This window comes from Nocardia sp. NPDC019219, from assembly GCF_040632645.1.
GTDB lineage: Bacteria > Actinomycetota > Actinomycetes > Mycobacteriales > Mycobacteriaceae > Nocardia > Nocardia sputorum.
The window spans coordinates 230,687-286,805 of sequence record NZ_JBEYCG010000006.1 but is presented as its reverse complement, the minus strand read 5'-3'; the positions used below and the strand labels follow the sequence as shown (position 1 = coordinate 286,805).

The 56,119-nt window shown below is 69.7% G+C and carries 55 protein-coding genes (2 of these 55 cut by a window edge); 37 read left to right on the top strand and 18 right to left on the bottom strand.

Annotation, left to right across the window (positions count from 1 at the left end):
• Positions 1–202, top strand: partial view of an SAM-dependent methyltransferase gene (locus ABZ552_RS14760; protein WP_281873724.1) — the end only. Its footprint begins 626 nt before the window's first position; the window shows 202 of its 828 coding nt (coding positions 627–828); its start codon lies off the left edge, out of view; it ends in the stop codon at positions 200–202.
• Positions 203–270: 68 nt separating this feature from the next.
• On the top strand, positions 271–624 hold the full coding sequence (locus ABZ552_RS14755) for a hypothetical protein (RefSeq protein WP_281873725.1): 354 nt from the start codon (positions 271–273) through the stop codon (positions 622–624).
• Here ABZ552_RS14755 and ABZ552_RS14750 read toward each other — a convergent pair whose 3' ends face one another.
• Both ABZ552_RS14750 and ABZ552_RS14745 read right to left on the bottom strand, forming a co-directional pair.
• Entirely contained in the window at positions 625–1,641 is a 1,017-nt protein-coding gene (locus ABZ552_RS14750; RefSeq protein WP_281873726.1) for an NADP-dependent oxidoreductase, read from the bottom strand. It abuts the gene before it with no gap.
• 59 nt (positions 1,642–1,700) lie between these two features.
• A complete protein-coding gene (locus ABZ552_RS14745) occupies positions 1,701–2,474 on the bottom strand; it encodes an SDR family oxidoreductase (protein ID WP_281873727.1) in 774 nt (257 codons plus the stop codon).
• A gap of 66 nt (positions 2,475–2,540) precedes the next feature.
• Here ABZ552_RS14745 and ABZ552_RS14740 point away from each other — a divergent pair, with 66 nt between their 5' ends.
• Together ABZ552_RS14740 and ABZ552_RS14735 are read left to right on the top strand one after the other, a co-directional pair.
• A complete protein-coding gene (locus ABZ552_RS14740; protein ID WP_357437539.1) occupies positions 2,541–3,128 on the top strand; it encodes a helix-turn-helix domain-containing protein in 588 nt (195 codons plus the stop codon).
• Between the two features lie 209 nt (positions 3,129–3,337).
• Entirely contained in the window at positions 3,338–4,144 is an 807-nt protein-coding gene (locus ABZ552_RS14735; protein ID WP_281918830.1) for an LLM class flavin-dependent oxidoreductase, read from the top strand.
• A 9-nt stretch (positions 4,145–4,153) separates the two neighbouring features.
• Here ABZ552_RS14735 and ABZ552_RS14730 read toward each other — a convergent pair whose 3' ends face one another.
• Positions 4,154–4,777, bottom strand: coding sequence for a LysE family transporter (locus ABZ552_RS14730; protein ID WP_281918831.1), 624 nt, complete (start codon positions 4,775–4,777; stop codon positions 4,154–4,156).
• A 74-nt stretch (positions 4,778–4,851) separates the two neighbouring features.
• On the opposite strand from ABZ552_RS14730, the gene ABZ552_RS14725 reads away from it, so the two are divergent.
• Together ABZ552_RS14725 and ABZ552_RS14720 are read left to right on the top strand one after the other, a co-directional pair.
• Positions 4,852–5,733, top strand: coding sequence for a LysR family transcriptional regulator ArgP (locus ABZ552_RS14725; protein ID WP_281873731.1), 882 nt, complete (start codon positions 4,852–4,854; stop codon positions 5,731–5,733).
• A 463-nt stretch (positions 5,734–6,196) separates the two neighbouring features.
• Positions 6,197–6,946 carry a hypothetical protein gene (locus tag ABZ552_RS14720; protein WP_281918832.1) on the top strand — a complete coding sequence of 250 codons (750 nt, stop codon included), beginning with the start codon at positions 6,197–6,199 and terminating at the stop codon, positions 6,944–6,946.
• A 615-nt stretch (positions 6,947–7,561) separates the two neighbouring features.
• On the opposite strand, the gene ABZ552_RS14715 is transcribed toward ABZ552_RS14720, so the two are convergent.
• Positions 7,562–8,458 carry a helix-turn-helix transcriptional regulator gene (locus tag ABZ552_RS14715; protein WP_357437533.1) on the bottom strand — a complete coding sequence of 299 codons (897 nt, stop codon included), beginning with the start codon at positions 8,456–8,458 and terminating at the stop codon, positions 7,562–7,564.
• 255 nt (positions 8,459–8,713) lie between these two features.
• Between ABZ552_RS14715 and ABZ552_RS14710 the strand changes: the two genes are divergently transcribed.
• The 3 genes from ABZ552_RS14710 to ABZ552_RS14700 all read left to right on the top strand — a co-directional run bounded on the left by ABZ552_RS14710 (position 8,714) and on the right by ABZ552_RS14700 (position 11,432).
• Positions 8,714–9,547, top strand: a complete 834-nt coding sequence (locus tag ABZ552_RS14710; RefSeq protein WP_357437530.1) for an SAM-dependent methyltransferase — start codon at positions 8,714–8,716, stop codon at positions 9,545–9,547.
• Positions 9,548–9,789: 242 nt separating this feature from the next.
• Positions 9,790–10,719, top strand: coding sequence for an SAM-dependent methyltransferase (locus ABZ552_RS14705; RefSeq protein ID WP_281873735.1), 930 nt, complete (start codon positions 9,790–9,792; stop codon positions 10,717–10,719).
• An 8-nt stretch (positions 10,720–10,727) separates the two neighbouring features.
• A complete protein-coding gene (locus ABZ552_RS14700) occupies positions 10,728–11,432 on the top strand; it encodes a DUF6081 family protein (protein ID WP_357437527.1) in 705 nt (234 codons plus the stop codon).
• A 95-nt stretch (positions 11,433–11,527) separates the two neighbouring features.
• Here ABZ552_RS14700 and ABZ552_RS14695 read toward each other — a convergent pair whose 3' ends face one another.
• Positions 11,528–11,722, bottom strand: coding sequence for a hypothetical protein (locus ABZ552_RS14695; RefSeq protein WP_281873737.1), 195 nt, complete (start codon positions 11,720–11,722; stop codon positions 11,528–11,530).
• Between the two features lie 412 nt (positions 11,723–12,134).
• On the opposite strand from ABZ552_RS14695, the gene ABZ552_RS14690 reads away from it, so the two are divergent.
• Entirely contained in the window at positions 12,135–12,431 is a 297-nt protein-coding gene (locus tag ABZ552_RS14690) for a hypothetical protein (RefSeq protein WP_063020845.1), read from the top strand.
• Positions 12,432–12,787: 356 nt separating this feature from the next.
• On the top strand, positions 12,788–14,251 hold the full coding sequence (locus ABZ552_RS14685; RefSeq protein WP_357437524.1) for an AIM24 family protein: 1,464 nt from the start codon (positions 12,788–12,790) through the stop codon (positions 14,249–14,251).
• A gap of 20 nt (positions 14,252–14,271) precedes the next feature.
• Here the strand turns inward: ABZ552_RS14685 and ABZ552_RS14680 are convergent, their stop codons facing one another.
• Positions 14,272–15,714, bottom strand: a complete 1,443-nt coding sequence (locus tag ABZ552_RS14680; RefSeq protein ID WP_357437521.1) for a metallophosphoesterase — start codon at positions 15,712–15,714, stop codon at positions 14,272–14,274.
• Between the two features lie 90 nt (positions 15,715–15,804).
• Positions 15,805–16,317: a DUF664 domain-containing protein gene (locus tag ABZ552_RS14675; RefSeq protein WP_281918837.1), complete on the bottom strand. Its 513-nt coding sequence runs from the start codon at positions 16,315–16,317 to the stop codon at positions 15,805–15,807.
• 214 nt (positions 16,318–16,531) lie between these two features.
• Between ABZ552_RS14675 and ABZ552_RS14670 the strand changes: the two genes are divergently transcribed.
• The 7 genes from ABZ552_RS14670 to ABZ552_RS14640 all read left to right on the top strand — a co-directional run bounded on the left by ABZ552_RS14670 (position 16,532) and on the right by ABZ552_RS14640 (position 23,655).
• Positions 16,532–16,876 carry a hypothetical protein gene (locus ABZ552_RS14670; RefSeq protein ID WP_357437518.1) on the top strand — a complete coding sequence of 115 codons (345 nt, stop codon included), beginning with the start codon at positions 16,532–16,534 and terminating at the stop codon, positions 16,874–16,876.
• Between the two features lie 583 nt (positions 16,877–17,459).
• Positions 17,460–18,014, top strand: coding sequence for a hypothetical protein (locus tag ABZ552_RS14665; protein ID WP_357437515.1), 555 nt, complete (start codon positions 17,460–17,462; stop codon positions 18,012–18,014).
• Between the two features lie 245 nt (positions 18,015–18,259).
• Positions 18,260–19,462, top strand: a complete 1,203-nt coding sequence (locus ABZ552_RS14660) for a helix-turn-helix domain-containing protein (protein WP_281918840.1) — start codon at positions 18,260–18,262, stop codon at positions 19,460–19,462.
• Positions 19,463–19,568: 106 nt separating this feature from the next.
• Positions 19,569–21,086 carry an aldehyde dehydrogenase family protein gene (locus ABZ552_RS14655; protein WP_357437511.1) on the top strand — a complete coding sequence of 506 codons (1,518 nt, stop codon included), beginning with the start codon at positions 19,569–19,571 and terminating at the stop codon, positions 21,084–21,086.
• Positions 21,086–21,487 carry a DUF779 domain-containing protein gene (locus ABZ552_RS14650; protein ID WP_281873746.1) on the top strand — a complete coding sequence of 134 codons (402 nt, stop codon included), beginning with the start codon at positions 21,086–21,088 and terminating at the stop codon, positions 21,485–21,487. Before ABZ552_RS14655 ends, ABZ552_RS14650 begins: the two co-directional genes overlap by 1 nt.
• A 141-nt stretch (positions 21,488–21,628) precedes the next feature.
• Complete coding sequence (locus ABZ552_RS14645) at positions 21,629–23,038, top strand: MDR family MFS transporter (RefSeq protein ID WP_357437508.1); 1,410 nt, start codon at positions 21,629–21,631, stop codon at positions 23,036–23,038.
• A 251-nt stretch (positions 23,039–23,289) separates the two neighbouring features.
• Positions 23,290–23,655, top strand: a complete 366-nt coding sequence (locus tag ABZ552_RS14640) for a DUF4345 family protein (RefSeq protein ID WP_357437505.1) — start codon at positions 23,290–23,292, stop codon at positions 23,653–23,655.
• 13 nt (positions 23,656–23,668) lie between these two features.
• Here the strand turns inward: ABZ552_RS14640 and ABZ552_RS14635 are convergent, their stop codons facing one another.
• Entirely contained in the window at positions 23,669–25,096 is a 1,428-nt protein-coding gene (locus tag ABZ552_RS14635; protein ID WP_281873749.1) for an amino acid permease, read from the bottom strand.
• A 203-nt stretch (positions 25,097–25,299) separates the two neighbouring features.
• Here ABZ552_RS14635 and ABZ552_RS14630 point away from each other — a divergent pair, with 203 nt between their 5' ends.
• Together ABZ552_RS14630 and ABZ552_RS14625 are read left to right on the top strand one after the other, a co-directional pair.
• Entirely contained in the window at positions 25,300–26,487 is a 1,188-nt protein-coding gene (locus ABZ552_RS14630; RefSeq protein ID WP_357437501.1) for a serine hydrolase, read from the top strand.
• Positions 26,488–26,554: 67 nt separating this feature from the next.
• On the top strand, positions 26,555–27,547 hold the full coding sequence (locus tag ABZ552_RS14625; RefSeq protein WP_281873751.1) for an LLM class flavin-dependent oxidoreductase: 993 nt from the start codon (positions 26,555–26,557) through the stop codon (positions 27,545–27,547).
• 9 nt (positions 27,548–27,556) lie between these two features.
• Here ABZ552_RS14625 and ABZ552_RS14620 read toward each other — a convergent pair whose 3' ends face one another.
• Entirely contained in the window at positions 27,557–28,384 is an 828-nt protein-coding gene (locus tag ABZ552_RS14620; RefSeq protein ID WP_357437498.1) for an NADPH-dependent oxidoreductase, read from the bottom strand.
• 110 nt (positions 28,385–28,494) lie between these two features.
• On the opposite strand from ABZ552_RS14620, the gene ABZ552_RS14615 reads away from it, so the two are divergent.
• The gene (locus tag ABZ552_RS14615) at positions 28,495–29,250 is read left to right on the top strand and encodes a siderophore-interacting protein (RefSeq protein WP_281873754.1); all 756 of its coding nucleotides are present in this window, start codon (positions 28,495–28,497) and stop codon (positions 29,248–29,250) included.
• A gap of 3 nt (positions 29,251–29,253) precedes the next feature.
• Here ABZ552_RS14615 and ABZ552_RS14610 read toward each other — a convergent pair whose 3' ends face one another.
• The 3 genes from ABZ552_RS14610 to ABZ552_RS14600 form a co-directional block, all read right to left on the bottom strand.
• The gene (locus ABZ552_RS14610; protein ID WP_357437495.1) at positions 29,254–29,988 is read right to left on the bottom strand and encodes an HD domain-containing protein; all 735 of its coding nucleotides are present in this window, start codon (positions 29,986–29,988) and stop codon (positions 29,254–29,256) included.
• Positions 29,989–30,020: 32 nt separating this feature from the next.
• Complete coding sequence (locus tag ABZ552_RS14605; RefSeq protein ID WP_357437492.1) at positions 30,021–30,965, bottom strand: helix-turn-helix domain-containing protein; 945 nt, start codon at positions 30,963–30,965, stop codon at positions 30,021–30,023.
• Between the two features lie 93 nt (positions 30,966–31,058).
• Complete coding sequence (locus ABZ552_RS14600) at positions 31,059–31,751, bottom strand: hypothetical protein (RefSeq protein ID WP_281918849.1); 693 nt, start codon at positions 31,749–31,751, stop codon at positions 31,059–31,061.
• A gap of 139 nt (positions 31,752–31,890) precedes the next feature.
• On the opposite strand from ABZ552_RS14600, the gene ABZ552_RS14595 reads away from it, so the two are divergent.
• The gene (locus ABZ552_RS14595) at positions 31,891–33,738 is read left to right on the top strand and encodes an Hsp70 family protein (protein WP_357437488.1); all 1,848 of its coding nucleotides are present in this window, start codon (positions 31,891–31,893) and stop codon (positions 33,736–33,738) included.
• Positions 33,739–33,751: 13 nt separating this feature from the next.
• Here the strand turns inward: ABZ552_RS14595 and ABZ552_RS14590 are convergent, their stop codons facing one another.
• Positions 33,752–34,963, bottom strand: a complete 1,212-nt coding sequence (locus tag ABZ552_RS14590; protein WP_281919387.1) for a nucleoside transporter C-terminal domain-containing protein — start codon at positions 34,961–34,963, stop codon at positions 33,752–33,754.
• Positions 34,964–35,112: 149 nt separating this feature from the next.
• On the opposite strand from ABZ552_RS14590, the gene ABZ552_RS14585 reads away from it, so the two are divergent.
• Entirely contained in the window at positions 35,113–36,678 is a 1,566-nt protein-coding gene (locus tag ABZ552_RS14585) for an APC family permease (RefSeq protein ID WP_357437485.1), read from the top strand.
• Between the two features lie 68 nt (positions 36,679–36,746).
• On the opposite strand, the gene ABZ552_RS14580 is transcribed toward ABZ552_RS14585, so the two are convergent.
• From ABZ552_RS14580 to ABZ552_RS14570, 3 genes are read right to left on the bottom strand one after another with little or no spacing between them, the layout of a single operon-like run.
• Positions 36,747–37,796, bottom strand: coding sequence for an ABC transporter substrate-binding protein (locus ABZ552_RS14580; protein ID WP_357437482.1), 1,050 nt, complete (start codon positions 37,794–37,796; stop codon positions 36,747–36,749).
• Positions 37,797–37,798: 2 nt separating this feature from the next.
• Positions 37,799–38,683, bottom strand: a complete 885-nt coding sequence (locus tag ABZ552_RS14575; protein WP_281873765.1) for an ABC transporter permease — start codon at positions 38,681–38,683, stop codon at positions 37,799–37,801.
• Positions 38,673–39,479: an ABC transporter ATP-binding protein gene (locus tag ABZ552_RS14570; RefSeq protein ID WP_281873767.1), complete on the bottom strand. Its 807-nt coding sequence runs from the start codon at positions 39,477–39,479 to the stop codon at positions 38,673–38,675. Before ABZ552_RS14570 ends, ABZ552_RS14575 begins: the two co-directional genes overlap by 11 nt.
• 155 nt (positions 39,480–39,634) lie before the next feature.
• Here ABZ552_RS14570 and ABZ552_RS14565 point away from each other — a divergent pair, with 155 nt between their 5' ends.
• From ABZ552_RS14565 to ABZ552_RS14535, 7 genes are all read left to right on the top strand, one after another.
• Positions 39,635–41,323: a sensor histidine kinase gene (locus ABZ552_RS14565; RefSeq protein WP_357437478.1), complete on the top strand. Its 1,689-nt coding sequence runs from the start codon at positions 39,635–39,637 to the stop codon at positions 41,321–41,323.
• Positions 41,305–41,976: a response regulator gene (locus ABZ552_RS14560; protein ID WP_281918854.1), complete on the top strand. Its 672-nt coding sequence runs from the start codon at positions 41,305–41,307 to the stop codon at positions 41,974–41,976. The genes ABZ552_RS14565 and ABZ552_RS14560 overlap by 19 nt, the downstream gene beginning before the upstream one ends.
• 606 nt (positions 41,977–42,582) lie before the next feature.
• Positions 42,583–43,632, top strand: coding sequence for a Gfo/Idh/MocA family oxidoreductase (locus ABZ552_RS14555; protein ID WP_281873772.1), 1,050 nt, complete (start codon positions 42,583–42,585; stop codon positions 43,630–43,632).
• A gap of 86 nt (positions 43,633–43,718) precedes the next feature.
• Complete coding sequence (locus ABZ552_RS14550) at positions 43,719–44,609, top strand: bile acid:sodium symporter family protein (RefSeq protein ID WP_281918855.1); 891 nt, start codon at positions 43,719–43,721, stop codon at positions 44,607–44,609.
• Positions 44,610–44,696: 87 nt separating this feature from the next.
• A complete protein-coding gene (locus tag ABZ552_RS14545; protein ID WP_357437454.1) occupies positions 44,697–46,367 on the top strand; it encodes a protein kinase in 1,671 nt (556 codons plus the stop codon).
• 85 nt (positions 46,368–46,452) lie between these two features.
• A complete protein-coding gene (locus ABZ552_RS14540) occupies positions 46,453–47,247 on the top strand; it encodes a M50 family metallopeptidase (protein ID WP_281873777.1) in 795 nt (264 codons plus the stop codon).
• 141 nt (positions 47,248–47,388) lie between these two features.
• Entirely contained in the window at positions 47,389–48,309 is a 921-nt protein-coding gene (locus ABZ552_RS14535) for a DUF5995 family protein (RefSeq protein ID WP_281873779.1), read from the top strand.
• 22 nt (positions 48,310–48,331) lie between these two features.
• On the opposite strand, the gene ABZ552_RS14530 is transcribed toward ABZ552_RS14535, so the two are convergent.
• On the bottom strand, positions 48,332–48,805 hold the full coding sequence (locus ABZ552_RS14530) for a gluconokinase (protein ID WP_281919388.1): 474 nt from the start codon (positions 48,803–48,805) through the stop codon (positions 48,332–48,334).
• A 343-nt stretch (positions 48,806–49,148) separates the two neighbouring features.
• On the opposite strand from ABZ552_RS14530, the gene ABZ552_RS14525 reads away from it, so the two are divergent.
• Together ABZ552_RS14525 and ABZ552_RS14520 are read left to right on the top strand one after the other, a co-directional pair.
• Positions 49,149–49,481, top strand: coding sequence for a hypothetical protein (locus ABZ552_RS14525; protein WP_281873780.1), 333 nt, complete (start codon positions 49,149–49,151; stop codon positions 49,479–49,481).
• Between the two features lie 10 nt (positions 49,482–49,491).
• Positions 49,492–50,412, top strand: a complete 921-nt coding sequence (locus ABZ552_RS14520; protein ID WP_281873781.1) for an LLM class F420-dependent oxidoreductase — start codon at positions 49,492–49,494, stop codon at positions 50,410–50,412.
• A gap of 39 nt (positions 50,413–50,451) precedes the next feature.
• Here ABZ552_RS14520 and ABZ552_RS14515 read toward each other — a convergent pair whose 3' ends face one another.
• Positions 50,452–52,455, bottom strand: coding sequence for a CocE/NonD family hydrolase (locus tag ABZ552_RS14515; protein ID WP_357437449.1), 2,004 nt, complete (start codon positions 52,453–52,455; stop codon positions 50,452–50,454).
• 215 nt (positions 52,456–52,670) lie between these two features.
• On the opposite strand from ABZ552_RS14515, the gene ABZ552_RS14510 reads away from it, so the two are divergent.
• From ABZ552_RS14510 to ABZ552_RS14490, 5 genes are all read left to right on the top strand, one after another.
• The gene (locus tag ABZ552_RS14510; RefSeq protein ID WP_357437446.1) at positions 52,671–53,570 is read left to right on the top strand and encodes a dienelactone hydrolase family protein; all 900 of its coding nucleotides are present in this window, start codon (positions 52,671–52,673) and stop codon (positions 53,568–53,570) included.
• Between the two features lie 173 nt (positions 53,571–53,743).
• The gene (locus ABZ552_RS14505) at positions 53,744–54,796 is read left to right on the top strand and encodes a PQQ-dependent sugar dehydrogenase (protein ID WP_357437663.1); all 1,053 of its coding nucleotides are present in this window, start codon (positions 53,744–53,746) and stop codon (positions 54,794–54,796) included.
• Between the two features lie 109 nt (positions 54,797–54,905).
• A complete protein-coding gene (locus ABZ552_RS14500) occupies positions 54,906–55,352 on the top strand; it encodes a MarR family transcriptional regulator (protein WP_281873786.1) in 447 nt (148 codons plus the stop codon).
• A 2-nt stretch (positions 55,353–55,354) separates the two neighbouring features.
• Complete coding sequence (locus tag ABZ552_RS14495) at positions 55,355–55,777, top strand: organic hydroperoxide resistance protein (RefSeq protein ID WP_281873787.1); 423 nt, start codon at positions 55,355–55,357, stop codon at positions 55,775–55,777.
• Positions 55,778–55,793: 16 nt separating this feature from the next.
• A protein-coding gene (locus tag ABZ552_RS14490; protein ID WP_281873789.1) for a zinc-binding dehydrogenase crosses the window boundary here: on the top strand, positions 55,794–56,119 show its beginning. 661 nt of this gene lie beyond the right edge of the window; the window shows 326 of its 987 coding nt (coding positions 1–326); the start codon lies at positions 55,794–55,796; its stop codon lies off the right edge, out of view.

Here is a 56,119-nt window from a genome sequence, read left to right as displayed (position 1 = left end):
GGCGCGCGCGGTGGCCGCCGCCCGGCAGGCCGGGATCGCGTTCCGCGCCCGCAGCCGTGCGGAGACCGAATCCTTCTTCGCCGGAACCGAACTCGTCGAGCCGGGTGTCGTTCCGGTCGACGCTTGGCGTCCGGACGCGGACGCGACCCCGGCCCAGGAACGCAGCGCCTGGTACTGGGCCGGCGTCGGGCGCAAACCCTGAGGGGCGTTTGAGCCGACGTCGTTCGGCAATCACGTCGGGGAACCGGCGGACGGCGAGGTGGTGGACACATGGTCGAAGACGTCGAGAAGCGCTGGCGCGATCCGCGTGGATTCCGCCGCGCGGCGACCTACGTCGCCTCCGTGCTCGCCACCGCCGGGCTGGTCTTCCTGCTGAGCGTGCTGTGGGCCGCGCAGCGGGAGTGCGCGGACGCGGACCGGTTGCTGTGCGACAGCGCCGCGCAGCTCGCCGTGGTGCTCGGTCCGGCGGTGGTGCTGCTGATCGGCGGCATCGGCGCCTTCGTCGAGACCTACGTGCAGTGGCGCCGGGGCCGGACCTGGCCCATCTGGCAGGGCGCAGGCTGGTTCCTGTTCGTCCTGATGGTCATCTACCTGGGCATCGGCGGCGGCGCGGCCGCCGGTTGATCAGTCGGCGACCCGCACGACCACCTTGCCGAAATTGCGGCCCTCCAACATGCCGATGAACGCCTCGGGCGCGGCGGCCAAGCCGGACACGACGTCCTCGAGATAGCGCACCCGACCGTCGGCGACCCACTCCCCCATCTCGCGCAGGAACTCCGGGTAGAGCTCGCGGACGAATTCGGTCTGGATGAAGCCGCGCACGGTGAGGCTCTTGGTCAGGATGCGGCCGTAGAAGGCGGGCAGCCGGTCGGGGCCGTCCGGGGCGCCGGTCGCGTTGTAGTTGGCGATCAGCCCGCAGACGGGCACGCGCGCGTAGGAGTTCAGCAGCGGGAAGACCGCGTCGGCCACCGCGCCGCCGACGTTCTCGAAGTAGACGTCGATGCCGTCGGGAACCGCCGCCGCCAGCTGGTCGGCGAAATCGGGGGCGCGGTGGTCGAGCGCGACGTCGAAGCCGAGTTCGTTCAGATAGGCGACCTTGCGCGGGCCGCCCGCGATGCCCACCGTGCGCGTACCGCCGATCTTCGCGATCTGGCCGACGGCCGAGCCGACCGGCCCGGTGGCCGCGGCGACCACCAGCGTCTCGCCCGGCTGCGGTTTGCCGATCTTGCGCAGTCCCGCGTAGGCGGTGAAACCGGGCATGCCGAGCACCCCCAGCGCGGTGGAGACCGGAGCATTGCCCGTGTCGAGCTTGCGGACCCCGCGCGCCGGGGTGACGTCATGGGTCTGCCACCCCGAATAGGCCAGCACCACATCGCCTTTCGCGACCGACGGGTCCCGGGATTCGAGCACCTCGGCGACGGTGCCGCCGACCATCACCCCGCCGATCTCCACCGGATCGGCGTAGGACTCTGCCGTGCTCATCCGGCCGCGCATGTACGGGTCCAGCGACAGGTACAGGGTGCGCAACAGCACGTCGCCCTCGGCCGGAGCGGGGAGTTCCGCGGTCTCGGTCCGGAAATTGTCGGGGGTGGGAGCACCCACCGGCCGGGAAGCAAGCACGATTCGCGTCGACTCGACCATGCGCCCACCCTAGCCGCGGGTGCGGGCGCCGGACGCCCGCACCCGCCCGTGTCCGGCGATCACCAGGACGGCGATTTCGGTCCGAGGAACAGGCCGCCGTTCACCTCCAGGGTCTGACCGGTGACCCAGCGTCCGTCCTCGGAGGCGAAGAAGGCCACCGCGTCGGCGATATCCGAGCCGCGGCCGACGCGCTCGAGCGCGGTCATGTCCGCCACACCGGAGATCGCGCCGTCGTTGGTGTGCAGCCAGGAATTCATGTCGGTGTCGGTGATGCCGGGCGAGACCGTGTTCACCGTGATCCCGCGCGGTCCCAGGGTGTTGGCCAGCGATCGGCCGAGCACGTTGAGCGCGCCCTTGGTCATGCCGTAGACGACCTCCGGCGTGGCGAACCAGGTGACGCCGGAGGAGATGTTGACGATGCGTCCGCCGTCGCGCAGCAACGGCAACGCCCGCTGGACGATGAACAACGGCGCCCGCACGTTGACCGCGAACAACCGGTCGAAGTGCTCGGGCGTGGCCTGCTCGACCGTTGCGTCGTAGGCGATGATCGCGGCGTTGTTGACCAGGATGTCCAGCGGCCGGTCACCGAGTCCTGCGGTGAGTTCGCCGAACAGTTGGTCGACGTCCCCGTCGACGCCCAGTTCGGCGCGCACCGGAAACGCCCGGCCGCCCGCGCGCCGGATCGCCGACACCGTGGCTTCCGCCGCCTCCACGTTCGTGCCGTAATGCACGGCGACTTCGGCGCCGTCGGCGGCCAAACGCTCGGCGATGGCCCGGCCTATCCCCCGCGAGGCGCCGGTCACCAGGGCGGTCTTTCCGTTCAAGTCGGTCATTCTGTACTCCCGCATTGTTGTTATGTAACGTTCCCTAACATCGCTGGAGCGCGCTACGGTATTCCCGTGGGATCGAAACGCCGCGCCGCCGCGGACACCAAGGAGCACATCCTCGCCGTCGCGCGGGAGCTGTTCTATCAGCACGGAATCCGCGCGACCGGCGTGGACCGCGTCGCCGCCGAGGCGAACGTCGCACCGCCCACCCTCTACCGCATCTTCGGCTCCAAGGACGATCTGGTCGCCGCGTATCTCGAGCGAGAGGACCACCGGTACCGGGAGTGGTTCCGCGCGGCGGCGGCCGGGAACGGGTCACGCGAGCGCATCCTCGCCCTGTTCGACGCGCTGGCCGAACAGGTGCGCCCCGACTCCTGCCGCGGCTGCCCCTTCCTCATCGCACTCGGGGAATTGCCCGACCACGACGCGCTCGGTCACCGGCGCGCTGTCGCGATGAAGCACTGGGTGCGGGCGCAGCTCGGCGCACTGGCCGATGAGTTCGCGGCCACCGCGCCGATGGATGATCCGCAGGCACTCGCCGACCAGCTGATGCTGGTGATGGAAGGCGTCTACGCGACGACACAGGCGTTCGGCCCCACCGGCCCGGCCGCTCGGGCCCGCTCGCTGGTCGAGGCACTGCTCCCCCGCCGGCCGGCCTGATCCCGCGACACGCTTGCCACGCCCGCGCGCAGGCGACCGCCGGTGGAACTACACGCCGCGGTCGCGCGCGATTCGGCGCCGACCGTCGGCCATTCGTGCCGAGTGACGGAAACCGCTATCCGAGAACACCTTCGCGACGAGCGTACGGAACATCGACTCGAGCGAGCGGGACATTGGCGCGGACGCCGCGGATTCGTAGCGTCGGAACCATGACCTTGGACATCGGCATCATCCTGCCCACTTCGACGCCCGATCCCGCGCAGCCCATCCTGGGTGACGTGCGCGCCGCCGCCCGCCTCGCCGAGCAGAGCGGTCTCGACTCGGTATGGTCCACCGACCATCTCGTCGCCAGCGCGCCGATCCTGGACAGCACCGTGGTGCTGGCCACCGCCGCCGCCGCGACCGACCGGATCCGCATCGGCTACGGCGTGCTGCTGCTGGCGTTGCGGCCGGTCGCCTTGGCCGCGAAGCAGATCGCCACACTGCAGTACGTCTCCGGCGACCGGCTGATCCTCGGTGTCGGCACCGGCAACCCCGCACACGGGGATGTCGGTTGGCGTGCGGCCGGTGCGTCTTTCGCCGAGCGCGGCCGTCGCACGGACGAGGCGCTGCGCGTACTGCCGGACCTGGTCACCGGGCGGCCCGCCACCCTCGCGGACGGCACCGAGGTCACCCTGGCACCCGGTGCGACCATGCCGCCAGTGCTGGTCGCGGGCGACGGCGAACGGGCGCGGCGCCGTGCCGCCGCCTTCGCCGACGGCTGGGTCGCCATCGGACTCGAGCCGCACCGGATCGGCGCCAGGGTGGACGAATTGGCTTCGCTCGCCGAGGAATGCGGACGACCGCCGCTCACCGTGACGGTCGTGGCGCCCGCGCTGGCGGCCGATCCCGGCCAGGCGGCCGAGCAGCTGGCCGCCTACGCCGAGGCCGGCGCGGCGCGCGTCGTCCTCGCCCCATCCGGGCCACAGTGGGAGGCAGGCTACGAGTTCGCCGCGAAGATCAAGGCGCAGCTCTGATCGCGGTGCTCATCCGCCGCACAACAGTCCCACTCCGAGGCCGAGCAGCACCGCCGCGATCGCCGAATCCAGCACCCGCCAAGCCCGTGGACGGGTGAACAGCGGACCGAGCAGGCGCGCACCGAAGCCGAGAGCGGTGAACCAGAGCACGCTGGCCAGCATCGCCCCCGCGCCGAGAAACCAGCGATCCGGGCTCGCATAGGTGCTGGCGAAGGAACCCAGCAACACCACGGTGTCCAGGTAGACGTGCGGATTGAGCCAGGTCAATGCCAGGGAGGTTGCCACCGTCGCGCCGAGCGCCGCGGTTGCCCGCCCCGCTTCGGTGCGCAGCGCCGCGGCGCCGAACGCCCGCCGGACCGCCAGGACCGCGTAGCCGATCAGAAATGCCGCGCCCGCGTAGCGGGCCACCACGAGCACCGCGGGAGCCGACTCGACAACCACGCCGAAACCGCCGACCCCGGCCGCGATCAGCACGATGTCGGACACCGCGCACACCGCCACCACCGCGGGCACATGCCTGCCGCTGATCCCTTGACGCAGCACGAACGCGTTCTGCGCGCCGATCGCCACGATCAGCGACAAACCGAAGCCCAAACCGGAGGCGGCGGCCAGCGCCGCGGAGGAAACGCTCACGTCCAGCGACGCTAAGGGCGCGGATCATACCCAGGCAAGCTAAAGATTCTTAAGTATCATTAGAGTTTCTTGATATGGATCTGCAACTCGACCAGCTTCGCGCACTCGACGCCGTGATCACCGAGGGCACTTTCGACGCCGCGGCGCGGCGCTTGAGCGTGACGGCGTCGGCGGTCAGCCAGCGCATCAAGGCGCTGGAAGACGCCGCGGGCCGGATCCTCGTGCAACGTACGAAGCCGGTGCGCGCCACCGAATCCGGGCTGGCCGTGCTCCGTTTGGCCAGGCAGATCCAGCTGCTGTCGGGGGACGCCGCGCGCGAACTCGGCGGCGAGGCCGCCTACGGTCCGATCCGGGTGCCGATCGCGGTCAACGCCGACTCGCTGGAGACGTGGGTGCTGCCCGCTCTCGGCCGCGCGCCGCGCGGCGTGTGCTTCGAGATCCACCGCGAGGACGAGGAACACACCACGCGCCTGCTGCGCGACGGCACCGTGATGGCGGCGATCACCTCGACCGCGCAACCGGTGCAGGGCTGCAAGGTCGAGCGGCTCGGCGCGATCCGCTACCGGCCGATGGCCAGTCCGGAGTTCGCCGCCACCTGGTTCGCCGACGGCGCGACCGCGAAAGCCTACGCCGCCGCTCCGGTCGTGCTGTTCGACCGCAAGGACGACCTACAGGATCGCCTGTTGCGCAGACGCAGTCGGAAACCGTTGGATCCGCCGCGCCATTACGTACCGTCCTCCACGGGATTCGCCGAGGCGGTCCGGCTGGGGCTCGGCTGGGGCATGCTGCCCGACCTACAGACCCGCGAGGACCAAGCCACCGGCCGTCTGGTCTGCATCGATCCCCGCGCCGTCATCGACGTCCCGCTGTACTGGCAGCAGTGGCGGCTGGACTCCCCCGCCCTCGGCGCCGTCGCCGCCACCATCGCGGCCGAGGCGGCGGACGTGCTGCGCTGAACACGAGGCGCCTTGCGCCGGAGCACATTCCGGTTCGTGACACCGCCGGGCCAGTGGTGTGAGCACCCTGACCCGGCGGCGCCGTATCCGAGAAGGTGCGACCGTGGGCACGGTAGCACCGCCTGTTTGTTCGGAGCATCGAGCGAGTTGGATGGGCCACTCTCCGCAACCCGTCTCACGCGGCGCATCCGACGCGGCGATTCGCTGCCGCGGGTTGCCGAACGATTCGGCTCCGAGACTGCGAAGGCGCGGTGCAGTCCCGCGAAGATGCTTCGGCCCATACCGACCCGTGCGCCGACGACGGCCCCGGGCGCTGTCCGCGGACAGCGCATCGCACGACATCAGGACATCCGGGTACCTCGTATCCCTCCGCATCGGGACGAGGGGAGGTAATTTGATCTTCGCAGGCCGACCACAGCTTCAGCTCCATCCCGCACCCACCCGAGATGCACAGGAGTTCACTTTGGCACGGCACCGTCGCCCGAACCGCTCGCGCACCCGCGGGGCATTCGCCATCGCGGCCGCACTCGGCACCCTGCTCACCGGCATCGGACCCGATGCGGCCGCACGCCCGATCGGCCCCTACGACGTCGGCGGGCAGATCGAAGCCGAGTACGACCAGGCCGGTGGACCGGGGTTCTTCGGCGACCCCGTCACGCCCGAGTCCCCCGCCGCCCGCGGTGGCCGCTACCAAGCGTTCGAGCGCGGCTCCTCCATCTACTGGCACCCCGCCACCGGCGCCCACCAAGTCGGCGGCGCGATCCGCGACAAATGGGGCGACCTCGGTTACGAGGGCGGCGCACTCGGCTACCCCGTGGCGCGGGAAGGGGCGACACCGTCGAAACCGGGCAGCTACAGCGTCTTCCAGAACGGTTCGATCTACTGGTCCGTCGGCACCGCCGCGCATCAGATCGGTGGCGTGATCCGCGACAAGTGGGGTTCCTACGGCTGGGAGAGCAGCCCGCTGGGGTTCCCCATCACCGACGAATCGGCGGGCCGCGCCGGCAACGGGCGTTACAACCTCTTCGGCGGCGGAGCCATCTACTGGTCTTCGCGCACCGGCGCCCACGTCGTCTGGGGCTCCATCCGGGAGTCCTGGGAAGCCGCGGCGGGCGAAGCCGGACGCTACGGCTATCCCACCAGCGACGAATACGACTTCGAGAACGGCAAAGCCCAGGACTTCGAGGGGGGCCGCATCACCTGGTCCCCGTAGCCGGACCACCGATCGCCGCCGCACGCGCCGCACCCGAATCGACCGACACCGTGAACTTTCGGCAATCCGGATATCGTCGCGGTGTGTGACGGCTCCGCCGGCGACCCCAACTCGCGTTGGGGCCGCCGCGGCCGAACCAGCCTGTGCCCGAGTCGATCCTCAGACCCCGACCTCGACAGGGATCCTGCCACATCACAGCCGCCCCGTCGCATCGGTGATCGTCCATCGGTACGTACATGCGCGTGTGCATGTGCATTGGCGCCATCGGTCGTGAAAACCTCGAAAATCGAGGTGACCGAGCGCCAGTTGGTAACAAATGCGCATCGGCCACTGCTCTGCGATATGGAACTGTTACCTAATGGGCCGTGCGTTTTGCCGAGTTATTCGTGCTGCCAACGACTTTCACGACTCGCAAAGCAGATTCGATTCGCAGGCTTCGAGCCGGACCTCGATCGAGCCGACCGTCCGGTTCCCGCCCGCTCCGCGGCAGGTCCGCCCCCGCAGCGGGCGACACCGCCGATACGGTGGCGTGCCACCTGTTCGGCAAACTCTTCGCACGGAAAGATGGGCACGCCCGTCGAGTACGGGCACCGCACTTCGCCGCCCGGACGCGTCCTATTCTCCCGGGTGCATCTCGGTGAGTAGATCGTGCAGGAAATCCACGCTGTCGGCCGGCGACAGCGCCTCCACGCTGAGCCGGTTCATGACCGACATGTACAGCTCGACATCGCGCTGCTTGTCGAAGTACAGCGAGCTGGCGAGCTGTTCGGTGTAGACGATGTCGGGCAGCTCGGGTTCCGGGAAACGAAGGATGCTGAACGGGCCGCCCGCGGCGGAGTGCCCGCCCGCCGCGTACGGCAGGACTTGGATCCTGATGCTGGGCCGGTCGGCCATCGCCGCCAGATGCTCGATCTGCTCGCGCAGGACCACCATCCCGCCGACCGGTCTGCGCAGCGCGTTCTCATCGATGACCGCCCACAGCGTAGGAGCGGCGGCACGGTAGAGGATCCGCTGGCGGCGCATCCGGATGGCGACGCGGCGTTCGGTCTCGTCGGTGTTGCCCAGCTGGATCACCGAGCGCGCGTAATCGGCGGTCTGCAGCAGACCAGGGACGAACTGCGCCTCGTAGGTGCGGATGGTGGTGGCCGCCTGCTCGAGACCGATGTAGGTCTCGAACCATGCCGGAAGCAGATCGCTGTAGTGCTGCCACCAGCCCGGGTCGTTGGCCCGGCGAGCCAATTCGAAGTACGTTTCCCGTTCAGCGGGGTCGACAACGCTATAGAGATTCAGCAGGTCGTGCAGATCGCGTTCCTTGAACCCGGTCCGGCCCAGTTCCAACCGGCTGATCTTGGCGTGCGATCCCCGAATGGCGTCGCCCGCGGCCTCCCTGCTGATCCCGCAGCCCTCGCGCAGCTGACGCAACCGGCTGCCCAGCGCGATCCGCAGGACGGTCGGACCGCGTTCCGCCGCAGGGAATTCCGCGTTGTCGCCACTGTCCTCGTCGTTGGTCATGCCTGCCTCCGGCCGATCGGGGGTGAGACCGCGGGGCCCAGTGCCTCCACCATCACAGCTGTCTGAAACGTCGGCTGAAGATCCTACTCGGCCGTACCTCGACACCGGCCCCGACGCGGACGCGTGCCGCGAATCGCGCGCGCAAGTATGGATTCGCAAGAGCGCCAACGCAATATCTCGACCGCATTCCCGAGCGCGGCCGGGCGGCTGTGCGTAGAGTCGCCCCCGACGGTGGCCATGCGGAGGAGGAGCGCCATGACGTCGGCAGAGGCATCGACCCGACTAGCGGGTGTGGATCCGGACGTACCCAGCATCGCACGCGTGTACGACTATGCCCTCGGCGGGACGGACTGGTTCGAGTCCGACCGGCAGGTGTACCAGCACCTGAAGAAGGCGGTGCCGCATCAGGACGACGTCGGCGCCGCAAACTGGCGCTGGCTCGAGCGCGCGGTCCGGTACGTCACCCGGTCGGCGGGCGTCGACCAGGTCCTCGATCTGGGCAGCGGCCTGCCCACGCGGAAGAACACCCACGAGATCGCCCAGGAACTCGGCGCCGAGGTCGCGGTGGTGTACGTGGACAACGACCCGGTGTGCGTCGCACGCGGACGGGAACTGCTCGAAGCCAACGAACGCACCCACTTCCTCGACCTGGACCTCACCCGGCCCGCCGAGGTGCTGGACGACCCCGCCGTCAACCACTATCTCGATCTGACCCGGCCGGTGTTGCTGATGCAGTGCGGCACCTTGCATCACGTCGACGACGAGCAGGACCCCGCGGGCATCATGCGGCGGTACATCGACCGGCTCGCGCCGGGGTCCTACGTGATGATCAGCCACTTCTACGATCCGGCCGACGAGAACGAACACCTGCACGCGCTGGCCAGACTGGCCGAGCGGGCACTGCACGACGAGGGCCTCGGCACCGGGCGGTGGCGCACCCGTGCGGAGATCCAATCGTTCTTCGACGGGCTGGACATGGTTCCACCGGGATTGGTCGAGCTGCACGAATGGTGGCCCGGCGGCCCCGCGCTGCGCACGCCGTGGCCCGACGAACGTCTCATCCTCGGCGGCGTCGGCCGCAAAGCATGAGACCTCTTCCACCACGGAGCCCGACATGACCTCGAACGAAGTGCGGATCACCGATCAGGACATCCGAGACGCCCGTGATCCCCCCGTGAACCTCGCCCGGTCCCCATGCTCGGCCCTGGCCGAGCACACCCGCGCTGGATCCACGAAAACAGCACTGGCCGAACGCATCCGCACGGATTGCTCGCCGATTCGGCGGTCTCTAGGCTGGTGAGCCAGGCGACGGAAACTAGAGAGAGGTCTCCATGTCCGATCCCGCTCCCCAGACCGGTGTCCGCGCGCCGGTAGGCGTGGACACGACACGCGCGAGCATCGCCCGCGTCTACGACGCCACCCTCGGTGGCAAGGACAATTACGAGGTCGATCGCTACGTGCGCGACAAGGTCGCCGAAGTCGCGCCGCGGCAGAGTGATGTGGCCCGGATGAATCGCCGCTGGCTGCATCGCGTGGTGCGCTACCTGGCCGGTACCGCCGGCATCGACCAGTTCCTCGATATCGGCGCCGGACTGCCGACCGTCGGCAACACCCACGAGATCGCGCAACAGCAGAATCCCCACGCGCGCGTGGTGTACGTCGACAACGACCCGGTGTGCAACATCCATGGCCGCGTCCTGCTCGAGCGCAACGCGTACACGCATTTCGTGCCCGCGGACCTGACCGAGCCCGACACTCTGCTGGCTCACTCGGAGGTCACCCCGCACCTCGATCTCACCCGCCCGCTGGCGCTGATCCTGTGTGGCATCCTGCACCACGTCGACGACGACCTCGATCCGGCCGGGATCATGCGCCGGTACATCGATGCGCTCCCGGCCGGGTCCTACGTCGCGATCACGCATTTCTACGATCCCGCCGACGGCGGCGAGGCGCACGAGATGGCCATCGAGCTGCAACGGCGTTTCACCGAGATGGGTCTGGGTTCGGGCTGGTACCGCACCCGCGAGCAGATCGCCTCCTACTTCGGTGATCTGGATCTGATCGAGCCGGGGCTGGTCGAACTCGACGACTGGTGGCCGATGGGGCCCGCGCTCCGTCCACGGCTGACCGAGGAGCGCCTGCTGCTCGGCGGCGTCGGCTACAAGTCCGGATCGTCGAACGGCGTCGTGACCCCCCTGCGCCGCCGGGCGACCGAGCCCGGCCTCCCGGAATCCGCCGTGCGCGACACGGCTGAAAGGTAACTCCCGCGATGACCTACGACGACCTGAACGGCCCCGATCTGCGCGCAGACCGGTGGCGCTTCCTGGAAGTCCCGCTCGGCCCGGACCAGACCTGGCGCTACGCCGACCCGGCCGCCCGCACCGAGGTCGGCGAGGGCGCCGTGTCGGTCCGGATCGACGCCTTCACCCGGTCGCACGCCGAAGTCCAGATCCTGGACAACCCGAAGCATCTGCTGGTGTCGACCGAGACGTTCGATCTCACCGGTGGGCCGCGGACTTTCGCGGTGGAGATGGCGGCGGAGAACATCGGCGCCACCGGCGAGGACTACCGGGACGGCTTCGCCGCGTTCAACGTCCTCGACATGAACAGCGCACAGGTCTTCGACCTGATCGCGACGAGCAAGCACGCGTACGCGATCCACGAACGGTTGTTCGTGCCGGGCGTCGTCCCCGCGGCGGAGGCGTTCACGCACGTGGTGCACGCGCCGCTGGCCGGGGTGGGCATCAAGCCGGGCGAGTTCCACCGTTACAGCGTCACCATCGACCGGGCCACGGGCACCGCGGGCTGGTACGTCGACGACGCGCCGGTGTACACCACCACTGCGCCACAACTGCCGGAGACGGTGCAGATCGGTTTCGGCATCATCACCCTGCATCCGATCGAAGACGGGCGCAGCACGTCGCTGCGCGGGCAGGGCCTGCACGCGGCGTGGCGCAACTTCACCGTGGTGTGACCGCGCGGCGAAAGCCGTCGAAAACACCGATGCCCAGCCGCATTCGGCTGGGCATCCGGTTCGTTCACCGCCCGCGGGCGGCCGGTTCGCGCCGGTCAGACGCTCTCCTTGCGCGGCCACTCGACGCTGCGCGAGCGCGCGTACTCGTCCGGCGCGGCGTCATCTCCGTCCATGCCGTACTCGTAGTCGTACTCGTCCAACTCGGTACGACGGCGCGGATCCCACACCATCGCCACGGCCGACAGGGCCAGCAGTGCGATGACAATGGCCGCGATGACTACATAGAGCAACGACTTCCACCCTCCTGAAGGAAAAAACCGAACAGCACACAGCCGTGCCGGATACTCAACGCGCACAGCTTCTTTCACGCCGCAGGCATAGTACGGCGCGGCACTGGAAATCGGACATTCCGGCGCGGGTTACCGACGGGTCGGCATCGGATCCGGCCCCGGCGGCAGCGCCGACCGATTCGACGGAAACTCCCCCGCGAACCCTCAGCGTCGCATAGGCTCAGCACCGTCCCGGTGGCTCCGGGACTTCCAGCGCGGCACCGGCATGCCCAAGCCGACCGCGATCGCTGGTGGTAGCGGTGGGGTTCACCCGATTCGATGAACCTCGCCGTCCCCCATTTCCGGTGAAATCGTAGGGACATTCGCGCGGAATCACCCGCATCCGGCATCCTTCGAGCTACCGTCTTCGGTCATGGACGACATCGAACTGCAGCCACCGACCGTCGCCTCCGCCAAGCAGACCGGACTGGTCCTGGACATCGCCGCGCTCGACATCCACAACCCGCTCGCCCAGCCGGGCGAGATCACCTACCCGTACGTTCGCTGCACCGACCATCGGGTCCTGCGGCTACCCGAGCCGTTGCACCGATGGGCCACCGAAACCATCGCGCTCAATCACAGCAAGCACGCCACCGGCGCCCTGCCGCTGTTCCCCGGGCAGGTCGAATTCGGCATCCTCGACGGCACCATGTACGCCGAAGTGCTCTGATCCGGATCGGCGACGAAAGCCCGGTCGACCCGGCCGGGCTCACCCGCGTTGTGGTGCCTCGCCGCCCCGGACGGATGCGGGGCCGCCGCGCCGCATCGCCAGTTCGTCGCCGGCATCGCCGAGGAGCGGCAGACTCGCGGTATCGGACCGGCGGCGCCTGCCGCGACAGAGGCACCGTCACCGACGTGATCGGGTATGGGGATGATGCGCCTCCCAGCCCGGCGATCACGGCACGAAGCCCCTGGTGACTGCGTGGACCCGGTACGCCTGTGGCGCGGGTTGCGGGCACACGACACACTGGAGCCCGTGAATCGCATGTCAACCCGACGACGCCGCCGCCGATCGGACGGCTTGCCGTGACCGACCTCGCCCGCGGTGAGAACCGCCCCGCGCCCGGCGATCGGCTGACGGTGACCGTCACCTGCTCGGCTCCCGTCGACGTATCGGCGCTGTTGCTGAACGCGGCGGGGCGGGTGCGCTCCGACGCCGACTTCGTCTTCTTCAATCAACCGGTCGCCCCCGGCGTCACCTACCGGCACGGCCAGGGCGCGGGCGATGTGGTGGACATCCAGACCACGGCGCTGCCGGGCGACGTGGACCGCGTCGTCGTCACCGCGAGCCTGGACGGCAACGGCCCGCCCACCTTCGCGGCCGCGGGTTCGCTGCGCGCGACCATCGCCGCATCCTCCGGCACGCTGGCTTTCCCGATGACGGGCCTGAGCACCGAGACCGCCGTGGTGTGCGTGGAGATCTACCGTCGCGGCGGCGGATGGAAGGTGCGTGCGGTCGGCCAGGGGTACGACAACGGGCTGGCCGGCATCGCAACTGCTTTCGGCGTGCACATCGATGACGAGCCGTCCCCGCCGCCCGCGCCGGCTCCGCCACCGGCCCATCAACCGCCTCCGGCGTATCCATCAGCGCCCCTGCCGGCACATCAACCACCCCAGGCGTACCCATCAGCTCCGCCACCGGCGTACCAGTCCGCGCCCCCGCCTTCCTACCCACCGCAACCGGCCTATTCCGCGCCGCCCGCCGCGGTGCCGCCACCACCGATGCCCTCACCTCAGCAAGGAGCACTGCCGATGCAGAGCGATCTGTTCGCCCCCAGCCACGCCGAAGTCACCGGCGCGGGCATCCAGAAGCAGGGCGGCAAGATGATCAAGGTGGCCGTCAGCGGCGAGGTCATGGCCCGCGCCGGATCGATGGTCGCCTACCAGGGCGATCTGCATTTCCAGGCGCTCGGCGCGGGCGGGATCGGCCGGGCGATCCAGCAGCGGTTGACCGGCGAGGGCGTGCCGCTGATGAAGGTGTCCGGGCACGGCGACCTGTTCGTCGCCAACGGCGCCGCCGACGTGCACACCATCGACTTGGACGGCACCGACGGCCTCACCATCAACGGCGCCAACGTACTGGCCTTCGATTCCACCTTGCGTTACGACATCCGGATGGTGCAGGGAGCCGCCGGTTTCGCCAGCAACGCCGGGTTGTTCAACTGCGTCTTCACCGGCCGCGGCCGCATCGCCATCACCACGCACGGCACGCCGGTGGTACTCAATGTCGACCAGCCCACCTATGCCGACCCGCAGGCGGCGGTCGCGTGGTCGTCGAGCCTGCAGACCGGCATCAAACGCAACGATTCGTTCGGACTCGGCCGGCTGATGGGCCGCAGCACCGGCGAGGGCATGACGCTGTCGTTCTCCGGACGCGGTTTCGTCATCGTGCAGCCGTCGGAGCTGCCGCCCGGCGGGTTCGTCGGAGGCACCGGCGGCGGGCAGGAAGCCGGCCAGAGCGGTGGCGTGCTGGGCGGCTTGTTCGGGTGAGGTGACCGCGACCGGCGCGGTCACGCCTGGAGCGAGACGAGTTCCACGACGGTGATGTCCGACGGTGCGCCCACTCGCACCGGCGGACCCCACGCCCCGGCTCCCCGGGAGACGTACAACTGGGTGTCGCCGTACCGCTCCAACCCGGCGACGGTCGGATTCGCCAGTCCCGCAAGGTAATTGCCGGGCCAGAGCTGGCCGCCGTGGGTGTGGCCGGACAGCTGCAGGTCGACGCCGTGCGCGACCGCGTCATCGATCAGCACGGGCTGGTGCGCCAGCAGCACGGCGGCGCGGGCGCGGTCGCGGTCACCGAGCGCCTTGCCGAAGTCCGGGCCCTGCCCGGTTCGTTCGCCCTGCACGTCGTTGACGCCCGCGAGGTCGAATCCGGGCAGTTCGGTGCGCGCGTTCGCGAGGAGGTGCATGCCGAGTTCCTGGACGTGCTGCACCCACTGCTCGGCGCCGGAGAAGTACTCGTGGTTGCCGGTCACGAAGAACGCGCCGTAGCGGGCGCGCAGCCCGGCCAGCGGCTCGACGGCCGAGCGGAGATGCTCCACGCTGCCGTCCACCAGATCACCGACGACCGCGATGAGGTCTGGCCCGGTGTCGTTGACGGTCCGCACCACGCGCTCCGCGAAACCGCGCCCCAGGATCGGGCCGAGATGCACGTCGCTGACCACCGCGATACGGAATCCGTCGGCCCCGCGCGGCAGCTTCGCCAGCGGCACCGCGACGCGCTTGACACCGGGTCCGTTCAGGACTCCGTGAGCGCCGACGCCGACGGTAGTCATCGCGGCGGCGACAGCCGCGCCGCCGATCACCCGCGAGACGAAGACGCGACGCGGTAGCCGAGCGGGCGAGGACGCGGCCGGAGCGGCCGTATCCGGCGAACTCTCGGGTGCGAACCCGGTCCCCGCCCGGGACTCCGCCGCGGAACCGCCTCCCGCCGGCGACTCCGGCCCGGACCCGTCTCCTCCGGGAGACTCCTGCACGCCATCGCTTTCGACGGCAGGCTCCGCCCCGGAACCGCTTCCCACGCGAGACTCCTGGACGACAGCACTTTCGAGGGCAGACTCCGAGGGGAAACCGATATCCGCACGAGAGTCCGGCTGCCGTACCGCTCGGCCCCGAACCGACCTGCGCAGCGCCAGGATCCGGATCGGCTCGCCGATCGCCAGCGCCAGCAGGAGGTACACGAACAGCGCGCCCCACAGATAGCCGGGCCAGGCGATGATCCGGACCACCGCGAACGGCGCCGACGCCAGCTCCGCCACCGTCGTCCCCAACAGCAGCAACGGACCCGCCGACATGGTGGCGGTGCCGACCCGTCGCGCGCGTGTTCCCGCCGCGGTCGTGTCCCGCACGAGTCGCCGCCAGACATACCAGTGGGCGCCGACCACCGTGAGCACGACGACTCCCACGAGAACGAGCACGGCGACACCGATCAGAACAATTTTCACGACCACGGCGGCACTCTCTGTGAACATTCGGCTTGCGCCGCATCAACTTACGTCACGGCGCAGGCCGCACACGGGATATGGACTTCCCGCGGCCGGTTATTCCGTCCGTTCCAGCACGCCGCGCAGAAACGCGGCTTGACCCGCGTGCTGCAGATCGTCGGAGATCACGCTCACCAGCCGCACACCCAGCGTCACCGGTGGGTCCCATCTGGTGTCGACGACGCGGTCCAGGTCGCCGTCCCGCAGTGTCCGGACGAAGCGCAGCGTCTGGTCGTGCACCGCGTCGTAGTACCCCGCGAGCAACTCGGCCGAAGCCTGGACGACGGCCACATCGGCGGGGCGGTCACCGTAACCGGTCGCCCCTTTGTCGAGCGGCAGCCCGAAGCGCTCGTACCAGCCCTGCGCGGTCCAGACCTGCTCGAAGCCGGCCACATCCGCGATGTGATCGTCCTGCACGCGGGTCAGGTGCCAGATCAGCCAGGCGATCGAGTTGGCGCCCGGATCGACCCGGTGGGCGAGGGCGTACTCCCCCAGCCCGTCGACGGCTTCGTGCACCACCTCCTTGATCCGCTCGTAGGCGTCGGTCAGCACATCGGCACTGGTAGCCATCGGTCGACTCCTTTTCGAATGGTCCGCTGCCCAGACGCTACCGAGCACGCCTGCCCGGCACGAGCGGCGACGTGCCGACCGCAGAAATCTCGCACGATCGCACCACATTGAATGTGCCGTTATTCAACGGTACGATATGCATCGGTGAGATTGGTCGATGGCCATCGAATCGGTCACCGACCGGACGAAGACGTACCGAAGTGAGGAAGTACCGATGATGCACGATGCCGAGACCGGCCGGGCCCGGCAGGCGGTTGTCCGCCTGGCGATGATCGCCGCACTCGCACTGACGCCCGTCGCCGCGGTCGCCGCGCCCGCGGTCGCCGCCCCCGCGGTGGCCCAGCAGCCTGCCGTCACTCAGACGAGCCAGGCAGAGGAGATCCACGGCGGCTGGCACCGCCACGGCGGGTGGGGCCGCCACGGTTACGGCGGCTGGGGCGGTTACGGCGGCTGGGGCGGCTACGGCTACTGGGGTAGTCCGTTCGGCTACTGGGGCGGCCCGTTCGGCGCCTGGCCGGGCATCGCCTGGCTGCTGCCCGGCACCGGAAGCGCGTTCTGACCAGAAAGGTTCTCGCACGGTCCGCCAGGTGATCTCCGGCTCCGCGCGATCGTTCCGGCACGCGATCGCGGTTGCGCCCACACGCGGGGCGATCCCGGAATCACCTGGCTTCTGGCGGGTTCCGGTACCTAGGTAGGAACCGGAACCGACCCCCGTCACGAGTGCCGCAACCCCACAGCGGTCGCTGATCACCTTCCCGCACAAAGCGACCCCCAGCAGGAGAGCCGAGCGCCCTCCGCCCGAATCGAGCCGGGGCGCTCTCAGCGTCCCCACAGCGCTGGTCTATCGGAGACGCGCCGATTCGTACTGCCGTCCTGGCAATTTGGATAATTCCGTGCGCGCTGCCGGTCTAATTCCGGGATCAGCTAACGCAATTCAGCACACATTCCGCAATCCGCTGGATCGGACAACGAAACTGCCGCTGCGAGTGCGCAATTCAGCCATGTCCGCAGCGCTATTTTCCGTGAAATTCGCAGAACGATTGCTTCGAGAAAGCGCTGCGGCCAGAATGGGTGGGGCCGACAACCGGCATCTTGGGGATCCGTCGGCACTCGTGGCCGACACGACTAAGTGGGGAAATACGATGAGAGTCAACAGATTCGCCGCAACCGCCCTGCTCGCGGTCGGGGCCACCGGAATAGCGACGGGCGTCGCGCACGCCCAGCCCGCGGCACCCGCGCAGGTCAGCGTGGACGGCGTCGAGCAGGGACTCGGTTTCACCTCGGCTCCCGCCGCCGACGGCACCGGGGTGGTCACCACCCTGGACGCGGGCAGCTTCGCGTTGACGACCGACGCGCGGGCGGTCGAGCTGCGCAACGAAGCGGGGCAGGTCGTCGCGACCCTGCCCCTGGCGTTCCAGGCCTCCGGCGCGGCGCACGGGCTGGCGCCGGCCATCTCCGATTCCGGCCGCACCCTCACGGTGACGCCGGTGGGCTCGCCCGCCACGACCGAGCGCCTGAACCAGTTCGTCGGCGAGGACGACACGCTCGCGCGCAAGCAGTACAACGCCGGTATCGGCGCGCTCATCGGCGCGGGGATCGGCGCCGTGATCGGCTTCTTCCTCGGCGGGGTCGGCGCGCTGGTCACCATTCCGATCGGCGCGGGCATCGGGGCGCTGATCGGGTTCTCCACGCCGTAATCGGCCGGGGCGGTGTGCGGCCGCCGCGAGACGACCGCACACCGATCGCCGGTCGCACGGCCGTTGCTTCCGGGCAGGTACACGCTTCCTACGCCTCGCGGCCGCGACGGACGCTGCGTTCCGACCGTCTTCGGCCGATTCGTCCAGGCCCGTAGCGCGCACGCCGAAACGGAATGCCCGGCCGTGCGCTGGGGCATGATGAGAGGGCACGAAGACGATCGGAGCGAAGACACAGGATCCGCGAGATGGCACAGCGTAGTTCCCTCTCGCAGCGACGCGCTGCACTGGAACAAGAGTGGTCCCGATGGATACCCGCCGGGACACCGCAGGGTGATTCCGCGCTGCGCAGCGAGGTCGCGCAATCGTGGCTGCGGTCGCTGCGCACCGTCGACCCGGCCTGCGAGCAGGCGCCCCTCGCCGAAGCCGACGTGGCCGCCCGCTGGGCCGAATCCCCCTTGCGTACCCCGGTTTCGGAGCTGACCGATCAATTGCGCGACATCACCGAAGGCGCGGGCTACGTCGCGGCGATCACCGACGAGACCGGCACCATCCTGTGGTCGCACGGCGGTCCGGTCATGCGGCGCCGCGCCGAACAGGTGAACTTCGCGCCGGGCGGCCGCTGGGACGAGGCGCACATGGGCACCAACGCGCTGTCGCTGGCGTTGCGCACCGAACGGCCGCACACCGTGTTCTCCGCCGAGCACTTGGTCGCGGCCCTGCACGGCTGGGTCTGTTACTGCGCCCCGATCCGCGCCGCGAACGGCCGCCAACTGGGCGTGCTCGACCTGTCCACCACCTGGGACCGCGCGCACCCGCTGGCCATGTCCACCGCACGCACGCTGGTCACCGCCATCGAAACCAAGCTGCAGCACCGCATGACCGCGCCGGGAGTCCGGCTGACCTGCCTCGGCGCCGCCCGTCTCATCCGCGACGGCGCGCCCGTGCGGCTGCGCCCCAGACAACTCGAGATCCTGACGCTGCTGGCACTCGAGCCCGAGGGATTCACCCACGAACGCCTGCATTTCGCGGTGTACGGCGACCGGCCGGTCGGCGCGAGCACGCTCAAATCGGAGATGTCCTACCTGCGGCGCGCCACCGGCGGCGACATCACCAGCCGGGTCTATCAGCTGGTGAGCCCGCTGTCCTGCGACGCCGTGGACGTGCTCGCGGCGCTCGAAGCGGGCGACACCGCCACGGCCGTCGAGTTGTATCGCGGGCCACTGCTGCCGGACTCGGATACGCCGGGGATCGTGCAATGGCGCGAGTATCTGGAGGTCGGCGTGCGCACCGCGGTGCTGGCCGGCGGGAACGTCGAGCACGCGCTGCGCTACGGCGAGCGTGCGCCGCACGACGTCGAGGTGCACGAACACGCGCTGGGCCTGCTCCCCGCGGGCGACGGTCGGCGTGCGCTCGCGGCCGCGCGGCTGCACGCCGCGCTGCGTGACTGAGCGCGCGCGCCTCAACGTTTCGTCAACCCTCGCCCGGCATAGTGACCCGCATCACGGCCGTCGCGCCGTGTGCATCAGGTCCGCAACCAGCGAGGAGTCACCCGCCATGAGCTACGCGAAGCCGGGAACCGAGGGCAGCGTCGTCGAATTCGCCACGCGCTACGACAACTTCATCGGCGGTGCGTGGACCGCCCCGGTCGAAGGCCGCTATTTCGAGAATCCCTCCCCGGTGGACGGCCAGACCTTCTGCGAGGTGGCGCGGTCCTCCGCCGCCGACATCGAGCTGGCCTTGGACGCCGCGCACCGGGCGGCCGACGCGTGGGGGGCCACATCGACCACCGAGCGCGCCAACATCCTCAACAAGATCGCCGACCGGATCGAGGACAACCTCGAGGCACTGGCGGTGGCCGAGACCTGGGAGAACGGCAAGCCGGTCCGCGAGACGCTGGCCGCCGACCTGCCGCTGGCCGTCGATCACTTCCGCTATTTCGCCGGGGCGGTCCGCGCCCAGGAAGGCGGCATCAGCGAGATCGATGCCGACACCATCGCCTATCACTTCCACGAACCACTCGGCGTCGTCGGGCAGATCATCCCCTGGAACTTCCCGATCCTGATGGCCGCATGGAAGCTCGCGCCCGCCCTCGCCGCGGGAAACGCGGTGGTGCTCAAGCCCGCCGAGCAGACCCCGGCCTCGATCCTGAAGGTCGTCGAACTCATCGCCGATCTGCTGCCCGCGGGTGTGCTCAACGTGGTCAACGGCTTCGGCGTCGAGGCGGGCAAGCCGCTGGCGGCCAGCCCGCGCGTGGCCAAGGTCGCCTTCACCGGCGAGACCACCACCGGCAGGCTGATCATGCAGTACGCCAGCGAGAACATCATCCCGGTGACGCTCGAGCTGGGCGGCAAGAGCCCGAACATCTTCCTGCCCGACGTGATGGCCGCCGACGACGCCTTCCTCGACAAGGCGGTGGAGGGCTTCGTGATGTTCGCGCTCAACCAGGGCGAGGTGTGCACCTGTCCGTCCCGCGCGTTGATCCATTCCTCCATCTACGACGAGTTCATCGCCCGGTGTGTCGAACGGACCAAAGCCATCCGCGGCGGCAACCCGCTCGACGAGGCCACCATGATCGGCGCGCAGGCCAGCAACGACCAGTTCGAGAAGATCCTGTCCTACATCGATATCGGCCGCCAGGAAGGCGCCGAGGTGCTCACCGGCGGCGGCCCGCGCAAGGTCGACGAGTTCCCCGGCGGCTTCTACGTCGAGCCGACGATCTTCTCCGGCCGCAACGACATGCGCATCTTCCAGGAGGAGATCTTCGGACCGGTGGTGTCGGTGACCACGTTCGACTCCGTCGACGAAGCGCTGAAGATCGCCAACGACACTCTCTACGGGCTCGGCGCCGGCGTGTGGACCCGCGACATCAACGCCGCCTATCGCCTGGGCCGCCAGATCAAGGCGGGGCGGGTGTGGACCAACTGCTACCACGCCTACCCCGCGCACGCGGCCTTCGGCGGCTACAAGAAGTCCGGCATCGGACGCGAGAACCACCGCATGATGCTCGACCACTACCAGCAGACGAAGAACCTGCTCGTCAGCTACTCGCCGGACAAGCTCGGATTCTTCTGATGCCGGATCCGGTCCAGCGCGTCGAGTTCACCGGGCCCGCGGAAGAACTGCTGCGCAGGCTGATCGAACAGCACGGTCCGGTCATGTTCCATCAGTCCGGTGGCTGCTGCGACGGCAGCTCGCCGATGTGTTATCCGCGCGGCGAATTCCGGGTGGGCGCCTCGGACGTGCTGCTGGGGCATCCCGCGGCGGACACGCCGTTCTGGATGAGCGCCGACCAATACGAGTACTGGCGCCACACCCACCTCACCGTCGACGTGGTGCCGGGCCGGGGCAGCGGATTCTCTCTGGAAGCGCCCGAAGGAGTGCGGTTCCTGATCCGGTCGCGACTGCTCACCGACCAGGAACTCGCCGTCCTCGATGCCGAACCGCCACCCACGGGGGCGGAGCTGTCCCACTGACCCGGAGCATGGGCTGCGCACCGGAGCACCGGTGCGCAGCCCTTTCCCGATTCGGTGGACGAAAAAAATTCCATGCGGGAATAGCTGCGCGGCGGATACGGTCGTTCGAGGTGGTTAGACAGGCGAACGAGAGGGGCCGCGGTGGCGACCGAGACTGTGCCGGCGTCCGTTGGATTCCGCTCCGAGCGCGGCGCCATCCTCGGCTCGTTGATGCTGGCCACCGCGCTGGTCGCGCTCGATTCGACGGTCATCGCCACGGCGGTGCTCACCATCACCGGCAGTCTCGGCGGCTTCGCGCAGTTCCCCTGGCTGTTCTCCATCTATCTGCTGGCGCAGGCGGTGACGGTGCCGATCTACGGCAAGCTCGCCGACACCGTGGGGCGCAAACCCGTGATCCTGTTCGGAATCGCGATGTTCGCGCTGGGTTCGCTGCTGTGCGGCGTGGCGACCAACATGCTCGGCTTGATCATCTTCCGCGCCGTGCAGGGCATCGGCGCGGGAGCGATCCAGCCGATGACGATGACGATCGCGGGCGACTTGTACACGCTGTCGGAGCGTGCCAGGGTCCAGGGCTATCTGGCCAGCGTGTGGGCCATGTCGAGTGTGGCGGGCCCGCTGCTGGGCGGCCTGTTCGCCGAGTACGTCAGCTGGCGCTGGATCTTCCTGATCAATCTTCCGCTCGCCGCGCTGGCCGGCTGGATGCTGGTGCGCCATTTCACCGAGAGCGCGCCCCGGCGCAGGCAGCGCGTCGACTACCTGGGCGCGGCCCTGCTGACGGTCGGCGCGGGCGCGTTGATCCTCGGGCTGCTCGAAGGCGGCCAGGCGTGGGCCTGGTCCTCGCCGGTGAGCATCGGCATCTTCGCGGGCGGCGTCGTCCTGCTCGTGCTGTTCGGCCTGGTGGAACGCCGGGTACGGAATCCGATCCTGCCGCTGTGGGTGTTCGGCCGGCGCGTGGTGATCGCCAGCAGCCTGGTGTCGGTCCTGATCGGCGCGGTCGTGCTGGGAGCGACCTCCTACGTGCCGACCTTTACCCAGGGTGTACTCGGCACCGGCGCGCTCGTCGCGGGCCTGACGGTCGGCGCGCTGACGCTGGGCTGGCCGCTGGCCGCCTCCCAAGCCGGAAAGGTGTATCTGCGGTTCGGTTTTCGCGCGACGGCTCTGCTCGGTAGCGGTCTGGCGACGGCCGGCGCCGCGAGCACCCTGCTGATCACGCAGCACTCGGCGCTGTGGCAGATCGCCGCGTCCTGCTTCGTGATCGGCACCGGCATGGGCCTGGTCGCCACACCGACCCTGATCGCCGCGCAGACCAGCGCCGAATGGTCCGAGCGGGGTGTGGTCACCTCGGCCAATATGTTCGCGCGCTCGATCGGCAGCGCGGTGGGCGTCGCGGTGTTCGGCGCGATCGTCAACGCACGGGTCGGGCACACCGATCACCCGTTGCCCACCACCCTGGCCTCGGCGGTGCATCTGGTCTTCGTCGCCATCGCCGCGATGGCCGTGGCCATGGTCGTCGCCGCGGCCATGATGCCGCGGCGGGCGGCCACCGACTGACCCTCCTGCCAGGCGGAGTTCGCGGCGGCGCACGAACCAGCCACACCGGTGGGCTTCCGGTGAGTGTTCAGCCGCCGGTGCGAGGCTGTCCCGGCGGGCACAGCGACGCTCGAACACGCGGCGCCCGGCGCGGCTCGCTGACGCCCGAGGCGGTCCGGACGACGACGCGATGCAGCGGGTTTTCGGAAGCGTCCGGTACCGGACGTGCCACAAGCTGGGCTTCCCAACCGAACCGGAATATGGAGGTCGCAATGGCAGAGGCCGTATGCGGGATCGTCGGCGTTTTCTTCCTGGCTATGGGTGTGTACGCCCTCGCCGCACCCACAGCCCTGATCCGGCCGTTCGGCATCCGGCTCACCGAAGCGAGCGCCCGATACGAAGTGCGCGCCGTCTACGGCGGATTCGGGCTGGCGATGGCGGCCGTGCTCACGGTGGCCGCGCTGGACCTCGGATCTCTGCGCGGCGGAATCATGGTCGCGGTCGGCGCGGCCCTGGCGGGTATGGCGTTCGGACGGGTGGTGTCGGCCGTGCTCGACGAGCGAGCGGCTTTCTATCCCACCTGGTTCTACGGCGCGGTCGAGGTCGCCGGCGCCGCCGCGCTCGTCCTCGCCGCTTAGCGGAAAGCGCTCGTCAGCTGGTGTGCACGGTGCCGGACGCCGCGCCGAGTTTGCGCAGCGCGAAGTACCCGGCCGACACCAGCGCCGCCCACACCACGCCGACGACGATCGCGGTGCGCCCGCTGTCGGTGAACAGCAGCAGCACGACCACCAATCCCAGGAACGCGAGCGCCAGCACGGTGGTGTAGGGAGCGGCGGGCAGCCGGTAGTCGCTCGCGGGGAGCTCACCGCGGGCGACCTTGGCCCGGTAGATCAGGTGGCAGACGAGGATGACGCCCCAGACGAAGATGATGCCGATGGTCGACACCGAGGTGATGTAGGCGAAGGCCTTGTCCGGCGAGATGATGTTGACCACCACGCCGATCACCATCGCCGCCGCCGACGCGGTGATCCCGGTGTAGGGCACCGCGTTCGCGCTCAGCTTGTTCAGCCGGGCGGGCGCCTCACCGCGCAGCGACAGCGTGCGCAGCATCCGGCCGGTCGAGTAGATCCCCGAGTTGCACGACGACAGTGCCGCGGTGAGCAGCACGAAGTTGACGATGCCCGCCGCGCCGGGGATGCCGATCTGCTCGAAGACCTCCACGAACGGGCTCTTGCCCGCGTGGAAGTTGCGCCAGCTGGACACCGCCATGATCACCACGAGCGCGCCGACGTAGAACAGGCCGATCCGGAACGGCAACGTGTTGATCGCCTTGCGCAGGGTCGTGCGGGGTTCGCGCGCCTCCCCGGCCGTGACGCCGACCAATTCGACGCCGACGTAGGCGAACAGCACGATCTGCAGCACCAGCAGCGACTGGCCGATGCCGTTGGGGAACACGCCGCCGTCGGCCCACAGATTGGTGACGGTGGGATCGGGCGCGTGACCGAATCCGAACAGCAGCACGCCGATGCCGAGCAGGATCATGCCGACGATCGCGGTCACCTTGATGGTGGAGAACCAGAACTCGCCCTCGCCGAACAGCCGCACCGAGATCAGGTTGGCGCCGAACATCACCGCGAGCACCACCAGCGCGGTGACCCACGGCGCGATGTCGAACCAGTACTCCACGTACTTGCCCGCCACGGTGATCTCGGCCATGCAGGTGGCCACCCATACCGCCCAATACGACCAGCCGGTCGCGAATCCGGCGAAGCGACCGAGGAACTCGTGCGCGTACTCGGCGAAGCTGCCGGAGATCGGCCGGTAGGTCAGCAGTTCGCCGAGCGCGCGCATGATCACGAAGATGGCCAGGCCCGCCGCCAGGTAGGCGAGGATGAGACCGGGGCCCGCCTGCTCGATCGCGCCGCCCGCACCGTAGAACAGGCCCGTGCCGATCGCTCCGCCGATGGCGATCATCTGGATGGTGCGCGGGCTGAGGCCCCGGGCGTATCCCTCCGAGTCCCCGCCGTCCGCCGGAGCCGACGGTTCCGCGTCCTGCAGGTGCCGATCAGAGGCTGTCATACTGCGGTCCTTCCCTCGCTGGGCAGCGGCGCCGGTCGCCCGCCGGTGCGCCGTGCACACGATGTCGGATCGTCGCACGGCCGCCCGGCTCAGGGCGTCACGCTACCGCCCCGCCCGCACGCGCGTCGTCTCCGGGCCGATCGCGGCTACCGGTCCGGCGCCGGGCATGCCATCATCGGAACCCCTACCGATCGGCTTGCGTCATGACCGAACTCTCCCCCCGCCGCAGACGACCCGCACGTGCCGCGCTGCGCGCTCTCGTGGTCCTGCTCGCGGTCGTCGCCGTCCTGGTCGGCGCGGCGTTCGCGACGACGGCGGTCTTGCACATCCCCGGGCCGCCGACGCTGCTGCGGCTGCTGACCGATCCGCCGTCGGCGCAGGGCACGCTGTTCGAGAGCCGGACGGTGGCCGCCTCCCCGGTCCCGCGCCCCCTGCCGAGGACGCCGCGGCCGCTGCCCGGCCAGGTGCCGTGGAAGGGCTCGGCCGTGTCGATCGCCGAGTTCCTCGACACCACGCACACCAATTCGTTCCTCGTCCTGCGCGGCGGCGCCCTGACCCACGAGTGGTATCGCGACGGCTTCACCGCGACCACCCGGCAGTCCTCCTGGTCGGTGGTGAAGTCCATCGTGTCGCTGCTGACCGGCCGAGCCGTCGCCGCGGGGAAACTCGCCGAGGACGACCGCCTGGTGCGGATCCTGCCCGAGCTGGCCACCGGCGGCGCGTACGACACCGTCACCATCCGCGACCTGCTCGACATGGCCTCCGGCGTCGACGTCGCGGAGAACTACAACAAGTACCTGCCGCTGACCGGCACGGCCCGCATGTACCTCACCGAGGACCTCGACGGATTCGTCCGGGCGCACCGCGGCCTGCGGTTCCCGCCGGGCAGCGCGGGCGAGTACCGCAGCGTGGACACCCAATTGCTGGGGATGGCCCTGGCGCGGGTCGAGGGCCTGCCGCTGGCCCGACTGCTGGAGCGTGACCTCTGGGCGCCGATCGGCGCCGAGGACGAGGCGCTGTGGAATCTGGATCGCGCCGGTGGCCAGGAGAAGGGTTTCTGCTGCCTGAACGCGACCGCCCGCGACTTCGCCAAGATCGGCGAGCTGGTGCTGGACGGCGGACGCGTGGGCGAGGCGCAGATCGTGCCACCGACCTGGATCGATCGCATCCGCACCCCGGCCCCGCACCGGGTGGGCGAGTGGCCCTACGGGGCGCAATGGTGGCATCCGACCGGTGGCGACGGCGCGGACCTCACCGCCGTCGGCGTCTACGGCCAGTACGTCTACGTCGACCCGCCCAGCGGCACCGTCATCGTCAAACTCAGTGACCACGGCACCACCCAGGACGAGCAGGACACCATCGAGGTGTTCCGGGCGATCGCGCGCGGCTGAGCCGGTCGCGAAATACCGCGGGCACGCGTGGCGTTGGCAGTGGAGATCGCCACTGTGGAGGAGACCCATGATCGACGTCCCGCTGTCCGTCCTGGATCTGGCGCCGGTGCAGTCCGGCCGCACCGTCGGCGAGGGGCTGGAGGCGACCACCGAATTGGCCAGGCGCACCGAGGCTTTGGGCTATCACCGGTTCTGGGTGGCCGAACACCACAACATGCCCGGCATCGCCAGCTCGGCGCCGAGCGTGCTGCTGGCGCATCTGGCGGCCGCCACCTCGACCATCCGGGTCGGCTCCGGCGGGGTGATGCTGCCCAATCACGCGCCGCTGGTGGTCGCCGAGCAGTTCGGCACCCTGCACGCGCTGCATCCCGGACGGATCGACCTGGGCATCGGGCGCGCGCCGGGCACCGACCAAGCGACCGCCCGCGCGCTGCGGCGGACCGCGGACGGACTGTCGGCGGAATCGTTCCCCCAGGAACTCGCCGCTCTGCTGGGCTACTTCCGGGGCAGCGATCCCGGCGGCATCGCCGCGACGCCGGGCCGCGGCGAGGAGCCGGACATCTGGCTGCTGGGGTCCAGCGGCTACAGCGCCCAGGTGGCCGCGGTGCTCGGGCTTCCGTTCGCGTTCGCCCACCACATCAGTCCCGACAACACCGAGCCCGCGCTCGCGCTCTACCGCGAGCACTTCCGGCCTTCGCCGCGCCTGGAGCGTCCGCACGCGATGGTGGCGGTCGCGGCGATCTGCGCGGACACCGACGAGCGCGCCGAGGTCCTCGCCGGTCCGCGCGACCTGGCCTTCCTGAACCTGGTGCGCGGCACGCCGCAGGCGCTGGCCACCCCGGAGGAGGCGGCCGCGTTCCGTCCGTCGGAGCAGGAGCGCGCGTTCATCCGGCAGCGCCGCGCCGGGCAGTTGCTCGGCTCGCCGGAGACGGTGCGCGGGCAGCTCGCGGACCTGCTCGAGCGCACCCGTGCCGACGAGCTGATGATCAACACGCTGGTCTACGACATCGACGACCGTGCCCGATCGTTCGAACTGCTCACCGAGAAGGTCGCGGCCTGAGGCGGCGGATCAGTGCAACCGGAAGCCGTGGTTGGTCAGCGATTCGCGCAGCCGATGCCGACCGTCGAGCGCTGCCGCCGAGGTCAGCCGGGCCAGGACACGTTCGGTCCAGGAATGCGAAAGCTGTTGCTCGGCATAGAATTCGGCGATGCGGGTCTCGTACGCGGCCACATGCGCCCGCTGCGCGTCCAGATCGTAGGTCTCCCGGTGCAGGACGGCGTCCTGCGGCAGGCGCGGCTTCACTCGCGCGTCCTCGGCGGGGTCGGGGTGGCCGACCACCAAGCCGAATACGGCGAAGACCTGCGGCGGCAGGCCGAGTTCGGCGGCGACTTCTTCCGGCTTGTTGCGCAACGCGCCGATGTAGACGGTGCCGAGCCCGAGCGATTCCGCCGCCACGACCGCGTTCTGCGCCGCGAGCGCGGCGTCGATGAAGCCGACGTAGCTGGATTCGAGATAGTCCGCGCCTTCCAGCGGCGCGCTCCGGTCGTCGGCGAGCTGGCGCAGACGCGCGAAGTCGGCCGTCCAGACCAGCAGCACCGGCGCCTGCACGATGTGGGCCTGGTCGCCCGCGAGCGCGGCCAAGCGGGCTTTGCGCTGCGGGTCGCGCACCGCGATGACGCTCCAGACCTGCAGGTTCGACGAGGTGGGCGCGGACTGCGCCGCCGAGATCAGCAGGCGCAGGGTGGCGTCGGGCACCGGGTCGGACAGGTAGCGGCGCACCGAGCGATGCTCGTGCAGCACCTGCAGGACCTGGTTCCACTGCGCGGGCTCGACCGGTCGAGGGTCGCGGTAGCGCTGTTGCACGGCGTGGGTCGGTGTCGGCACGGACTGCGTCATGGACATCATCCTCTCGGCCGCCCGGCGCGCCGTCAGCGGTTGACCGCAGGCTGAGCCGAACACGGGTAGGGTAAGTAAGGCAATCCTAATAACATTTATCGGAGGTTCCCTTGGCACGTCCCCGCACCACCCTCACGGTGCAGCGCACCGAATGGCTCACCCCGCACCTGATCCGCGTGCACCTCGGTGGTCCCGGCTTCACCGCGTTCCGGCCCAGCGAGTTCACCGACTCGTATGTGAAGTTCATCTTCGCGCAGGACGGGAACGAGGTGCTGCGGACCTACACCGTCCGTTCGGTCGACCCAGTCGCCGGAGAGATCGCGGTGGACTTCGTCTACCACGGAGCGGAGGGCATCGCGGGACCGTGGGCGGCCGCGGTCGAGCCCGGCGCGACCATCGACGTGTACGGTCCCGGCGGCGCCTACTCGCCGCGCGCGGATGCCGATTGGCATCTGCTGGCCGGTGACGAGGCGGCGCTACCCGCCATCGCCGCCGCGCTCGAGGCGCTGCCCGCCGACGCGACCGGGCTGGCGTTCGTGGAGGTCACCGGTCCGGACGACGAACTGCCGGTGCGGAAACCCGACGGCATCGAGCTGACCTGGCTGCACCGGGGCGTCCGGTCCCCGGGCGAGGTGCTCGCCGAGACCGTCCGCTCCGCGCCGTGGTCGCCGGGGCAGGTGCAGGTCTTCATTCACGGGGAAGCCGACGCGGTCATGAAGGATCTGCGCCGCTACATCCGTAAGGATCGCGGTGTCTCCGCCGAGTGGGCCGCATCGATCTCCGGGTACTGGCGTCGCGGCCGCACCGAGGAAGGCTTCCGGCAATGGAAGGCCGAACTGCGGGCGACCGAGGAGGCCAACGCCTGACCGTCAATCACCCCACCCGCTCATCGCCACGATCGCGTCCCAGGTGAGCGTCGGGTATTCGGGGTGACGCTGCTGCAGGATGGCGCCGGCCAAGCTCGCGGGCGGCGCCTTCCGCGGGTTCGCCGCCGCTTGGGCTTCGATCGCCGCACCGAGCGCGCGGCTGCCGCCCAGCCGCGGATAGGCGGTGTGCACCAGGGCGGCGAAGCCGGGCAGCAGGTCGGTCGGCGCGCCGCCCACGTCGACGCCGATGCCGTCCACGGCGATCCACGTCTCCGGCGGCCTGCGGCGGCGCCAGACCGGCGAGTCGGTGTATCCCGCGGTGTGCGCGGCGATGGCGTCCCAGATCGCGTCCACCCTGGCGTCGGTGACGCCGTTGTCCTCGAGGAATCGCGCGGCACGATCGGCGCCGTCGATCTCGAACTTCTGGTCACCGGTCGCGCCGTCGGCCAGACCGAGGTCGTGCAGCGCGCAGATGAGGTACATCGTCTCCTCGTCGTAGTCGGAGCCGGGCCGCAGACCTTGCCGCTCGGCGACCGCACGTCCGAAGAGGAAGCCCCGCACGCTGTGGTTGCGCAGCATGGGCGAGAGTTCGGCGGCGATGAGTTCGTCTGCTTTGCCGGTCAACAAGGTCTGCGGGTGCTGTAGTGAAAATTGCTGCGCCCCGGCAGTTTTCGATGCGACAGCGAATACGCTCGCGGCGATCCCCGCGCTCAGCGCGGCACGACGAGACAGCGACATGGTCGAACTCCTGGTGAGTGTGCGAGGTGTGATCAGCGCGCGGGCGCGCGGAAGCGCCTGCGGTAGTCGCTCGGCGAGACGCCGAGCAGTTCGAGAAAGGTCCGCCGCATCGTCTCCTCGGAGCCGAAGCCGCTGCGGCGGGCGATCGCCGACATCGGTTCGTCGCCGGATTCGAGCAGCGCTTGCGCAGCTTCCAGTCGCGCCTGTTTGACGTAACGTCCCGGCGTCATCCCGATCTCCTGCCGGAACACGCGACTGAAGTGGCGTTCACTCAGCGCGGCACGGGCGGCCATGGCCGCCAGGCTGTGATCGGCGCACAGGTCGGCGATCACCGCGTCCACGGCGTGCCGCAGACCGGCGGTGCGCGGCGCCGGAATGCTCGTGCGCAGGCTGAACTGCGACTGGCCGCCGGGCCGGTGCAAGAACACGACGAGGTGTTTGGCCAGTGAGCGCGCGAGATCCGCGCCGTGCTCCTCTTCCACCAGCGCCAAGGCCATGTCGATACCCGCGGTGACTCCAGCGGAGGTGATGATCGGGCCGTCGCGCAGATAGATGGCGTCGGCTTCGACGCGGATGCTCGGAAAGCGTTGAGCCAGAACGGAACACGCCAGCCAATGCGTGGTGGCGCGCCGCCCGTCCAGCAAACCGGCCTCGGCCAGCACGAACGCGCCGGTGCACACCGAGGCCACCCGCCGCGCCGCGCCACCGGCCACCCGCACCGCGTCCACGAGCTCGCCGGGCACGCGATCTTCCGGGGGGTAGCCGGGAACCAAGAGCGTATCCACCGTTGCGCTCAGCTCGCTCAGCGTCCCGTCGACACCCAGGGGGACGCCCACATCGGTGCGGACCGGGGCGCCGTCCGGCGAGGCGAATCGAATGCGGCGCCCGGCCCAGTGCAGCACCTGCACGGGTCCGGCGACGTCGAGCATCAGCACTCCGTCCGCCACCGCCACCACGACGTCACCGCTTGCCCGCATGCACCCAGTCTCGAGCCGGCGCGACGGGTCCGCAAGGACACGTAACCCACAGAACCGGACACGCTCGGGCGGTCCAGCCGGCGCGCCCCACCGTCAATGCTCGGCGTTCCAGAAGCCGATGAAGACAGCTCCCCACCAGCAGATCTGGGAGATCACGCCGGTAGCGGCCGCCCAGACCAGCACCCCCGTGGACAGCTGGGCAGAAGGGCGGCGACCGAGTCGCTTACTCAGCATCATGGCTTGGATTCCGTTGACTGTGAGGACGAGAACCAAGACCAGTTTGGTTCGGGTCAGCGTCGATGCGAGATTTGGTTCCAGGACGCAGCCGCTGACGATCAGCCCCACCAGCCCGGCCCAGATCGGCGCGTGCAGCCGGTCGGCGCCGTCCAGCGCTTCCGCGAAGGTACTACGTCCCACAAGCCAGCGCAGCGCCAGATAGTCCGCCATCAGCACACCGCCGAAGCCGATTACCAGCGCGGACAGGTGCACGAACAGCCCGGCGGTGTGCAGGACCGGATGGACGGCCAGGTGGCCGGAGATCCAGACGGCCACCGCCAGTGCCGCCGCCGCCAGCACGCCGGCGGCGGCGACGGTCCACCACGAATCGTGCACGCGCAGGGGCTTTTCGGGTTCCGCCACCGGCCACCGCCTGCTACCGCGGACCGACCATCCGCCGGTATGGTGCTCGCCCCACCGCACGGTATCGGCACGCGGACCCGGCAGCACCACGATAACGGGCGCGACGGCCATGGGGCCGGGAGCGTCGGCGAGCGGGATACCGGTCACGGATTCCTCCGAACAACGTGATGCGAATAAATAAGTTAGGTCAGGCTAAACTATCTTGTCGGGTCGGTAAAGGTCGTGCCGGATGAGGGACGGCACGACCTGAACACGATGGGAATGGGTTATGTCATGTGGTGTTGGTTTGAGCGTCGGCACGGTGAACTCGGTGGCGGCCGTTGTATCCGGAGGAGTCGAGCAGAGGATACGAATTTGCCGCACCCGGTCCGCGCCACCCGGCACCGACGATAATTTGCCGTTCACGGCCAGCATCCATGATTCCGCTGCTGAAAGCAGTGCGCAGCCGATAGCCGGGCCGCCCATCCTGCCCGACGCCGAAGTCATCGCGACGATGACGAGTTATTTGACCGATGCGATGGATTCGGACGCCGATATCGTATTGGCCTGTCCTGCAATATATTCCGTTCAGGAATCATCCGGGCTGCGGGAGCTGCTCGATGCCGCCGGGTTGGCGCGAATCGCGTTGACACCGGAACCGGTCGCCGCTGCGGCTTGGCTCGAAATGCACTGCGAGTCGGCGAAATCCGCTTCTATCCTGGTCTACGACCTGGGTGGCGGCGGTCTCGACGTCACCGTGCTCCGGACCGGATCCGATGGCGGCGCCCGGATCGTCGGCCGTCCGGTGCGCTCGTCGGCGTTCGGCGGACGGGCATTCAGCGCGCTGCTGGCCCACTACACCCACGATCTGACCGCCGACACCACCTCACCCGGCCTGCCCGGGGCGCTTCCGGACGCGGAGGTGGCCGGGTTACGGGCCGGATTCGTCCGGTCATCGGTACCGCTGCTGCACGAGTGCATCCGGGCCGCGGGACTGACCGCTGCGGATATCGACCGAATCCTGCTGGTAGGCGGGGCGTCCCGGCCGGCGGAGGTCGCCCAGGTGCTCACGGACGAACTCCGCCGCCCGGTCGTCACCGCGCCCCATCCAGCACACTGCGTCGCCATCGGCGCCGCGGCCCTGGCCGCGCGCGGCCTCGGCGGGGCCGAGTTCGTGATGCCGCCACCACGGACCGGACATCCGGCAAAGCGCATCGCGGCGCTGGCCGGAGCCGCTGCCGTTCTGGCGGCGGTGGGCGTGTCGGCGAGGTACGGGGACCTCGGCGAACAGCCCGCGACGCAGGCGCAGGCGCCGGGTGTGGGAACTGTGGCCCCGCTCGGACCGCTCCTTCCCAACCGCGCGGAAGAAGGAAGTGAGCATGCGGACCGCCCCGGCTCGCCCCAGCCGCATGCCGCGCGCTGGAGCACCACCGATCATCCTGGCGGAGATCGGAATTCGACACTCTTTGCGGCGGATGTCGCAGCCTCTCCACGAGCGGACGCGACGCTCGGACCGCCGCATTCGATGCCGGGCACGACCATCGTCGAATCATCCCTCTCGCATCCACCGCGGATGCCGGTCCAGCGGGTGGACACATCGGGATCCGGGGGATCGCGACCGAGAACCGGCGATGCCGTTGCACTCCCCTCCGAGCTCGCCGTACCGACGGCCGGGAGTCTTCGTCCACCAGGTGCACCCAACAGGTTCGACTACGGAACGATGAGCGGCACGGGGGCATCGATCGATTCCACGACGAACTCGTCCGGTCGGATCGGGGTTGGTGAACCCGTGAGCGCATCGAGCACTGCCGGGGCGGGGGCCTGGAGCCACCCCGCCGTGAGCGCATCGCGCCGATCCGGGCCGAGCACGGGAAACGACTCCGCCGCACGGGCATCGAGCCGAACCAGCGGCAGCACAGCAAGCGACTCCCGCGCAGGAACATCGAACCGGCCCACCGGGAGCACAGCACGCGGCCCCCACGCTGACGCAGCGAACCGGACCGGGGACGGCACGAAAACCGATTCCGACGCGAGCACCGGCAGCCGCTGCGGCCCGGGTGCGGCGAGCCGGGCGGGCGGAAGTACGGGCAGCCATGTCGGCGACCGCGCCGGAAGCGATTCAGCGGGAAGTACCGGGTCCCGCCCTGGGTCTTGACGAGCGGGTCGTCCTAGCTCAGGAGACCGACGATGGTGGCGGACAGGAAGCTGACCAAGGTGGCGCCGTAGAGCAGGCGAAGGCCGTTGCGCGCGATCACTGTTCCTTGCTTCTCGCTGAGGCTGCGGACCGCGCCGGTGACGATGGCGATGGTGGAGAAGTTCGCGAACGACACCAGATAGGTGGACACGATCGCGACGGTGCGGTCGGACAGTCCGCCGTGTTGCCGGTTCAGCTCCTGCATGGCGACCACTTCGTTGGACACCAGCTTGGTGCCCATGAATCGGCCCGCGGCCGCCGCCTCGTCCCACGGGATGCCGGTGAGCCAGGCGGCGGGGGCGAAGATGTGCCCCATCACATCCTGGAACGTGGTGCCGTGGAACAGCGCGGCGAAGATTCCGTTGACCATGGCCAGCAGGGCGATGAATCCGATCAGCATGGCCGCGACGGTGAAGGCGACTTTGAAGCCGACCAGGATGTACTCGGTGAGCATCTCGAAGAACGATTGCGGCTTGCGGCTGTCGGCGATCTCCTCGCCGAGCAGCCGGGCGTCGTCGGCGGCGGTGACCGCGTACGGGTTGATCAGCGAGCACACCACGAAGGCGCCCAGCATGTTCAGCATGATGGCCGCGATCACGTACTTCGGGTCGATGAGCTGCATGTAGGCGCCGAGGATGCCCGCCGAGACCGTCGACATCGCCGAGGCCGCCAAGGTGTACATCCGCTGTGCCGGGATGTCGTCGAGCATGGCGCGCAGCGAGATGAACACCTCGGACTGGCCGAGGATGGCGGAGGCGACCGCGTTGAACGATTCGATCTTGCCGAAGCCGCTCACCCACGCCAGCAGCAGGCCGAGATATTTGATGATCCAGGGCAACACCCGCAGGTGCTGCAAGATGCCGATCAAGGCGGAGACGAGCACGATCGGCATCAGCACCGCGAAGAGGAAGGCGGGCCCGCTGCTGCCGACTCGGGGCAGGTCGCCGAACACGAACGCCGTGCCCTGGGCGGCGTAGCCGAGGATGTGTTCGAAGGTGTCGCTGATCCCCCCGATCACGGTGCGCCCGATCCCGGTCTTCAGCAGCAGGAAACCGAACGCCACCTGCAGGATCAGCAATATGCCTATGCGCGGCAGCCGGGCGGCGGCGGCGCGGCGGTCGGTACTGGGCAACCATGCCAGCAGCAAAAAGCACACCAGCCCGAGGAACCCGATCAGATAGTGCACGCGCACCTCGGCTGCGGCGGCGTGCATCGGCTTGTGGGAGCACCTCTCATGTCGGTCTATGGTGCGGTGTCTCCAGAGTTGAGAAGATCGACGGCGGCTCCGGAACTTAGGTACGCGAAGAAGCAGTGACATCGCGCAGGTGACAAGGAATGATCGGTGTGCAGACCGGTCGCCACAATCTCATCCTGATGACCTTCCCGATCGACCCCGGGGTCGGCGCACCCCTCCGAATCGAAGGTGAGGTGGCGGCGGTGGCGCGAGCTTCGGCAGACCAGGCCGACGAGGATTCCGTCGAAATCGGCGGCTACCGGCAGGAGCTGAAACGAACGCTCGGCTCCTTCCAGGTGTTCGCGATCTCGTTCGCGTTCATCTCGGTGGCGGTCGGCATCTTCGCGACCTACGACGACGTGCTGCGCAACGCGGGTCCGGTCGGTATCTGGCTGTGGATCCTCGCGGCGGTGGGCCAGGCCCTGGTGGCGCTGGTGGTGGCGCAGTTCGCGGCGCGCATCCCGCTCAGCGGCTCCGCCTACCAGTGGGCCTCACGACTGGCGAACCCCAAGATCGGTTGGTGGTTCGGCTGGGTGACTTTCTGCTATCTGGCGATCGCGGTGGTGGCGGTCGACAACGCGCTCGCGAGCCAGGCGTTCATGCCGCTCGCGGGCCTCGAGCGGGACGAGGAGACCGCCCGGGTCATCACGCTCGTGGTGCTGTTCGTCCAAGCCGTGCTGGCCATCGCCTCGACGCGCATCGTCAGCATGATCAACACCGCCGCGGTGGCGCTGGAACTGGCGCTCGTCGTTGTGCTGGCGATCGCGCTCGTCGTCGCCGTGGTGATCACCGGCCGTGGGGCGACCGGCAATCTCACCTCGCGCGGTATCACCGAGAACGCCTCCGGCTATTTCGCCGTCGGCGGTGGGTTGATGCTGGCGATGATCATGGGCCTCGGCACGCTGGTCGGCTTCGACGCGGCGGCCAACCTGGCCGAGGAGGCGAAGGACCCGCATCGCAGCGTCCCCCGCGCGATCGTGGGATCGGTCGTGGCGGCCGGCGTGCTGGGGTTGCTGTTCCTGATCGCGCTCACCGTGGCGATCGATGACATCCCCGGGGTCAGCGCCAGCGGCTCGCCGGTCGCGGCGATCATGCGCGACCAACTCGGCCCGGTGATGGAAAGGGTCCTTCTCGCGGCGATCACGTTCGCGTTCTTCGGCGCGGGGATGGTGGTGCTGGCCGCCTGCTCGCGGCTGGTTTTCGCGATGTCGCGCGACGCGCGCTTCCCCGCCCACAAGCTGATGCGGCGGGTCGACCCGCGCACGCGCACTCCGGTCCCGGCGACGATCCTGATCTTGCTGCTCGGCGTCGTCCTGATGGTCGCGCTACCAGGTGACGCTCTGCTGGAACTGATCACGGCCTCGACCATCCTGCCCGCCCTCATCTACGGCGCGACGATCGTTCTCTACCTGGCGGTGCGCAGGCGGTTGGACCGCAGGAAAGGCGCGTTCGATCTCGGGCGCTTCGAGTTGCCGATCGCCGTCGCAGCGCTGGTGTGGTCGGCCGTCGCACTGTTCGTGCTGGTCACGCCCGCGGACGCGACGGTTCCCGTCGTGATCGTGGCCGGTTTGCTGCTCGTGGGCGGGCTGTTCTTCCTCGCCGTGCTGACCTTCGACCGGCAGGCGCTGGAAACGGAACCCGGGGACGTGAGCGTCTTCGAACACTGACCGGGAGACGCCGCGCCGCCCGGAAGCGTCGTGGCTTCCGGGCGGCGCGTAACGGGTACCGGGCACTGCTACTGGCGCGGCGCGCGCAACGCCTCCTCGACGAACTGCGTGGTGTAGGTCTTCGACAGATCGATGCGATCGCGCACGGGACGCACGTTCCTCGAGTACTTGCCGAGAATGTCCAGCACGTTCTGCGCGCCTTCGGGTTTCATCAGGCCGTCGCCGTTGAACATGCCGATGGAGTCGCGGATCGACTGGACGTAGAGGTCCTTGCCCGCGCTCGCGTACTGCGGCGGCATCTTCGCGGCGATCTCCTCGGGCGTGTGCGTCTGGATCCACTGCAGCGTCTGCACGAACGCGGCGGCGAGTTTGCGCACGATCTCCGGGTGGGCGTCGATCGTCGCGCAACTCATGTACAGCGACGTCGCCGGATACAGCCCGCCGAGCGCGGCCCGGGTGCCCGCCTCGGTGCGCAGGTCGACCAGAATCCGCGCATCGCCGGAGTTCACCATCTGGGCCACGGTGGGGTCGGTGGTCATGCCCGCGTCGATGCCGTCGTGGTTCATGCCCGCGATGAACGTCTGTCCCGCACCGACTTTCACCCGGGTGTAGTCGGCGGTGCTCATGCCGACCTGGCCGGTGAGCGCCTGGGTGAGGAAGTCGGTGGAGGAACCGAGCGAGGTCACGCCCAGTTTCCTGCCGCGCAGATCGGCGACCGAGGTGATGTCCGGGTCCGCCCTCGACACCAGTTCCACCTCACCGGGCACGTCGGACATCTGCACCACCGAGCGGATGCACTGATCCTTGGCCTGCAGGTCGATGGTGTGGTCGTAGAACCCGACCACGCCCTGCACGTCGCCGGTGAGCAACGCGGTCTCGGCGGTGGCGCCGGACTGCTCGCCCAGCAGTTTCACATCGATGTCGTTGCGCTCGAAGAATCCGAGTTGCTGCGTGAGCATGGCAGGCAGATAGATCACCTTTTCCAGCCCGCCCACCATGATGGTGATCTGCGGCCTGCCGTCGGCCATCGGAATGGTGCGCGAATCCCGGCATCCGGTGGCCGTCAGCAGCGCCGCGATCGCGACGGCGACGAGCGCCAAGTGCTTGCGATACCTCATGATCAGATCCCGTGATTCGACGACGCTTGCGAGGGCCGCCACTTCAGCAACCGGTTCTCCGCCATGCCGATCCCCCATTCGGCGATCAGCGCGATCACGGTGATGACGATCATGCCCGCGTAGATGCCCGCCGAGTCGAACGTGCCTTGCGCGTTGCTGATCAACAGCCCCAAACCTTTACTCGCTCCCGCGTATTCGCCCACGACCGCGCCGATCAGCGCGAAGCCGAAGGCGGTGTGCAGGCTGGACAGGATCCAGGTGGTCGCGCTCGGCAGCACGATCGACACCAGCACCTGCCCACGACTCGCACCGAGGATGCGGGCGTTGTTGATCACATTGCCGTCCACCTCGCGCGCGCCGGTGAACGCGTTGAAGAACACCGCGAAGAACACCAGCACCACCACGGTCGCGACCTTGGAGCTCAGCCCGAGTCCGAACCAGATGATGAACAGCGAGGCCAGCACGATGCGCGGCACGGCGTTGAGCGCCTTGATGAACGGCGCGAGCACCTCGGCCCAGTACCGGCTGCGACCCAGCAGCACGCCCAGCACGACGCCGGCCACCGTGCCGATCACGAAGCCGAGCACGGCCTCCTGCACGGTGGTGTAGATCTGCAGCCAGATGGAGCCGAACTGCGTGCCGTCCGTGAACCATTCGATCAGCCGAGCCCAGATCAGCGACGGCTTGGAGTAGAAGAACGGGTCGATCCAGACCGTGGCGGTGAGTTCCCACGCGCCCAGCCACAGCGCCACCAGAGCGGCGCGCAGGCCCCAGGTGCGGATCCGTGCGCGCCGCGCGGTGGTGCGCACTCTGGCCAGGATCTGCTCTTCGGTCTCGTTCTCCACCACGGGCGCGGCGGCGTCGGGCACCAGCACGTCATGCGACACGGGAGACTCCCTTCGCGCGCGCCGCCTCGACCTGGTCGCGCAGCGTCTCCCAGATCTCCTGGTAGATGTCGCGGAACTCGGCGGTCAACCGCACTTCCTCGACACTGCGCGGCCGCGCCAAGCCGACGGGGAAGTCCCCGCAGACGGTGGCCGGGCTCGCGGTCATGACGACCACCCGGTCGGCGAGCACGATCGCCTCCTCCAGATCGTGGGTGACGAAGATGACCGCCGCGTTGGTGCCCGCCCAGACCCGCAGCAGTTCGTCCTGCATGAGCTGGCGGGTCTGCACGTCCAGCGCGCTGAACGGCTCGTCCATCAGCAGGATCTCCGGCTCGTTGACCAGCGTCTGCGCCAGCGCCACGCGCTTGCGCATGCCGCCGGACAGCTGGTGCGGGTAGTACTTCTCGAACCCGGCCAGACCGACCTTGCGCACCCAGCCCGACGCCTGCGCGCGCGCCTCGGCTTTCGACGCGCCGCGCAGGCGCGGGCCGAGCGCGACGTTGTCCAGCACGCTCTTCCACGGCAGCACGGCGTCCTGCTGGAACATGTAGCCGATGCCGTCCGGGATGCCGTCGACATCTTTCCCGCGCACCAGCGTCCGCCCGGCCGACGCCGGTTCCAGACCGGACACCAGCGACAACGTGGTCGACTTGCCGCATCCGGTCGGGCCGACGACGGCGACGAATTCGCCGGGGGCCACCGTGAGGTTCAGATTGCGCACGGCGGTGTGGATGCCGCCGCCGGTGCCGGGGAAGCGCTTGGTCGCGCTCCGCAGCTCGATGAGTGATTGCGTCATTGCTTCCTACTCCTGCGAGATCGGGTAGGGCGAACGTACGTGGCGCCGGTCACATGCCGGAGCTTGTGCGCACAACCGCCACAAACGCGGGATTCGCAGGTTTTGCGCATTCTGCTCATGCACCGTGCGCGGTGGTCTACGCCTATGCTGCGGCCATGGCCACTGAGGGCGCGCGGGCCGTGCGGTTGCGGACCCAGGTTCTGCTGTCGCAGATCCTGGTCGTCGCGCTGACGCTCGGTGTGGCGTTCGCGGTGTTCGGCTACCTCAGCGATCAGCGGCTGCGCGACGCCTACGGCCAGCGGGCGCTGGCCGTCGCGCGCACCGTCGCGGCCGACCCGGTGGTGCGCGCCGAGGTGGCCAGATACGCGCCGGGCGCGGTCGCCGACGATCCCGGCGTGCGCCGCGACCTCGCCGCGGGTCCCCTGGAACGGCTCGCGGTGGACGCCACGCAGCGCAACGGCGCGTTGTTCGTCGTCATCACCGACGACGCGGGCATCCGCCTCGCACACCCGGACGCCGGACGGCTCGCCGAACACGTCAGCACCGATCCGTCCGAGGCGCTGGCGGGCCGCGAGTCGATCACCGAGGAACGCGGCACGCTCGGCGACTCGGTGCGCGCGAAAGTGCCGGTGCTCGCGCCCGGCGCCGATCGTGTGGTCGGCGCGGTCAGCGTCGGCATCGCCACCGACGCGGTGCACGAGCAACTGCTCGGCGATCTGCGCACCGCGGGCGGGCTGGTCGCGGTGGCGCTCGCGGTCGGCATCGCCGGATCGATCCTGCTCGCCCGCCGGTGGCGCGGGCTGACGCTCGGGCTGGAACCGGACGAACTGGCCGAGCTGGTGCGCGGCCAGGCGGCGGTGCTGCACGGCATCGGCGGCGGCGTGCTCGCCGTCGACGCCTCGGGGCGCACGACATTCGTCAACGACGAGGCGCGCCGGTTGCTCGGCATCGCCCCCGACATCGGTCGCCCGGTGGACGAGATCGGCCTGACGCCGCGGGTGCTGGAGGTATTGCGCGAACCCGACCAACCGCCCGCCTCGGCGACGGTCGGCGCGAACATCGTCATCGTCTCGGCGCGCCGGGTGAGTCGCGACGGGCACGATCTCGGCGCGGTGCTCACGGTGCGCGACCGCACCGACGTGGAATCGCTGACCCGGCAGCTGGACGCGGTGCAGTCGATGAGCACGGTGCTGCGCGCGCAGCGCCACGAGTTCTCCAACAAGATGCACCTGGTCAGCGGGTTGTTGCACAGCGGGCGCGTCGAGGAGGCGGCGCGCTCGGTCGACGAACTGGTCGGGGCGGGCCCGCTCGGTCCCGCGACGCCGGGCATCGACGCCATCCACGACGCGTACCTGCAAGCCTTCCTGGCCGCCAAGGCCGCGCACGCCAGGGAGAACGGGGTCGAACTCGCGCTCGGGCCCAACACCTGGGTCGAGGGCGACCTCACCGATCCGGTGGACGTGACCACCGTGCTCGGCAACCTCCTGGACAATGCCATGGAGGCGGTCCGCGACCGGGACCGGCCGGTGCGGCAGGTGGAAGCCGAACTGGTGCAGGAAGATTCGACACTGCACATCACCGTCGCCGACAGCGGCGACGGCGTCGCCCCCGACCTGGTCGACACACTGTTCGCCGAAGGTGTCTCGACCCGCGACGATCGCGGTGTCCCCGGCGGGCGCGGGGTGGGCTTGGCCTTGATCCGCCAGATCGCCCGCGCCCATGGCGGCGATGTGCGCCTGTCGAGTCCCGGCGGCGGCCGTCCGCCGCTCACCGGCGCGGAGTTCATCGCCCGCATCCCGGGGGTGCTCATGGAAAGCGAGGTGTCGTGGCCACGCCGACCTTGACCGTCCTGGTCGTCGACGACGACTTCCGGGTGGCGAACCTGCACGCCGGGATCGTGCAGGTCATCCCGGGTTTCACGGTGGCGGGTACCGCCAACACCCTCGCGGCCGCGCGGGAACTCGTCGCGGCGGCGCCGATCGACTTGGCGTTGGTGGACGTCTACCTCCCGGATGGATCCGGCATCGACTTCCTCCGCGAGATCCGCTGCGACGCGATGATGCTCACCGCGTCGACGGAGAGCGACGCCGTGCGAGCCGCCGTCGCGGCGGGTGCGCTGGCCTACCTCGTCAAGCCGTTCCCGCACACCGAACTGGCCGCCCGGCTGGCCGCCTACGCCCGCTACCGGCGCATTCTCGCGGTGCCGCAGGTCGACAACGCCCGGGTGTCCGCAGCGCTGCACGCGCTGCGTCCCGCGGTCACCGCGAGCCCGGCGGCGACGGTGTCCTCCCCGACCAAAGAGGCTGTCCTGCAAGCGATCATCGATGCGGGTGCGCCGCTGTCTGCGGGCGAGGTGGCGAGCGCCATCGGCGTCTCGCGCGCCACCGCCCAGCGCTACCTGGCCGGGCTCGTGGCGAGCGGCACGGTGCGCATGAGCCTGCGCTACGGCACCACGGGACGGCCGGAACAGGAGTACTCCGCCGGACCGCAACGCTGAGCAGGCGGTGCCGACGGCGCCCGGCGGATGCGGCCCCCGCGCGGCACCTCCGCGCGCGCCGGGATGTGGCCCCGCCCGCGGTGCCTCTTGCGACTACCGGGCCGCCCCTTCCGCGCGCGACAATATGCCGCCTCGGCGAGCTGACGCCTCCGACCGAGCTCGCCAGTATGCCGCCTCGGCGAGCCGGCTATTCCGCGCTCGGCGGCGTGCGATCTCGACGGGCAGGCTATCCCGCGCCCGCCGGGATGCGGCCCTGGCGAAGTGACCCCTTTCGATCGCGCTGACCGGTATGCAGCCCCGGCGACATGCCCTTCCGCGCCCGGCAGCATGCGGCCCTGGCGGTCTCCTCCTCCCGCACTCGGCGATGCACCGTCCACAGTCCCAGCGGCTGCCCCTCCCCAGCCGGCGGTACACAGACCCAGCAAGCTGCCCTGCCACGCCCGGCGGCGTGCAGTCCCGGCGGGGTGACGAGTCCGCGCCCGGCGTCGGCAGGCCGACCTCCTGCGCCCCGCGGTACGCGGTCCCGCCGGGGGCCTGACTATTCCAGCGCGGACCACTGCGAACGTGGCGATGCCTGCCGCGGTCGCCGGGCGGTAGCGTCGGGGCATGAGCATCGTCGAGGTCGCCGTTCTCGGGTACGGCCTGGCCGGGTCGGTCTTCCACGCTCCGCTGATCGCGGCCGAGCCTCGGATGCGGGTCGCGGCCGTGGTCACCTCCTCGGAAGAACGCGCGGGCCAGGCGCGCGCCGAACACCCCGGCGTGCGCGTGGTACCGCGAGCCGAGGAACTGTTCGCCGCGCCGGACGGCATCGATCTGGTCGTGATCGCGACGCCGAACCGCACGCACGCGCCGCTGGCCGGGCAGGCGCTCGCGGCCGGGCTGCCGGTGGTGGTAGACAAGCCGTTCGCGGTCGCGGTGGACGACGCCGAAGACCTCGTCGCACGTTCGGAACGGACCGGCCTGGCGTTGTCGGTGTTCCAGAACCGGCGCTGGGACGGCGACTTCCGGACCGTGCGCGAACTCGTCGAGACCGGGAAGCTGGGGCAGGTGCGGCGTTTCGAGTCGCGGTTCGAACGGTGGCGTCCGGTGCCGAAGGGCGGCTGGCGGGAGATCGGCACCGACGAGGAAGGCGCGGGGATCCTGCTGGATCTCGGCAGCCACCTGGTCGACCAAGCCGTCACCCTGTTCGGCCCGGTGGCCTCGGTCTATTGCGAACTGGACCGGCGGCGCGCGGGGATCACCACCGACGACGACGCGTTCGTCGCGCTCACCCACACCGGCGGCGTCCGCTCCCATCTGTGGATGAGCGCCGTCGCGCCGCAGCTCGGACCGCGCTTCCGGGTGCTCGGGTCGGAAGCCGGGTACGTCACCTACGGACTGGACCCGCAGGAAGACGCGCTCCGGTCCGGCCGCCGTCCGGGCGATTCAGCTTGGGGCACCGTTGATTCCGACCGCTGGGGCATGCTGGGCGCGGAGCCCGGATTCGCCCCTGTGCCGACCCTGCCCGGCGCGTATCCCGCGTTCTACGCGGCGATGGCCGCGGCGCTGCTCGACGGCGCACCCGTGCCGGTCGACCCGCGCGATGCCGTCACCACCCTGCGCCTGCTGACGAAAGCGCGAGAGTCGGCGGCCCGCGGTGTGACCGTCACCGCCTGACCCGGGGCTGGCCACCTCCGCCACGACTCGATAACGTCGGAGCCCGGGATCGGCCGGTCCGGTCGCTCGGCGGAGAGGAGACCCGAATGGGTGCAACGGTTTTCGCGGTACTGCTGCCGCTGGCGCTGGCCTTGGTGATGTTCGGGCTCGGATTGACCCTGACCACCGAGGATTTCGCCCGCGTACTGCGGTATCCGAAAGCCGCGGTGATCGCGCTGGTGTGCCAGATGGTCGTGCTTCCTGCCCTGTGCCTGGGCCTGATCTACCTGTTCGGCTTGGAAGGCGCCCTCGCCGCGGGCATGCTGCTGCTCGCCGCGTCCCCGGGCGGAGCGTCGGCGAACCTGTTCAGTCACATCGCCGGAGGCAATGTGGCGCTGAACATCACGCTCACCGCGATCAATTCGGTGCTAGCCGTGTTCACCATGCCGGTGGTGGTGGCGCTGTCCTACGCCTTGTTCCTTGACAGCGAGGGCTCGGTCGGACTGCGGCCGGAGAAATTCGCGCAGGTCTTCGCCATCGTGCTCGTGCCCGTCGCGATCGGCATGGTGGTGCACCGGCGGTTCGCGGAGTGGTCGCGCCGGATGCGCGGCGCGGTGAAGATACTCTCCGTCGTAGTGCTGGCGCTGGTGGTCGCGGCCGGGGTGGGCTCGAACCTGGACACGCTGTCGGAGCACATCGGCGAACTGTCCGCGATCTGCTTGTCCTTCGCCGTGATCAGCCTCGCGGTCGGCTATTTCGTGCCCCGGGTCTTGCGCGTGGAAGCCGATCAGGCGATCGCCTCGGCCATGGAGATCGGCGTGCACAACGCGGCGCTCGCGATCGCGGTCGCCGCTTCGGTGCTGGACAACGAGACCATGGCCGTGCCGGGCGCGGTGTACGGGGTCCTGATGAACATCCCGGCCGCGATCGCGGCGTATCTGCTGGCCAGGCGGGCGCGGCGGGAGCAGCCCGAGGCCGAGCCGAGCGTCGCGGGTTAGCGGGGCAGTGAGCTGCGCGGACAGGGACGCCGGGCGATGAGTAGCCTCTCGGAGGATCGACCTGATTCGAAGGGAGCCAGCTGCGCGATGCAACCGCTCGGCACGAACGATCCGGCCCGGATCGGGGACTACCGTCTGCTCGGCGTGCTCGGTGCGGGCGGCATGGGCCGGGTCTACCTCGGCCGGAACGCGGGCGGGCGCACCGTCGCGGTCAAGGTCATCCGGCCCGACATGATCGATGCCGAGTTCCGTCAGCGCTTCCGGCGCGAGGTCGCCGCGGCGCGCCGGGTCGGCGGACAGTTCACCGCGCCGGTCATCGACGCCGACGTGGACGCCGATCCGCCGTGGCTGGCCACCGGGTACGTGGCCGGATTCGCGCTGGCCGACGCGGTCGACCGGTACGGGCCGCTCACCGAGAACGCGCTGCTCGTGCTGGCGCACGGACTGATCGAGGCGTTGACCGCGGTCCACCGGGCCGGGGTGGTGCATCGCGACCTGAAACCGTCCAATGTCCTGCTGGCCCTGGACGGCCCGAAGGTGATCGATTTCGGCATCGCCCGCGCCGCCGACGACAGCCGGCTCACCACCACCGGAAAAGTCATCGGCTCCCCGGGATTCATGTGCCCGGAGCAGGTGACCGGCGATCCGGTCGGCCCACCCGCCGACGTCTTCGCCCTCGGTGGCGTCCTCGTGTTCGCCGCGACCGGCCACGGACCGTTCGGCGTGGGCGAGACGATGCAGATGCTGTGGCGGGTGGTGTACGAGGAGCCGCAGCTCGATGACGTGCCCGAACGGCTGCGCCCGCTGGTGGCGGCCTGCCTGACCAAGGACGCCGCCGCACGTCCGACCGCCGACCAACTGCTCACCCAGCTCACCGCCCTCGGCATCCCCGACCGCGGCGGCTGGCTGCCCGCCCCGGTGCTCGAGGAGGTCAGCCGCCGCGCGGTGGAGCTGCTGAACCTGGATTCCGGCGCGTTCGACCACGTGACTAGGCCCGCACCGGCCGATCCGGCGCGCACCGCCGACACGATGGTCGGCCCCGCCGCGTATCCGGACACGCACAGCGACCCCGGGCGATCGGTGCCCACGCGGATGCAGTACCTGGGCTCACCGCAGTCGTCTCCCACCTTCATGGGACACCAGACGTACCCGCCCGCGCATCAGAGTTCGCCCCGGCTCGGCGCGGTCGCCGCTCCACCTCCCGCGCACCGCCCCGGCCGCGCCCTGCTCGTCGTGGGCGCCCTGGTCGTCGCCGTCGCCGTCGCCGTAGCGGCGTTCGTGGTCGGCGCACAGTTACGGAACGACGACGCGGACCGTTCGATCGCCCAGACCACCCGAATCGACAGCGCTCCTTCGACGGCTACCGCCACGCAGGCCGGTGACGCGATTACCACCACCACCAGCAGTCCCTCCGGCACAAGTGTTCCGAAGGCGTTTGTCGGCGAATGGAAAGGCGTGGCCCGTGACGTGCTCGCGTCCTTCGACATCGTGCTGACCATCAGAGACGGCACGGTCGGCGAAGAAGTCGCGCAGTCGTCGAACACCGGCAAACTGGGGGGCGAGCGCTGCGAGCGCACGGAGACTCTCACCGGCGCCACCGACAACGAGCTGTCTTTCGTCGCGCGCCTCTCCGGCGGCTCGCCCACCTGCTTCGACAACGGCTCCACGTCGACGGTCAGATTGCAACCGGACGGCTCGGTGGCCTACCGCCTTTCCGGCGTTCTCGGCAACATCGAAGGGGTTCTGCACAAGAGCTGAAGGCCGGACGCCGGCGTCGCGCCGGGTGCCGTGCGCGGGAACGCACGCCCGAGCGCGGTCGGCGGCGGGCGGTTAAGGTGCGGCGGTGGACAGAGCGGAATTCTTCGAGCGCGGCGCCTCCATCGCCGATCGTCTGACGACGACGCAAGCGCAACCGCCGTGGTGGCTGGTGGTGGCGGCCGCCGTGGTGGCGCTCGCGCTGGTGGGTTACACACCCGTCTGGCGGCTGACCCGCAATATCGTCACCATCGCGCACGAAGGCGGGCACGCCCTGGTCGCGTTGCTGACCGGCCGGAAGCTCAACAGCATTCGCTTGCATTCGGACACCTCGGGTCTCACGGTGTCGAGCGGAAAACCGTACGGGCTCGGGATGATCCTCACCACGATGGCGGGCTATCCCGCCCCGCCGCTGCTCGGTCTCGGCTTCGCCGCGCTGCTGGGCGCGAGCCGGATCACGCTGATGCTGTGGACCGCCATCGCCCTGCTCGCCGCGCTGTTGATCAAGATCAGGAATGTCTACGGCGGCATCACGGTGCTCGGCCTGGGCGCGGTGGTCTTCGTCGTCTCCTGGTTCGGCACGGACACGCTGCAAGCGGGATTCGCGTATCTGGGCGCCTGGTTCCTGCTGTTCGCCGGGGCGCGGCCGGTGCTCGAACTGCAGCGCAGCCGCTCCCGGCAGCAACGTGCCCGCTATCAGGAGGTCGATTCCGACGCCGATCAGCTCGCCCGGCTCACCCGGCTGCCGGGCCTGCTCTGGGTTCTCGTGTTCGGCGCCGTCGCCGTGGGTTCACTGCTACTCGGCGCGTGGCTGCTCGTCTCCGCCATCGCCGAGGTCTGCCTGCCCGGCACGCCCTCCGGCTCCTGCTTCGAGGCACGCTGACCGCCGCACCGCCGGATCGGCTCGGTTAGGCTTCGATCCCGACCTGCGCCATCGCCTCACCCGCGGCCGCGGCGCATCGCCGAGCTCACCCCTATCGGCTATCCCGACACCAGATCGCGATTCACGACCTTCGGAGCCAGCATGGCGGACATCCTCGCGCGCCCATCGCATGCCCTTGCCCGGCACAGTTTTTCGGCATTGACGTCGGCCGTCGCGGTGCTGCTCGCCGCAATAACGCTCTCCCCGACCGCCTTCGCCGCACCGGCTGGCACGGCCTGCGGCACACCGTTGACTCCGGCCGAGACGGCCACGATCACGGAACTGTCCGACACCGGGACGCTGACCGGTTCCTCGCTGACACAACTAGAGCAGGCAGTCGACCGGCACCGGCGAATCACCGAGATCCTGGTCGCCCACCGCGACCTGCGCGGTGTGTTCGCCCTCGGCCTCGACGCGGTCGAGCATGCCGCCGTGCTGCCGCTGCAACGCGATCCCGCGTCGTTCGACGACCCGGAATGGGCGCACCGGATCAGCCTCGAGCTGCTCTCGCGCTTCCTGCACACGGTGCATGCCGAATTCACCGGGGCGCCCGCCGACCCGCACTGGGCGCACTACTTCGCACTGACCCGTCGCTGCGAACTGTCCCCCGCGCGCGTCGCGATGGCCGGTTACAACGCGCATCTGACCGTCGACCTGTCCTACTCGGTCGCCGCGGTAGGCAGCACCACCGCCAACGCGCGCGACTATTACCGCATCGTCGACGCGATCGCCCAGCACGGCGCGCTGATCGTCGAGGCGACCAAAGCCGTCTACGGCGGCGACCTCGGGCCGCTGTGGCGCTTCTACTTCGTCGGCGAGGGCTTGGACCTGCTGCTGGGCCGGGGCGTGGCGACCGGTCCGTTGCTCCGGCTGGCCGACGCGGGCGCCAACGTCGTCATCTTCGCCAACGGCTTGGCGCTACAGGATCCAGCCGCGGCGCCCGCCGCCGTCGCCGAGATCGACGCGTTGTGGCGCGCACTCGATCCGGCTTTCCAAGCCCTTTCGGATATCGGCGCGCTCTAGCGAACGCCTCCGGAGGCAGCGCTCACTCGTGCAGCGCCGCCACGGCTTGCCGGATCACTTCCCGGGGCGGTCGGGTCGCATCGACGGTGCGGCCGTACTCGTCGGGATCCAGCGGCTCCAGGGCGGCCAGTTGCGAAGCGAGCAGGCCCGGCGGCATGAAATGTCCCCGGCGCGCGGCCACGCGACGCTGGAGTTCGTCCCGGGGCACGTCCAGGTGCAGGAAGAACGCGTAGGAAGCGGACGCGCGCAGCCGGTCGCGATAGGCCCGTTTGAGGGCGGAGCAAGCGACGACGCCTCCCTGTCCGGATCGCTCGGCCATCCACGCGGCCAGCGCGTCGAGCCAGGGTTCCCGGTCGGCGTCGTCCAACGGGATCCCCGCCGCCATCTTCGCGACGTTCGCGGGCGAGTGGAAATCGTCGCCCTCGGCGTACTCGACCCCGAGCGCCTCGGCCAAGGCGGTGCCGACCGTCGTCTTTCCCGAACCCGTCACGCCCATCACGACGATCACCGACACCTCGTGCACTGGAACCTCCTTCCCGTACCGCGGCGGATCAGTTCTGCGCGTGGACTTGTCCCCGGCGACAACCTACCCGCAGGCCACTTCGTCCACCCGTGCGGTGACGATCGCCGCACCCGCCCGACAGATTTCGAATGCCGAGACAGTGCGATCTCGCAGAACTCCAAAAATATTCTGCGACAAGTATTTCGAGATAGCACGGACGACTGGACAGGAAGTACCGAATGTTTGCGACGACGCCAGACACGGACCTGGTCCGACATCCGGACCGCGACCGCGGGCTCGCCCCAGGCGCCGCCGGGGGCGGAATCTGAGCAGCGGCATGCCCCGCACACGGAGCGCCGCCCCCGCCTCCGGCGAACTCGTCCCGGCCACCGAGCACATCGTGCGCCACCTGCTCGGCATCATCCCCCGGCGGCACGTCGAGCGCGGGAACCTGCTGCGGGAGGAGATCCGCGCCACCGTCGCGCACTGCCTGTCGACCATCGGCTCGAGCGCATCGGCCGCCTCACCGGCCTGGACACCGCCGCTCCGCACGCGCTCTACCGGTTGCGGGCCGCGCTCATCGCGCGGACCTACACGCGGCCGGAGCCCCAAGCGCCGCCGGACGAGCGCCGATCTCCGCACCGCGCGTGAGGCCCGGCCCACCGGCTAGGGTCGTCGACATGGAACTACGCATCTTCACCGAGCCGCAGCAGGGTGCCAGCTACGACACCCTGCTCACCGTTGCCAAGGCCACCGAGGACTTGGGATTCGACGCGTTCTTCCGCTCCGACCACTACCTGAGCATGGGCGGCGCCGACGGACTGCCCGGCCCCACCGACGCCTGGATCACCCTCGCCGGACTGGCCAGGGAGACCAAGCGCATCCGCCTGGGCACCCTGGTCACCGCCGCCACCTTCCGGCTGCCAGGACCGCTGGCGATCCAGGTGGCGCAGGTGGACCAGATGTCCGGCGGGCGGGTCGAATTCGGCTTGGGCAGTGGATGGTTCGCCGAGGAGCACGCCGCGTACGGCATCCCGTTCCCCGCCGACAAGTTCGCCCGGCTGGAGGAACAGCTGGCCGTGATCACCGGGCTGTGGGCCACCAAACCCGGCGACACCTTCAGCTACGACGGCAAACACTATCAGCTCACCGACTCCCCCGCGCTGCCCAAACCCGTGCAGGACCCGATCCCGGTGCTGATCGGCGGGCAGGGCGCCACCCGCACCCCGCGGCTGGCCGCGCAGTACGCGAGCGAATTCAACATGCCGTTCTCCTCGCTCGAGGACAGCGCGCGGCAGTTCGACCGGGTGCGCGCCGCCGCGGAGGCATATGGCCGCGCCGCCGACGACCTGGTCTACTCCAACGCGCTGGTGGTCTGCGTCGGCGCGAACGACGCCGAGGTGGCGCGCCGCGCCGCGGCGATCGGACGCGAAGTGGACGAGCTGAAGGCCAACGGCCTGGCCGGTTCGCCCGCCGAGGTGGTGGACAAGATCGGCCGGTACGCCGAGATCGGCACCGGCCGCGTCTACTTGCAGGTGCTGGATCTGAGCGATCTCGCCCATCTGGAGCTGATCTCCGCGCAGGTGCAGTCGCAACTGTGAACTCGTGTGGGTCGCCTGTCCGGCGACCCACGTGAGGGTTCAGCCCAGCGGGCGGTTGGTCGGCACGATGGCGAAGCTCGGCGCCGACGGATCCAGCTTCAGGTGCTGCGGCTTCAGTTGGGTGTTGTTGAGCATGGGCCGGAAGGCCAGCGCCTTCGGCGAGTTGCCCGCGAAGACGTCGATCCGCAGCCGGTGGCCGGGTCGCAGCACCGCCTGGGTGGGAATGACCGCGATGTCCAGCGCCACCGGCTCCCCGGGCACGACCGGCTGCACACTGTCCAGGGTGAGCGGATTGAACGGTTCGGTCAGGTCGCCGGCCGGGGTGCGACTGCTCTTCTGCTCGTCGACGGCGCGCAGCGAGGCGGTCAGCTGCCCGGTGGTCAGCACCTTCGAGGACCCGTCGGGCGCGACGTCGTTCAGCGTGACGCTCCAGTAGCCGTCGGTGGCGTCGTGCACCGTGTTCAGGTGCACGTTCACCGGCCCCGAGATGACCGTGGACTCGGTCATCGGGGCACTGGTGAAGGTCAGGGCGTTGCGCTCGGCGATGCGCGAGTCCTTCGCGCACACGTCCACCACCGCGGCCATCCCGGCCGAGCCCTGCGCGGTGTCGCGGGAGCACGCCGCGGCGAGGCCGGGGGCCACGGTCAAGGTCTGCCGCTCGCCGGGGACGACCATCGTCAGCGACCCGTCGTACACAGCCTTCCCGGCGGTGCCGCTCGGTTCGGCCGACAGATACACGCGGCGATGGTTGAGGTCCTGCTGCGGGAACTGCCCGAGGGTGATCCAGCCGCCGCCCTGTTCCCACACCGTGATCGGGCCGAAATCGCCCAAGCCATGATCGGCGTCCTTCAACCACTTGTCGAACCACACGCGCTGCAACACGTCCAGTCGCGGCGGTGCGCCCGGAATCCCGGTCCCGGCACCGGGATTCGCGTGGTAGGTGTCGCCGACGATCAACTGCTTGCGGCCCGCCGGCAGCGGGATCGCGTTGTACAGCTTGGTCGCGCTGTTGGCGAAGATGTCGTGCCAGCCGCCGTAGACGAAGGTGGGGACGGTGATGTGCTCCGGATGACCTTCGATGCCGCGCCGGAAATAGCTGTCCTCGTCCAGCGCGTCGGCCAGCGCGGGCGGCACGTGGTCGAGTGAGGGCGTGAGCAGCGCCTGGGCCAGCAGATCGACGTTGCTGGCCGGATCGGACATCCGTTCCTGCAGCCACGCCCAGTCGAAGGTGCCCCGCAACATCGACTGCACGTCGGGAATCAGCTTCAGCTGGTTGACCGTGCTGAGCCACAGCGGAAGGAACGTCGTCCCCACGCCGCCGCCCGGCGCGACGACGTCACGCATGAGATCGCTGCCCGGTTCCACCGGGAAGATCGCCTGCAACGGCGCCGGAGCGTTCTCGGCGGCGCGCAACTGGTTGATGCCCGAATACGAGCCGCCGCTCATGCCGATCCGGCCGTTCGACCACGGCTGCGCGGCCGCCCACTCGATCACCTCGCGGGTGTCGAGTTGTTCCCGCTCGCCGAGGGTGTCCCAGGCGCCCTGGGAGAAACCGGTGCCGCGCACGTCGGCGATGACTTGCGTGTAGCCGGCCCGGATCAGGTTGCGATCGAGCCCGAGCACGGTCTGCACGGTGCCGCCGTCCACGGCGTGCAGCAGATCACCGAAACCGCTGACCGGCGTGCGGGCCAGATTCACGCGGTTGACCAGGCGCACGGTCAACGGCTGCAAGCCGGGCACCGCGAGCGCCGTATCGATGAGATTGGTCATGAGCTTGGTGTAGGGCGTGAGGTTCACGACGGTCGGCAGCGGCTGCTGCTCCACCTCGCCGCCCTGCTTCACCGGCCGGTAGACGTTGGCCTTCAGGACGACGCCATCGCTCATCCGGATCGGGACGTCCCAGTCGATGTGCACGTCGGCGTACGGCTGGGGACCGTCGTGCAACGCGGTCCATCGCACGCTGTGCGCGCCCACCGACGGCTCCGCGGCCGCCGGCGCCGACACGAATCCCGTCGCCGCCAGCACCGCGACCAAGGTGGCCATCCGGATCGCCCTGATCGTCGTTCGTCTCACGCCACGCCCCGCTGCCATCTCGCTCCCTCGACCGGTGTGCGGACCGACCATCGATCGCCCGATTGAGCGCCAACGTAGCAATCGTCCGGCGAATGTCGTGGGAGGTGCGGTCGGGCCGGTTTGTCGCGGGCGAACAGGCGGTGAACGCCGCGCGCCCGCCGACGATCCGGCTTATCGTGGGGCTCATGACGCCGTTGCAGCGCTACATCGCCGAGGAGATCGCGGCGGATCACGCCGACGGTCTGCTCACCCGGCGGGAGGCGCTGCGCAGGCTGGGCCTGCTCGGGCTCGGCGCCACCGCCGCCGCTACGTTGCTGGCCGCTTGCGCGAGCACGGGCACCGAAAGCTCGGATTCCGCGCCGTCGCCCACGGCGCCCTCGACGCCACCGGGTTCCGCGGCCGCCCTTCCGACCGCCGCCGTCACCTTCGACGGTCCCGGCGGGGCGCCGCTGCAAGCGGCGTGGGCCGCGGCGCCGCAGCCACGGGGAGGGGTGCTGGTCGTGCACGAGAACAAGGGCCTCACCGATCACATCCGTTCGGTCGCGGGACGTTTCGCGGGCGCGGGCTACTCCGCGCTCGCGGTCGACCTGCTGTCCGCGCATGGCGGCACCAGCGCGTTCACCGATCCGGCGGCGGCGACCGCCGAGCTGAGCCGCATTCCACCGGAACAACTCGTCGCCGATTTGCGCGCCGGGCTCGATGAACTGCAGCGTCGAGTGCCGGGAAAGAAGCTCGGTGCCACCGGTTTCTGCTTCGGCGGCGGCCTCACCTGGCTGCTACTGGCCTCCGGCCCGTCGCCGCTGGCGGCCGCGACGCCCTTCTACGGGCCGTTCCCGGACAACGGCGATCTGTCCGCGTCGAAAGCCGCGGTGCTCGGCGTCTACGCGGCGGCCGACGCCCGGGTGAACGCCTCCCGGCCCGCCGCGGAAGCGGCACTGGCGCGCTCGGGCAATCCGCATCAGATCTTCACCGCTCCCGATGCGGACCACGCTTTCTTCAACGACACCGGTCAGCGGTACAACGCGACGGCGGCCACCGAGGCGTGGCGTCGCGTAACCGACTGGTATGGAACGTATCTCGGCTGATGCCGACCGAATCCTGCCGTCGCAGCGGAATCCGGAAGCCTCCCCGGGGCTCGGATTCCGACCGGCGGTCCCGATCGGCCGTTCGACGTCCACGCACTCGCGAGGTCGGGCGCGGGGAATCGACTCGGTCGCACGGGCAGCGCTCGGCGATCGCGGCGTTCCTGCTCGCGGTGGTGCTGACAGCCTGCGGAGCCGAGAACTCGACCGGGCCGGATAGCACACCTCCGGCGGCGGGCACCGTCGCACCGAGCGATCCCGCCGGTCGGCCCGACCTCGATGCCGCCGAGGGCGTGGCCGAGGATCTCGACGTGCCGTGGGGGCTGGCCTTCCTGCCCGACGGCGCGGCACTGGTCGCCGAGCGCGACTCCGGACGGATTCTGCGAGTCGGCGCGGGCGGTGCGCAGGAACAGGTGTATCAGGTGCCCGGCGTCGCCGCGCGGGGCGAAGGCGGACTCCTCGGGCTCGCCGTCGCGCCGGACTACGCCGAAAGTGGCTACGTCTACGCCTATTTCACCTCGGAGACGGACAATCGCATCGTCCGGTTCCGGCTCGACGGTCCGCCGGAGGTGCTGGTCAGCGGAATCGCCGAGGCAGGCAACCACAACGGCGGACGGATCGCGTTCGGGCCGGACGGCATGCTGTACGCCGGAACCGGTGACGCCGGGGAATCCGGACGATCGCAGGATCCGGCGAGCCGCAATGGAAAGATCCTCCGGTTGACCCCGGAAGGCCATGCGGCTCCGGGCAATCCGTTTCCCCGCTCACCGGTCTACAGTCTCGGCCACCGCAACGTGCAGGGACTGGCGTGGGATCGGGCCGGTCGCCTGTTCGCGGCGGAGTTCGGGCAGAACCGGTTCGACGAGATCAATCTGATCGAACCCGGCCGCAACTACGGCTGGCCCGGCGTCGAGGGCACGGGCGGCGCCGGCCGCGGCTTCACCGATCCGCTACTGACCTGGACCACCGCGGAAGCCTCACCGTCGGGCATCGCCATCGCCGGGGACACCTTGTACGTCGCGGCGCTGCGCGGCGAGCGGCTGTGGACGGTGCCACTCGAAGACGGCCGCGTGGGGGCGCCGCGCGCCGAATTGCGCGACCGGTACGGCCGCTTGCGCACCGTGGAGGTCGCGCCGGACGGGGCGTTGTGGCTCACCACCTCCAACACCGACGGCCGCGGCGACCCCCGTGGCGGCGATGACCGCGTCCTGCGTTTCCCGGTTCGCTAGCCTGGCCGAACCCCTGCGGCCGGTCGGCATCGCCGCCTCCCGACACTGTGACGAGCACGACCACACGTTTATGTTGTGCACAACCAAATTGCCCACTACATTGTTGCTCATGACCGATCACCTCACCCTCGACGAGCAGCTCTGCTTCCCGCTCTACGCGGCGTCCCGGGCGATGACCGCGGTCTACCGCCCGAAGCTGGAACGACTCGGGCTCACCTACCCGCAGTACCTGGTGATGCTGGCGCTGTGGGAACGCGACGAACGCAGCGTCGGCGACGTCTGCCAGGCGCTCGATCTGGATTCCGGCACGCTCTCCCCGCTGCTCAAGCGGCTGGAGGCGGCGGGCCTGCTCGAGCGGCGGCGATCGGCGGCCGACGAACGCCGCGTCGATATCCGGCTCACCGACCGCGGACGCGCCCTGCGCGCCGAAGCGGGCGACATCCCGGCCCAGATGGCCGAGGCCAGCGGCCTGTCCATGGACGACGTCACCGCGTTGCGCGACATCCTGCACCGACTGACCGACGCACTGAAGTCACAGCTGAACGAAGGAGAGTAGACATGCAGATCCTCTACACCGCCGAGGCCCTGGCCACCGGCGACGGACGCAACGGCCGCGCGCGCAGTACCGACGGCAAGATCGACGTCGACCTGTCGGCGCCCAAGGAGTTGGGCGGCAACGGCGAGGGCACCAACCCCGAGCAGCTGTTCGCGGCCGGCTACGCGGCGTGCTTCCATTCGGCGCTGCGCCTGGTCGGCAAGCAGGCCGAGGCGAACATCGACGACTCCGCGGTCGGAGCCAAGGTCGGCATCGGGCCGAACGGCGCGGGCGGCTTCGGCCTTGCGGTTACCCTGGAGGTGTCGCTCCCCCACCTGTCCAGGGAGGACGCGCAGGCGCTCGCCGACAAAGCACACCAGGTGTGCCCGTATTCCAACGCGACCCGCGGCAACATCGACGTCCAGGTCCTTGTCGCCGACGACTGATCGAGAAGGAGCGGATATGCGTGCCGTAGTCATCGAACGATTCGGTGAACCGAAGGACGTGCTGGCCACGGCCGACCGCCCGATCCCGGAACCGGGGCCGGGTGAGGTGCGGCTCGCGCTGATCCTGTCGCCGATCCACAACCATGATCTGGCCATCGTGCGCGGCGTGTACGGCTACCGGCCCGAGTTGCCCGCCATTCCGGGCAGCGAAGCGGTCGCGCGTGTCGACGCCGTGGGTCCCGGAGTCACCGAGATGTCGGTCGGACGGCGCGTGACGGTGTCCGGTGCGATCAACGTGTGGGCGGAGTACTTCGTGGTCCCGGCCCGTCAGGTCATCCCGCT

Bases quoted from the DNA above. Each gene is read 5' to 3' on its own strand.
- ABZ552_RS14755 (WP_281873725.1), top strand. From the start codon at position 271: ATGGTCGAAGACGTCGAGAAGCGCTGGCGCGATCCGCGTGGATTCCGC.
- ABZ552_RS14750 (WP_281873726.1), bottom strand. From the start codon at position 1,641: ATGGTCGAGTCGACGCGAATCGTGCTTGCTTCCCGGCCGGTGGGTGCT.
- ABZ552_RS14745 (WP_281873727.1), bottom strand. From the start codon at position 2,474: ATGACCGACTTGAACGGAAAGACCGCCCTGGTGACCGGCGCCTCGCGG.
- ABZ552_RS14735 (WP_281918830.1), top strand. From the start codon at position 3,338: ATGACCTTGGACATCGGCATCATCCTGCCCACTTCGACGCCCGATCCC.
- ABZ552_RS14725 (WP_281873731.1), top strand. From the start codon at position 4,852: ATGGATCTGCAACTCGACCAGCTTCGCGCACTCGACGCCGTGATCACC.
- ABZ552_RS14715 (WP_357437533.1), bottom strand. From the start codon at position 8,458: ATGACCAACGACGAGGACAGTGGCGACAACGCGGAATTCCCTGCGGCG.
- ABZ552_RS14710 (WP_357437530.1), top strand. From the start codon at position 8,714: ATGACGTCGGCAGAGGCATCGACCCGACTAGCGGGTGTGGATCCGGAC.
- ABZ552_RS14705 (WP_281873735.1), top strand. From the start codon at position 9,790: ATGTCCGATCCCGCTCCCCAGACCGGTGTCCGCGCGCCGGTAGGCGTG.
- ABZ552_RS14700 (WP_357437527.1), top strand. From the start codon at position 10,728: ATGACCTACGACGACCTGAACGGCCCCGATCTGCGCGCAGACCGGTGG.
- ABZ552_RS14690 (WP_063020845.1), top strand. From the start codon at position 12,135: ATGGACGACATCGAACTGCAGCCACCGACCGTCGCCTCCGCCAAGCAG.
- ABZ552_RS14675 (WP_281918837.1), bottom strand. From the start codon at position 16,317: ATGGCTACCAGTGCCGATGTGCTGACCGACGCCTACGAGCGGATCAAG.
- ABZ552_RS14670 (WP_357437518.1), top strand. From the start codon at position 16,532: ATGATGCACGATGCCGAGACCGGCCGGGCCCGGCAGGCGGTTGTCCGC.
- ABZ552_RS14665 (WP_357437515.1), top strand. From the start codon at position 17,460: ATGAGAGTCAACAGATTCGCCGCAACCGCCCTGCTCGCGGTCGGGGCC.
- ABZ552_RS14660 (WP_281918840.1), top strand. From the start codon at position 18,260: ATGGCACAGCGTAGTTCCCTCTCGCAGCGACGCGCTGCACTGGAACAA.
- ABZ552_RS14655 (WP_357437511.1), top strand. From the start codon at position 19,569: ATGAGCTACGCGAAGCCGGGAACCGAGGGCAGCGTCGTCGAATTCGCC.
- ABZ552_RS14650 (WP_281873746.1), top strand. From the start codon at position 21,086: ATGCCGGATCCGGTCCAGCGCGTCGAGTTCACCGGGCCCGCGGAAGAA.
- ABZ552_RS14640 (WP_357437505.1), top strand. From the start codon at position 23,290: ATGGCAGAGGCCGTATGCGGGATCGTCGGCGTTTTCTTCCTGGCTATG.
- ABZ552_RS14635 (WP_281873749.1), bottom strand. From the start codon at position 25,096: ATGACAGCCTCTGATCGGCACCTGCAGGACGCGGAACCGTCGGCTCCG.
- ABZ552_RS14630 (WP_357437501.1), top strand. From the start codon at position 25,300: ATGACCGAACTCTCCCCCCGCCGCAGACGACCCGCACGTGCCGCGCTG.
- ABZ552_RS14625 (WP_281873751.1), top strand. From the start codon at position 26,555: ATGATCGACGTCCCGCTGTCCGTCCTGGATCTGGCGCCGGTGCAGTCC.
- ABZ552_RS14620 (WP_357437498.1), bottom strand. From the start codon at position 28,384: ATGACGCAGTCCGTGCCGACACCGACCCACGCCGTGCAACAGCGCTAC.
- ABZ552_RS14610 (WP_357437495.1), bottom strand. From the start codon at position 29,988: ATGTCGCTGTCTCGTCGTGCCGCGCTGAGCGCGGGGATCGCCGCGAGC.
- ABZ552_RS14605 (WP_357437492.1), bottom strand. From the start codon at position 30,965: ATGCGGGCAAGCGGTGACGTCGTGGTGGCGGTGGCGGACGGAGTGCTG.
- ABZ552_RS14585 (WP_357437485.1), top strand. From the start codon at position 35,113: ATGATCGGTGTGCAGACCGGTCGCCACAATCTCATCCTGATGACCTTC.
- ABZ552_RS14580 (WP_357437482.1), bottom strand. From the start codon at position 37,796: ATGAGGTATCGCAAGCACTTGGCGCTCGTCGCCGTCGCGATCGCGGCG.
- ABZ552_RS14570 (WP_281873767.1), bottom strand. From the start codon at position 39,479: ATGACGCAATCACTCATCGAGCTGCGGAGCGCGACCAAGCGCTTCCCC.
- ABZ552_RS14565 (WP_357437478.1), top strand. From the start codon at position 39,635: ATGGCCACTGAGGGCGCGCGGGCCGTGCGGTTGCGGACCCAGGTTCTG.
- ABZ552_RS14555 (WP_281873772.1), top strand. From the start codon at position 42,583: ATGAGCATCGTCGAGGTCGCCGTTCTCGGGTACGGCCTGGCCGGGTCG.
- ABZ552_RS14550 (WP_281918855.1), top strand. From the start codon at position 43,719: ATGGGTGCAACGGTTTTCGCGGTACTGCTGCCGCTGGCGCTGGCCTTG.
- ABZ552_RS14545 (WP_357437454.1), top strand. From the start codon at position 44,697: ATGCAACCGCTCGGCACGAACGATCCGGCCCGGATCGGGGACTACCGT.
- ABZ552_RS14535 (WP_281873779.1), top strand. From the start codon at position 47,389: ATGGCGGACATCCTCGCGCGCCCATCGCATGCCCTTGCCCGGCACAGT.
- ABZ552_RS14530 (WP_281919388.1), bottom strand. From the start codon at position 48,805: ATGGGCGTGACGGGTTCGGGAAAGACGACGGTCGGCACCGCCTTGGCC.
- ABZ552_RS14525 (WP_281873780.1), top strand. From the start codon at position 49,149: ATGCCCCGCACACGGAGCGCCGCCCCCGCCTCCGGCGAACTCGTCCCG.
- ABZ552_RS14520 (WP_281873781.1), top strand. From the start codon at position 49,492: ATGGAACTACGCATCTTCACCGAGCCGCAGCAGGGTGCCAGCTACGAC.
- ABZ552_RS14515 (WP_357437449.1), bottom strand. From the start codon at position 52,455: ATGGCCACCTTGGTCGCGGTGCTGGCGGCGACGGGATTCGTGTCGGCG.
- ABZ552_RS14510 (WP_357437446.1), top strand. From the start codon at position 52,671: ATGACGCCGTTGCAGCGCTACATCGCCGAGGAGATCGCGGCGGATCAC.
- ABZ552_RS14500 (WP_281873786.1), top strand. From the start codon at position 54,906: ATGACCGATCACCTCACCCTCGACGAGCAGCTCTGCTTCCCGCTCTAC.
- ABZ552_RS14495 (WP_281873787.1), top strand. From the start codon at position 55,355: ATGCAGATCCTCTACACCGCCGAGGCCCTGGCCACCGGCGACGGACGC.